Annotated in this window: 40 protein-coding genes and 4 pseudogenes (1 of these 44 running past the window's edge); 19 read left to right on the forward strand and 25 right to left on the reverse strand. The window is 75.2% G+C overall.

All coding sequences use genetic code 11. The features are described from left to right. The first annotated feature begins 319 nt into the window (after positions 1 to 319). Positions 320 to 955, forward strand: a complete 636-nt coding sequence (locus PUR56_RS28745) for a DinB family protein (protein ID WP_329951070.1) — start codon at positions 320 to 322, stop codon at positions 953 to 955. Between the two features lie 52 nt (positions 956 to 1007). Here PUR56_RS28745 and PUR56_RS28750 read toward each other — a convergent pair whose 3' ends face one another. Continuing rightward, positions 1008 to 1592 (reverse strand): pyridoxamine 5'-phosphate oxidase family protein, encoded by a 585-nt coding sequence (locus PUR56_RS28750; RefSeq protein ID WP_329881866.1) that lies wholly within the window; start codon positions 1590 to 1592, stop codon positions 1008 to 1010. Between the two features lie 177 nt (positions 1593 to 1769). Here PUR56_RS28750 and PUR56_RS28755 point away from each other — a divergent pair, with 177 nt between their 5' ends. The 4 genes and pseudogenes from PUR56_RS28755 to PUR56_RS43615 form a co-directional block, all read left to right on the forward strand. Then, the gene (locus PUR56_RS28755; protein WP_329951071.1) at positions 1770 to 2579 is read left to right on the forward strand and encodes a DeoR/GlpR family DNA-binding transcription regulator; all 810 of its coding nucleotides are present in this window, start codon (positions 1770 to 1772) and stop codon (positions 2577 to 2579) included. 565 nt (positions 2580 to 3144) lie between these two features. Continuing rightward, a complete protein-coding gene (locus tag PUR56_RS28760) occupies positions 3145 to 5289 on the forward strand; it encodes an alpha-galactosidase (RefSeq protein ID WP_329951072.1) in 2145 nt (714 codons plus the stop codon). A 178-nt stretch (positions 5290 to 5467) separates the two neighbouring features. Next, positions 5468 to 7141, forward strand: a pseudogene (locus tag PUR56_RS28765) (NPCBM/NEW2 domain-containing protein); the annotation flags it as partial. A gap of 33 nt (positions 7142 to 7174) precedes the next feature. After that, positions 7175 to 7594, forward strand: a pseudogene (locus PUR56_RS43615) (NPCBM/NEW2 domain-containing protein); the annotation flags it as partial. Between the two features lie 78 nt (positions 7595 to 7672). Here PUR56_RS43615 and PUR56_RS28770 read toward each other — a convergent pair. Next, positions 7673 to 8107 (reverse strand): CBS domain-containing protein, encoded by a 435-nt coding sequence (locus PUR56_RS28770; protein ID WP_329951074.1) that lies wholly within the window; start codon positions 8105 to 8107, stop codon positions 7673 to 7675. 149 nt (positions 8108 to 8256) lie between these two features. On the opposite strand from PUR56_RS28770, the gene PUR56_RS28775 reads away from it, so the two are divergent. The 7 genes and pseudogenes from PUR56_RS28775 (at position 8257) to PUR56_RS28805 (ending at position 14025) form a co-directional block, all read left to right on the forward strand. Next, entirely contained in the window at positions 8257 to 9171 is a 915-nt protein-coding gene (locus tag PUR56_RS28775) for a helix-turn-helix domain-containing protein (protein WP_329881862.1), read from the forward strand. 61 nt (positions 9172 to 9232) lie between these two features. Further along, on the forward strand, positions 9233 to 9733 hold the full coding sequence (locus PUR56_RS28780) for a VOC family protein (protein ID WP_329951075.1): 501 nt from the start codon (positions 9233 to 9235) through the stop codon (positions 9731 to 9733). A gap of 5 nt (positions 9734 to 9738) precedes the next feature. Continuing rightward, a complete protein-coding gene (locus tag PUR56_RS28785; protein ID WP_329951076.1) occupies positions 9739 to 10140 on the forward strand; it encodes an MmcQ/YjbR family DNA-binding protein in 402 nt (133 codons plus the stop codon). A gap of 35 nt (positions 10141 to 10175) precedes the next feature. Continuing rightward, positions 10176 to 11348 carry a saccharopine dehydrogenase gene (locus PUR56_RS28790; RefSeq protein WP_329951077.1) on the forward strand — a complete coding sequence of 391 codons (1173 nt, stop codon included), beginning with the start codon at positions 10176 to 10178 and terminating at the stop codon, positions 11346 to 11348. After that, positions 11345 to 12019 carry a TetR/AcrR family transcriptional regulator gene (locus PUR56_RS28795; protein WP_329951078.1) on the forward strand — a complete coding sequence of 225 codons (675 nt, stop codon included), beginning with the start codon at positions 11345 to 11347 and terminating at the stop codon, positions 12017 to 12019. The genes PUR56_RS28790 and PUR56_RS28795 overlap by 4 nt, the downstream gene beginning before the upstream one ends. A gap of 122 nt (positions 12020 to 12141) precedes the next feature. Further along, positions 12142 to 13020 (forward strand): annotated as a pseudogene (ligD, locus tag PUR56_RS28800) (non-homologous end-joining DNA ligase); the annotation flags it as partial. 153 nt (positions 13021 to 13173) lie between these two features. Next, complete coding sequence (locus PUR56_RS28805) at positions 13174 to 14025, forward strand: ATP-dependent DNA ligase (RefSeq protein ID WP_329951173.1); 852 nt, start codon at positions 13174 to 13176, stop codon at positions 14023 to 14025. 250 nt (positions 14026 to 14275) lie between these two features. Here PUR56_RS28805 and PUR56_RS28810 read toward each other — a convergent pair. The 4 genes and pseudogenes from PUR56_RS28810 to PUR56_RS28825 all read right to left on the reverse strand — a co-directional run. Continuing rightward, positions 14276 to 14833 (reverse strand): annotated as a pseudogene (locus PUR56_RS28810) (type 1 glutamine amidotransferase domain-containing protein); the annotation flags it as partial. Between the two features lie 69 nt (positions 14834 to 14902). After that, positions 14903 to 15271, reverse strand: a complete 369-nt coding sequence (locus PUR56_RS28815) for a PRC-barrel domain containing protein (RefSeq protein WP_329951079.1) — start codon at positions 15269 to 15271, stop codon at positions 14903 to 14905. Then, a complete protein-coding gene (locus PUR56_RS28820; protein ID WP_329951080.1) occupies positions 15271 to 15864 on the reverse strand; it encodes a DUF3040 domain-containing protein in 594 nt (197 codons plus the stop codon). The genes PUR56_RS28815 and PUR56_RS28820 overlap by 1 nt, the downstream gene beginning before the upstream one ends. 67 nt (positions 15865 to 15931) lie before the next feature. After that, the gene (locus tag PUR56_RS28825) at positions 15932 to 16384 is read right to left on the reverse strand and encodes a hypothetical protein (protein ID WP_329951081.1); all 453 of its coding nucleotides are present in this window, start codon (positions 16382 to 16384) and stop codon (positions 15932 to 15934) included. Between the two features lie 462 nt (positions 16385 to 16846). On the opposite strand from PUR56_RS28825, the gene PUR56_RS28830 reads away from it, so the two are divergent. After that, positions 16847 to 17377: a GNAT family N-acetyltransferase gene (locus PUR56_RS28830; protein WP_329951082.1), complete on the forward strand. Its 531-nt coding sequence runs from the start codon at positions 16847 to 16849 to the stop codon at positions 17375 to 17377. A gap of 107 nt (positions 17378 to 17484) precedes the next feature. On the opposite strand, the gene PUR56_RS28835 is transcribed toward PUR56_RS28830, so the two are convergent. The 6 genes from PUR56_RS28835 to PUR56_RS28855 all read right to left on the reverse strand — a co-directional run bounded on the left by PUR56_RS28835 (position 17485) and on the right by PUR56_RS28855 (position 24478). Next, on the reverse strand, positions 17485 to 18168 hold the full coding sequence (locus tag PUR56_RS28835) for a TNT domain-containing protein (RefSeq protein WP_329951083.1): 684 nt from the start codon (positions 18166 to 18168) through the stop codon (positions 17485 to 17487). Between the two features lie 394 nt (positions 18169 to 18562). Next, positions 18563 to 19984, reverse strand: coding sequence for a geranylgeranyl reductase family protein (locus PUR56_RS28840; RefSeq protein ID WP_329951084.1), 1422 nt, complete (start codon positions 19982 to 19984; stop codon positions 18563 to 18565). 194 nt (positions 19985 to 20178) lie between these two features. After that, positions 20179 to 20706 (reverse strand): transporter substrate-binding domain-containing protein, encoded by a 528-nt coding sequence (locus PUR56_RS43620; RefSeq protein WP_443034585.1) that lies wholly within the window; start codon positions 20704 to 20706, stop codon positions 20179 to 20181. Positions 20707 to 20784: 78 nt separating this feature from the next. Further along, the gene (locus PUR56_RS28845; protein ID WP_329881848.1) at positions 20785 to 21885 is read right to left on the reverse strand and encodes a calcium:proton antiporter; all 1101 of its coding nucleotides are present in this window, start codon (positions 21883 to 21885) and stop codon (positions 20785 to 20787) included. A 73-nt stretch (positions 21886 to 21958) separates the two neighbouring features. Continuing rightward, positions 21959 to 23653: a serine/threonine-protein kinase gene (locus tag PUR56_RS28850; protein ID WP_329951085.1), complete on the reverse strand. Its 1695-nt coding sequence runs from the start codon at positions 23651 to 23653 to the stop codon at positions 21959 to 21961. Positions 23654 to 23659: 6 nt separating this feature from the next. After that, a complete protein-coding gene (locus tag PUR56_RS28855) occupies positions 23660 to 24478 on the reverse strand; it encodes a serine/threonine protein kinase (RefSeq protein WP_329951086.1) in 819 nt (272 codons plus the stop codon). Positions 24479 to 24724: 246 nt separating this feature from the next. Between PUR56_RS28855 and PUR56_RS28860 the strand changes: the two genes are divergently transcribed. The 4 genes from PUR56_RS28860 to PUR56_RS28875 all read left to right on the forward strand — a co-directional run bounded on the left by PUR56_RS28860 (position 24725) and on the right by PUR56_RS28875 (position 28926). Further along, a complete protein-coding gene (locus PUR56_RS28860) occupies positions 24725 to 25675 on the forward strand; it encodes an SDR family NAD(P)-dependent oxidoreductase (protein WP_329951087.1) in 951 nt (316 codons plus the stop codon). A 148-nt stretch (positions 25676 to 25823) separates the two neighbouring features. Next, positions 25824 to 26231, forward strand: coding sequence for a hypothetical protein (locus PUR56_RS28865; RefSeq protein ID WP_329951088.1), 408 nt, complete (start codon positions 25824 to 25826; stop codon positions 26229 to 26231). A gap of 323 nt (positions 26232 to 26554) precedes the next feature. After that, a complete protein-coding gene (locus PUR56_RS28870) occupies positions 26555 to 27601 on the forward strand; it encodes a polysaccharide deacetylase family protein (protein ID WP_329951089.1) in 1047 nt (348 codons plus the stop codon). Positions 27602 to 27756: 155 nt separating this feature from the next. Further along, positions 27757 to 28926, forward strand: a complete 1170-nt coding sequence (locus PUR56_RS28875) for a GNAT family N-acetyltransferase (RefSeq protein ID WP_329951090.1) — start codon at positions 27757 to 27759, stop codon at positions 28924 to 28926. Between the two features lie 31 nt (positions 28927 to 28957). On the opposite strand, the gene PUR56_RS28880 is transcribed toward PUR56_RS28875, so the two are convergent. From PUR56_RS28880 to PUR56_RS28890, 3 genes are all read right to left on the reverse strand, one after another. Continuing rightward, on the reverse strand, positions 28958 to 30091 hold the full coding sequence (locus PUR56_RS28880) for an aminotransferase class I/II-fold pyridoxal phosphate-dependent enzyme (RefSeq protein ID WP_329951091.1): 1134 nt from the start codon (positions 30089 to 30091) through the stop codon (positions 28958 to 28960). After that, positions 30088 to 30864: a helix-turn-helix transcriptional regulator gene (locus PUR56_RS28885; RefSeq protein WP_329951092.1), complete on the reverse strand. Its 777-nt coding sequence runs from the start codon at positions 30862 to 30864 to the stop codon at positions 30088 to 30090. Before PUR56_RS28885 ends, PUR56_RS28880 begins: the two co-directional genes overlap by 4 nt. A 106-nt stretch (positions 30865 to 30970) precedes the next feature. Continuing rightward, complete coding sequence (locus tag PUR56_RS28890; RefSeq protein WP_329951093.1) at positions 30971 to 32620, reverse strand: beta-propeller fold lactonase family protein; 1650 nt, start codon at positions 32618 to 32620, stop codon at positions 30971 to 30973. Between the two features lie 433 nt (positions 32621 to 33053). Here PUR56_RS28890 and PUR56_RS28895 point away from each other — a divergent pair, with 433 nt between their 5' ends. Further along, the gene (locus PUR56_RS28895; protein ID WP_329951094.1) at positions 33054 to 33947 is read left to right on the forward strand and encodes a PaaX family transcriptional regulator C-terminal domain-containing protein; all 894 of its coding nucleotides are present in this window, start codon (positions 33054 to 33056) and stop codon (positions 33945 to 33947) included. Positions 33948 to 34002: 55 nt separating this feature from the next. Here PUR56_RS28895 and PUR56_RS28900 read toward each other — a convergent pair whose 3' ends face one another. The 10 genes from PUR56_RS28900 to PUR56_RS28945 all read right to left on the reverse strand — a co-directional run bounded on the left by PUR56_RS28900 (position 34003) and on the right by PUR56_RS28945 (position 57038). Continuing rightward, positions 34003 to 35367 carry a hypothetical protein gene (locus tag PUR56_RS28900; RefSeq protein WP_329951095.1) on the reverse strand — a complete coding sequence of 455 codons (1365 nt, stop codon included), beginning with the start codon at positions 35365 to 35367 and terminating at the stop codon, positions 34003 to 34005. Between the two features lie 100 nt (positions 35368 to 35467). Next, positions 35468 to 40495: a hypothetical protein gene (locus PUR56_RS28905; protein WP_329951096.1), complete on the reverse strand. Its 5028-nt coding sequence runs from the start codon at positions 40493 to 40495 to the stop codon at positions 35468 to 35470. Next, entirely contained in the window at positions 40492 to 42516 is a 2025-nt protein-coding gene (locus PUR56_RS28910; protein WP_329951097.1) for a CHAT domain-containing protein, read from the reverse strand. Before PUR56_RS28910 ends, PUR56_RS28905 begins: the two co-directional genes overlap by 4 nt. A gap of 5 nt (positions 42517 to 42521) precedes the next feature. Continuing rightward, positions 42522 to 43106: a hypothetical protein gene (locus PUR56_RS28915; protein ID WP_329951098.1), complete on the reverse strand. Its 585-nt coding sequence runs from the start codon at positions 43104 to 43106 to the stop codon at positions 42522 to 42524. A 251-nt stretch (positions 43107 to 43357) separates the two neighbouring features. After that, entirely contained in the window at positions 43358 to 45205 is a 1848-nt protein-coding gene (locus PUR56_RS28920) for a non-ribosomal peptide synthetase (protein ID WP_329881833.1), read from the reverse strand. 163 nt (positions 45206 to 45368) lie between these two features. Beyond that, positions 45369 to 46709: an MFS transporter gene (locus tag PUR56_RS28925; protein WP_329951099.1), complete on the reverse strand. Its 1341-nt coding sequence runs from the start codon at positions 46707 to 46709 to the stop codon at positions 45369 to 45371. A 4-nt stretch (positions 46710 to 46713) separates the two neighbouring features. After that, positions 46714 to 47589, reverse strand: coding sequence for an alpha/beta fold hydrolase (locus PUR56_RS28930; protein WP_329881831.1), 876 nt, complete (start codon positions 47587 to 47589; stop codon positions 46714 to 46716). Beyond that, the gene (locus PUR56_RS28935; protein WP_329951100.1) at positions 47586 to 54008 is read right to left on the reverse strand and encodes a non-ribosomal peptide synthetase; all 6423 of its coding nucleotides are present in this window, start codon (positions 54006 to 54008) and stop codon (positions 47586 to 47588) included. The genes PUR56_RS28930 and PUR56_RS28935 overlap by 4 nt, the downstream gene beginning before the upstream one ends. Positions 54009 to 54342: 334 nt before the next feature. Beyond that, entirely contained in the window at positions 54343 to 55449 is a 1107-nt protein-coding gene (locus PUR56_RS28940) for an ATP-grasp domain-containing protein (RefSeq protein ID WP_329951101.1), read from the reverse strand. A 629-nt stretch (positions 55450 to 56078) separates the two neighbouring features. Then, positions 56079 to 57038: a helix-turn-helix transcriptional regulator gene (locus tag PUR56_RS28945; protein WP_329951102.1), complete on the reverse strand. Its 960-nt coding sequence runs from the start codon at positions 57036 to 57038 to the stop codon at positions 56079 to 56081. A gap of 88 nt (positions 57039 to 57126) precedes the next feature. Between PUR56_RS28945 and PUR56_RS28950 the strand changes: the two genes are divergently transcribed. Continuing rightward, positions 57127 to 57671, forward strand: partial view of an SDR family NAD(P)-dependent oxidoreductase gene (locus tag PUR56_RS28950; RefSeq protein WP_329951103.1) — the 5' portion only. Its footprint extends 292 nt past the window's final position; the window shows 545 of its 837 coding nt (coding positions 1–545); the start codon lies at positions 57127 to 57129; its stop codon lies off the right edge, out of view.

The following is a 57671-nucleotide window of genomic DNA, read 5'->3' on the forward strand; positions in this document are numbered from 1 at the left end:
GGCGCCTGGCCCGTCTGCTCCGTCAAGGCCGGCCTCACCAAGTAACACCCCACCCACCGGGCACCCCACCCACCGGGCCCACGACAACGCCGCTGCACCGACCACACCACCGGTCAGGTCCAGCGGCGTCGTGCATCCCCCCCACACCCCCACGGATGCGCAAAACCCACACCACGCGCGAGACGGACCCGAAAAGGTGTCGCCGCCCGGCCGCCGCTGTGGAAGGGTTCGGCCGGTCGGACCGGACGGTCCGGTGCCGCGCCCCTGCCCGCGCCCGGCGCACAGCTCGCACGCGCGCGCCCATCGGAGGAACGTCCGGATGACCCTGCCCGCACGTCTGGTCCCCCTGCTGGAACAGTTCGACTTCGCGCACCGCCGCCTCTCCGACCGGCTGGCCGGACCGGTGATGGACAGCGGCAACGGCACGGACGTCCCGGTCGGGCCGCTCACCGACGACGAGTACCTCTGGGAGCCGGTCCCCGGCTGCTGGTCGGTCCGCCGCCACGCGGACGGCCCCGGGGAGCGCGCCACCCTGCTCGTCGGCCCCGGCACCTGGGGCCGCGACGCCTCACCGGCCCCGCACCCCGTCCCGCCTCCCTTCACCACCCTCGCCTGGCGACTGAGCCACCTGACCGAGATGCTGGCGCTGCGCGCCGACCACACGACCGGCACCCGCTCGCTGACCAGGGACGACCACCCGGTGAGCGGCGACGCCGACTCCGCGGTCAAGGGCTTCGACAGCGCGGCGGGCGCCTGGCGGGCGACGCTCCTCGCGACCGACGACGCCGCGCTCGACACCGTCGGCCACAGCGCGTACCCGTACGGCAGCGACCCGGAGGATCCGTTCCTCGACATCGTCTGGTGGGTCAACCAGGAGTTGCTGCACCACGGCGCGGAGATCGCCCTGCTCCGCGACCTCCACCGCTCCCGCGCGCGGCCGGAACCGCTCTCCTGACCGGAGCCGCCGACCCGGACCGGTTACGCGGGCCGGTCGCGCGGGCCGGTGGTCACGCGGGCCGGGCCGGCAGGGGGAGCGGCAGCGCGGGCAGCCCGTCGAGGCTGGTGCCGACGTACGGCTTGCCCTCGCAGTAGGTGTTGAACTCCTCGTCGGTCTTCCGCCCGAAGTACTGCGTGTGCAGGTCGCGGTCACCCTGGTAGTCCATCAGCGGCACCGCGAACCCGCAGGAGTCGCTGACCCGCTCCGCCACCACCAGCACGATCGCCCGCAGCCCCGCCCCGTCGACCGCCGGGTCGAACTCGCCCAGCAGCCCCGCGAACCGCGGGTCGTCGCGGAACACCGCCTCGCCCTTCCCGTGCACCCGGACGACCGTCGGCGGCCCGTCGAACGCGCACCACATCAGCGTGACCCGCCCGTTCTCCCGAACATGGGCGAGCGTCTCCGCCGTGGAGCCCCCGAAGTCCAGGTAGGCGAGGGTGAGTTCGTCGATCACCACCAGCGTCCCCGCCCGTCCCTTCGGCGAGACGTTGACGTGCCCCTCGCCCGCCAGCGGAGCGCTGGCGACGAAGAACACGGGCTGTCGCTCGATGAACCCGCGCAGGCGGCCGTCGATCTTCTCGTATGTCTTTCCCATACGACCATTCTGGCGACTGCGCCGGCCGGGCCGATCGGATATTCGCCATCCGAGACACTCCGGGGCGGCGCTCCCGCCTGCGGCTTCCCGCCCCGACCGGCCGCGACCCCGCCGGGTTGACTATCCTTTGGGGCCTGTTCGCTTCCGATGTTCTACCAGGGTGAGGGGAGTCGGGTCTTGGCCGACACCGGGCTGCTGGCCCACCAGCGTCAGGCGCTGATCGCCGAGATGGTGCGCCGCAGCGGGGCCGTGCGCGTCGCCGAGCTGGTCGATCAGCTGGGCGTCTCCGACATGACCGTGCGCCGCGATCTCGATGCGCTGGAGCGTTCGGGTGTGGTGAAGAAGGTGCACGGCGGCGCGGTCGCCGCCTCGGGCACCGCCATCGACGAGCCGGGTTTCGAGGCGAAGTCCGGTCTGGAGTCCGCCGCCAAGGCCGCCGTCGCGGAGGCCGCGGCGACGCTGGTCGAGCCGGGGAGCGTGATCGCCATCGCGGCGGGGACCACCGCCTACGCGGTGGCGGCCAGGCTCCTGCACGTGCCGCGGCTCACGGTGGTCACCAACTCCCTGCCCGTCGCCGAGCTGATCCGCTCGGCCGGCGAGAAGGGGGAGCCGGGCTCGCCCTCGCTGCTGCTGACCGGCGGTTCGCCGACGCCGTCCGCCGCGCTGGTGGGCCCGCTGGCCGACCTGGCCGTCCAGTCCCTCCACGTCGACCTGCTGATCCTGGGGGCCCACGGGGTGTCCGAGAAGGCCGGCCTGACGACGCCCAACCTCGCGGAGGCCCAGACCAACCGGGCGCTGGTCGCCTCCGCCCGGAGGGTCGCCGTGGTGGCCGACCACACGAAGTGGGGGGTCGTCGCGCTCAGCGGCTTCGCCACGCTCGACGAGATCGACGTCTTCGTCACGGACTCGGAACTCAACGCCCAGGCCCGCAGCACGCTCGCGGAGACCGTCGGGGAGCTGGTCGTCGCACCGCTGCCGGAGGCGTGACCGCTGCCGGAGGCATGACCGCCCGACCGGCAGCGGCGGCCGGGCGCCGTTCCGCCGGACCGAGTCGGCGCCGCCGGCGACGAGACCGCGCCGCCGTTCCCGGACGCCGGGGACGGCGGCGTCGAGCGTCCTCGTCACACCCTTCACGCGGTCGCCCCGGACGGCGCCGACCCGTGGCACGAGACCGGCCTCGGCGCAGGCCGGGCCGGGACGCCGCGGACACCCGGCCGTCGGAGGCCGACCGCGCCGTCCCGACCTCCCGGACAGCCCGAACGGCCTGCGGGCCCACCGCTGGTTCGCGCCACAACGGACCGCCTCAATCAATCAGAACCCAACCCATTCAAACGTCATGTGAAATATCACACCTTGCAGGTGCTCGCCGTCAAGCCCTGGCAGCTGTCGAGATCGAGCCGTGACAAGCCATATGGGACAAGCAAGTCGCGAATGGACAGGTCCATGCACACCTCTTGAGGGCGCCTCACGGGCATGCCTATGCTGCGTTGCTTTCCGTTTGAAAAACAGACAGAAAGCACCACCTGGCTCCCCCACCCACCTTGGAGCACCCATGCGCAGACCCGCGCCGCGCCTCCTGCCGCGCACTCTGCTCGCCCTCACCCTGGCCGCGTCCGGGCTGGCCGCGACCGTCCTCGGTCCCGCCGCGGCGACGGCCGCCACCCGCCACGCCCCGAGCGCCGGACAGGCCGGCCCGACCTCCCCGGAGGCGACGGGTACGGCCCAGGACGGCGGACTCGCCCCCACCCCGCCCATGGGATGGAACTCCTGGAACACCCTCGGCACCGGCGTCACGCAGGAGGAGGTCGTCCAGACCATCGACTTCATGTCCTCCCGCGGCCTGGTCGCCGCCGGCTACGACACCGTCACCGTCGACGACGGCTGGTCAGTGGGCCACCGCGACGGCCAGAGCACCGACCTGGTCAAGAACTCCTACGGCGCGATGCAGCTCTACGACGCCGCGGGCAACCCGGTCAGCGGCACCGACGGCACCGGGTCCGACCCGACCACCGGCCACCTGGTGCCCCACCCGGACCGTTTCCCCTCCCGCGTCGTCGACGGCCGGACCGTCAACGGCATCGAGTACCTGTCCTGGTACGCCCACCGCAAGGGCATGAAGTTCGGTCTCTACGCCACGACCACGTACACCACGTGCCAGGGCCGTCCCGGCAGCCTGGGACACGAGAGCGTCGACGCCGCCGACTTCGTCGCCTGGGGCGTCGACTTCGTCAAGTACGACGACTGCCCCTACGGGCCGCCCGTCCTGGGTCCCGACGGCCACAACTACGGCACCCAGGGCCAGGGCAGGGAGCTCACCCGCTCGATCTACGCCCGGGTCCAGGACTTCCGCCGCGCCCTGGACGCCGCCTCGGCCGCCCGGAACAGCCCCCGCGTGACCCTCAGCGTCTCCGCCCAGCCCGTCCACACCGGCGTGCCCCACCTGCTGGCCGGCGACGACCCGGCCCGTACCGATCCGGTGGTGGTCGCCGCCGGAACCCCCGCCCGCGAGGCGCCCGGGTACGCGCCGACCGGCGTCTGGTGCGGCCAGGTCGCGAGCCTCTGCCGGATCGGCGGCGACCGCGGCCCCGACCTCGAAGGCGTGCTGTACAACGGACAGTTGCGGACCTCGCTCGGCCACCCCGGCAACGTCCGGCCGGGCAGCTGGAACGACATGGACATGATGTTCGCCGGTTGGCAGGACCCGTACGGCCTGTACGGGGTCACCGACCACTGCACCTGCCACAAGCCGATGACCGACACCGAGTCGCGCAGCGAGATGGCGATCCTCGCCATGATGGCCTCCCCGTTGATCTCCGGCACCGATCTGCGCACCGCGGCGGACTCCGTGCGGACCGACGAGGGGTACACCTGGTCCACCGGCATCTCCGACTCCGCCCTGGCGATCTACAAGAACGCCGACGTCATCGCGGTCGACCAGGACCGTCTCGGCAAGCCCGCCACCCTGGTCGGCGCCCCGCCGACCGGCAGCACCGCCCCGCTCGTCCTCAAGCGCCCCCTCGCGGACGGCGACACGGCCGTCCTGCTCGTCAACCAGGACCCGGCCGGCTCCCGCACGATCTCCACCACCCTCGCCGAACTCGGCCTGACCGGCCCGGGTTACACGTCCAAGGAGCTCTGGACCGGGGCCACCGGCACCGTGACCGGCGCGCTCGGCGCCCAGGTCGCCCCGCACGGCGTCGCCATGTACCGCCTCAAGGCGCTGCCGACCACCGTCCCGGCCGCCGTCATCGGCGACGGCCGGTACCACGGCATCAGCGCGGGGGGCACCGGCGGCCAGGCCCTGGAGGTGCGCGGCACCTGCAGCTCGCCCGACGGCTCGACCGTCGGCGTCAACACCTGGTGGAGCTGGCACACCTCGGAGCAGTGGATGTTCAGCCCCAACCCCGACGGCACCGTGCACATCACCGACAACTGCCGCACCGACACCCAGGTGCACGGCACGCTGACCGGAGGCAACGGGCCCGGCTGGGCCGCCTGGGTCCTCAACCGGTACGACCCCGCCAGCCCGCACCAGAAGTGGCGGGTCGTCCAGGACACCGCGACGGGCGCGCTGACCATCACCAACGTCGCCACCGGGCTGGCCCTGAACGCCCCGCAGGCCGCCCCGACCTCCACGGTCGTCATCAGCCCGCCGGACCCGGCCGCCGCAGGCCAGACCTGGACGCTGCTCTCCTGAGCCACCGCTCCCGCACAGCCGAACTCCCGCGTTCCCGCACAGCCGCACAGCCGCACAGCCATGGTTCCCGCTCCCCCGCACCAGGGGCGCCGGGCCCGGCCCTCCGGCCGCCCGGCGCCCTCCCCGAACCAACTTCCCCGTGCACCAGCCAGTTCGGTTCCGACCCCATGGAGGACTCGTGCGATCCCCCAACCGCAGGCCGGCCCGCCGCGCAGCGACGGCGCTGACCGCCCTCGCCCTGTTGGCCGGCGGCACCGCCCTGACCACCGGGCTCCAACTCGCCGCCGCGCCCCCGGCGGCAGCCCTCGACAACGGCCTCAACCTGACGCCCCAGATGGGCTTCAACAACTGGAACTCCACCTACTGCGGCGCGCAGTTCAACGAGGCGATGATCAAGGGCATCGCCGACATCTTCGTCAGCAAGGGCCTCAAGGCGGCCGGGTACCAGTACGTCAACCTCGACGACTGCTGGGCACTGCCCGACCGCGACGCCGCCGGCAACCTCGTCCCCGACCCGGTGCGCTTCCCCCACGGCATCAAGTCCCTCGCCGACTACGTCCACGCCAAGGGCCTGAAGTTCGGCATCTACTCCAGCGCCGGCGACCGCACCTGCGACGTCAAGGGCTTCCCCGGCGGCCTCGGCCACGAGCAGCAGGACGCCGACCTGTGGGCCTCCTGGGGTGTGGACTACCTCAAGTACGACAACTGCAACAACCAGGGCGTCAACGCGCAGACCCGCTACAAGGCGATGGGCGAGGCGCTGAAGAGGACCGGCCGCCCGATCCTCTACAGCATCTGCGAGTGGGGCAGCACCGGCCCGTGGAACTGGGCGCAGCCGGTCGGCAACTCCTGGCGCACCACCGGGGACATCAGCGACACCTGGCAGAGCATGATCTCCATCGCGCAGGCCAACCAGGGCCTCGCCGGATACGCCAAACCCGGCGCGTTCAACGACCCCGACATGCTGGAGGTCGGCAACGGCGGCATGACGGGCACCGAGTACCGGACCCACTTCAGCCTCTGGGCCCAGATGGCCGCCCCGCTGATGATCGGTACCGACCTGCGCACCGCCGAGCCGGAGACCTTCGAGATCCTCACCAACACCGACGTGATCGCGGTGGACCAGGACCCGCTCGGCCGGCAGGGCACGGTGGTCTCCCGGGAGGGCGGGCTCGTGGTCATGAGCAAGCCCCTGGCGGACGGCAGCCGCTCGGTCACGCTGACCAACGAGGGCTCCTACGACACGACCGTCACCACCACCGCGCAGGCCGTCGGCATCGGCGGCGCGACCTCCTACACCGTCAAGGACCTGTGGTCGAAGAAGTCCACCACCGGCGACGGCACCCTCAGCGCCGTCGTGCCCGGACACGGCACCGCGATGTTCCGCGTCACCCCGCGGTCGCCGGTCTCGCCGCCGAACGGGATGACCCAGCTCAGTGACCTGCCGTTCGGCTCCGTGACCAACATGTGGGGCCCGGTCGAGCGCGACCGCAGCAACGGCCAGCACGAGCGGGGCGACGGACAGACCATCAGCATCCGCGACACCGCCTACCCGAGGGGCCTGGGCGTGCACGCCGGCAGCGACATCGCCTTCCACCTGGGCGGCACCTGCAGGAACCTCGTCACCGACGTGGGGGTCGACGACGAGGCCTACGGCAACGGTTCGGTCGTCTTCCAGATCTACCGGGACGGCACCAGGGTCGCCGACAGCGGCACGCTCACCGGCAAGGACCGGGCCAAGCGGCTGACCGCCGACCTCACCGGCGCGAACGAGCTGCGCCTGGTGGTCACCGACGCCGGTGACGGCACCAGCTGGGACCACGCCGACTGGGCGGGTGCGCGGATCGCCTGCGGCAACGGCCCGGCGGCCGGCACGCACCAGCTCTCCGACCTCGCCTGGTCCTCCGCGGGCAACAGCTGGGGCCCGGTCGAGAAGGACATGAGCAACGGCGGCAACCAGGCCCGGGACGGCCGGACCATCACCATCGCCGGCACGACGTACGCCAAGGGCCTGGGCGTCAACGCGTTCAGCGAGATCGTCTACTACCTCGGCGGCGCCTGCTCCTCGGTCACCACCGAGGTCGGGGTGGACGCCGAGGCGGAGGGCCGGGGCACCGTCTCGTTCGAGATCTACAAGGACGACGTCAAGGTCGCCGACAGCGGCCGGGTCACCTCGGCGACCCCCGCGAAGCGGCTGACGGCCGACCTGGCCGGGGCGAACGAGCTGCGACTGGTCGTCACCGACGGCGGTGACGGCACCAACAGCGACCACGCCGACTGGGCCGCCCCGGTGCTCACCTGCTGACACCGGCACGACGACGGGAGCCCCCGCGCCGGACGGCGCAGGGGCTCCCCTGCGGCCGGGCGCGGCAGGACCGCGGCGTCACCGCTTCATGTAGACGCTGTCCATGAACTCGATGATCTGCCGGTCGGTCAGGCGCTGTCCGTCGCGGTGGCCCATCGCCAGGTCGGCCTCGCTGATCATGCCGACCAGCCGCTCGCCGTCGATGACCGGGATCCGGCGGATCTGGTGCTGCTCCATCTTCCTCAGCACCGCGTCCATGCTGTCCTCGGCCCTGACGCAGTGCAGGTGCCCGGCGAGTTCCATGGCCGTCATCCCGGCCGGGTCCCGCCCTTCGGCGATACATCGCAGGACGATGTCGCGGTCGGTGATGATGCCCTTCAGCTTCTGGTCGTCACCACAGATCGGGAGGGCGCCGACGTTCATGTCGCGCATCATCATGGCGGCCTCGGCGAGCGTCTGGTCGGCGCGGATGCACTGGGCGCCGGTGTGCATGATGTCTCGGGCAGTCGTCACGGGGACTCCTCCTCAGGATCTCCCCCCGAGCACCGGGCAGTCCGGTGCGTTCACCATAGGCACGACGCCGCGGGCCCGCGAGCCCACCGCCCGCGGGCCCGGTGACCGGCCGGTCACCGCCGGGGCCCGGACGGGCCGATACTGGAAGCGTGACGGAGCAGCCGGCCGGTACGTCCGGTGGAGCGACGACGACCCGCGACGTGGTGGACGAGGCGGTCCGGGCCCGGCCCGCGACGGCCCTGCGCCCGTACGTGGCCTGGTACTCGGGGTACCGCCAGCGCGGACTGGCGCCCGCCCTGCACCGGGGCCTGCCGTCCCCGTACCTGACCTTCATCCTCACGCTGGACGAGCCGCTCACCATGGCGGGCCACCCCGACCCGGCGCAGCCCCCCGGGAGCTTCACCACCCTGGTCGGCGGCCTGCACACCGCCCCGGCCCTGATCACGCACGACGGCCGCCAGTCCGGCATCCAGCTCTCGGTGCACCCGCTGGCGGCGCGCGCCCTGTTCGGTCTGCCCGCCGGGGAGCTCGCCGGGCTGGACGTGCCGGCCGAGGCCGTGCTCGGTCGGACCGTCGAACGGCTCCAGGACGCCGTACGGGCGGCGGCCGGGTGGCCGGAGCGGTTCGCGGCGCTGGACGGCGCGCTGCTCCGGCTCGCGCGCCCGTCCGGCCAGGTGCCGCCGGAGGTCGTCCGGGCCTGGCACGTGCTGCGGCGCAGCGGCGGGGCGCTTCCGGTCGCGGACCTCGCCCGCGAGACCGGCTGGAGCGGGCGGCACCTCCAGGACCGGTTCCGCCGGGAGACCGGGCTGACCCCGAAGGCCGCGGCCCGGGTGATCCGGTTCGACCGGGCCCGCCGGCTGCTGGTCCCGACCGGCCCGGTGCCCCGGCTGGCGGAGCTGGCCGTGCGGTGCGGCTACTTCGACCAGGCGCATCTGGCCCGCGAGTTCCGTGCGCTGGCCGGGTGCGCGCCGAGCGTCTGGCTGGCCGAGGAGGGCTCGGACGAGGTGAAGTTCCGAAACGTCCAAGGCGAGCCGGTCGTGGCGGCGCCAGAGTGGGACGCATGACGGCCGACCGGCCGGGCGTCCGCCCCGTCCCGGCCGCCGCTATCCCGAGGAGGCATCCGCCATGGACACCGAGACCACCGACACCGGGGCCACGAACGCCGGGAGCACGGACACCGGGGCCACGAGCACCGCGGCCGCGAGCGCCGGGGCCGCACCGGCCCCCCAGGTCTGGCCGAGCCTGCGGGCCGCCGACGCCCGGGCGCTGATCCGCCACCTGGTGGAGGCGTTCGGATTCGAGGAGGTCGTCGCCTACGGCGAGGGCGACTTCGTCACGCACGCCGAGCTGGCCTGGCCGGAGGGCGGCGGGGTGATGCTGGGCTCCGAGCGGCCGACGCCCGAGGGCTCCGCCCCCTGGCCCGGCGGTCCGGGGTCCTTCACCGCGTACGTGGTGACGGCCGACCCGGACGCCGTGCACGCGCGGGCCGTCGCCGCCGGGGCGCGGATCACCGCGGCGCCCGCCGACACCGACTACGGGTCGCGGGGCTTCGCCGCCGCCGACCCGGAGGGCAACCACTGGCACTTCGGAAACTACCCGGGCGCGCCCCGCCCGTCGGCCGGGTGACCCCGGTGGCCGACCGCCCACCGGCCGGCCACGCACCGTTCGACGGCGGCCCGGCCGCCGTCGAACGGCTGCGGGCGATCTGCCGGGCGCTGCCGGAGGTCGACGAGCGGGTCAGCCACGGCGAGCCGACCTGGTTCGCGGGCACCGGCCGGCGGGCGCGGGTGTTCGTGATGCTCGCCGACCACCACCACGACGACCGCCTCGCGTTCTGGTGCCCGGCGGCGGCCGGTGCCCAGGAGTTCCTGACCGCCGAGGAGCCCGACCTGTTCTTCCGGCCCCCGTACGTCGGCCACCGGGGCTGGATCGGCGTCCGTCTCGATCTTCCGGCGCTCGACTGGGAGCGGGTCGAGGACCTGGTCGGGGACGCCCACGCACTGGTGTCGGGCCGGGCCGGCCGGCCGAGCTAACGCCTCTTTTAGGTCGGGTGACCTATTTTTCTCTCATGACCACCTCCGACACCACCGAAGCCACCGCGGCCACCGGCAGCACCGACCACGCCGGCACCCGCCCCGCAGGCGTCCACGACGCCCTCACCCACGACCCCGACGGCCCCGTCCTGCTGGTCGGCGGCTACGGAACGGTCGGCGGGGAGCTGGCCCGCCTGGTCGCAGCCGACCACCCCGTCCTGCTCACCGGCCGGACGGAACAGCGCGCCGCCGCCCTCGTCCAGCAGCTCGGCGGCGCCCCGCACGCGGCCTTCCGCCGCTGGGACCTCGCCGACCCCGCGCCGTTCACGGCTGCGGTGCGCGCCGTCGTCGGCGTCGTCAACGACCCCGACGACCGGGTCCTGCGGGCCGCCGTCCGGGGCGCGGTCCCGTACGTGGACGTCACCCGCTGGACGGCCCGGCTCCAGCGGGCCGCCACGGTGGCCGCCCTGCTGCGCCCGACCGCCCCGGTCCTGCTCTCCTCCGCCTGGATGGGCGGGGTCACCAGCCTGGTCACCGCCGCCCTGGCCGAGCGGCTCGGCGGCGCGGAGCGCGTCGAGACCGCCGTCCGCTGGGACCTCGCCGACCGCGCGGGCGCCGACTCCGTCGAGTTCATGGACCGCCTCGGTCTGGACTACGAGGTGATCCGTGACGGCCGCCGCCGCCCGGTCACCCCGCTCAGCGACGCCCGGACCGTCCGGATCGGCGCCCACCCCACCCGGGTGGCCTGCATCGACACGCCGGAGCAGTTCACCCTGCCACTCGTCCTGGGCACCGCGACCGCCGTCACCCGGATCGGATTCAGCTCCCTGACCAGCACCCGCGCCCTGCTGGCCGCCAAGCACAGCGGCTTCTTCCGCTGGGGCCGGGGCGACCGGTGGGAGCCCGCCCGCCGGGCCCTCCTCCACTCCCCCGGCGAGGGCGGCACCGCCCTCGTGCGCGTCGACGTCTCCCACGCCGGCCGGACCCTCAGCGCCGTGATCGAGGACCGCGCCGGACAGGCCCACCTCACCGCCGTCGGCGCCCTGCTCGCCCTGCGCCGCGTCCTCGGCACCGACGGCGCCGCGCCGCCCGTCGGTGTGGCCTTCCCCGAGCAGGCCCCCCGGCCCGCCCGGGTCCTCCCCGACCTGGCCGACCTCGGCGTCACCGTCGAGGTCCGGTCCGCCCACGACACGAAGGCGGCCGCATGACCTCCGCACCCGGCCCCGGGCCCGACTCCGAAGCCGCCCCCGTTCCCGACCCGCTTCCCGACCCCCTCCCAGACCCGCCTCCCGGAACTGCGGCCGGCGGCCGGGGACGGAAGGGGGCGCAGCGGCGGACGGAACTGCTCGACGCGGCGGAGGAGGTGCTGGTCACCGGGGGCGGGGCGGAACTCTCGATGCGGGCCGTGGCCACGGCCGCGGGGGTCCGGCTCGGGCACCTGCAGTACTACTTCCCCACCCACGCCGACCTGGTGGCAGCCGTCCTGGAGCGGGTGCTCGGCCGCTCGGCGGAGCGCCTGGCACCGCTGCTGGCGCCGGGCACGGACGACCGGGCCGGGGAACTGGTGACGGCGTTGCTGGCGGAGCAGGAGGACGCCCGGCTGGTGCGCCTGTTCGCCGAGGTGTGGGCACTCGCGGCGCGGGACACGGCGGTGGCGGGCGCCGTCCGGCGGTTCTACGACGAGTACCGGGAGCAGGTGGCGGCGTTCCTGGCCCGGACCCGGCCGGAGCTGCCGGAACAGGTGCGCCGGGCCCGCGCGGCGGTCTTCGTCATGCTGGTGGAGGGAGCCGCCCTGTTCCGCTCCGGGGTGGCGGGCGACCGGGAGCCCGCCTCCGACGGGGAACTGCTCCGGGCCGCGCTGGCGCTGCTCGGCCCCTGAGTCGGCGGCTCCCCGGGCAGGGTCGCGCCGGGTCGGGAGTACGGGCAGACTGGCCGCAGGGGGCCCGGCCGGGACGCCGTGCCCGCCCGGGCCTGACGACCGGTGCAGGCTCGGAGGCGGCGATGCCGCAGATGCTGGTGGACGGACGCACGCTCGCGCTCTCGCACCTGGACAAGGTCTACTTCCCGCGGACCGGCACCCTCAAGGGCGAGGTGCTGCGCTACTACGCCGCCGTCCACACCGCACTGCTGCCGCACCTGCGCGACCGGCCGGTGTCGTTCCTGCGCTGCCCGGACGGCGTGGCGGGCGAGGTGTTCATCGCCAAGAACCCGCCCGCCGGGACGCCCCGCTGGGTGCGCACCGTCGAGGTGCCGAGCAGCGGCGGGGACCTCCGTCAGGTGGTGCTGGACGACGGGGCCGCGCTGCTCTGGGCGGCGAACCTGGGCTGCCTGGAACTGCACGTCCCGCAGTGGCACGCGGCAGAGCCCGGGACGGCCGACCGGTTGGTGCTGGACCTCGACCCGGGTGCCGGAGCCACCGTCCTCACCTGCCGGACGGTGGCCGGGCTGCTGCGCGACCGCCTCGCGGAGGACGGGCTGGAGGCGTGGGTGAAGACCTCCGGCGGCAAGGGACTGCACCTGCTGGTGCCGCTGGAGCCGACGCCCAGTCAGCAGGTCTCCGGGTACGCCAAGGCGCTGGCGGCCGAGCTGGAGGCGGCCCACCCGGACCTGGTCGTGCACACCATGGCGAAGGCCCGGCGCACCAACCGGGTGCTGGTCGACTGGTCGCAGAACGCCGCCCGGAAGACCACCGCCGCTCCCTACACCGTCCGGGCGCAGGAGCGGCCGACGGTGTCGACGCCGCTGACCTGGGAGGAGCTGGGACGGGCCCGGTCGGCGGAGGCGCTGGTGTTCACGATCGCCGAGGTGCCGGAGCGGCTGGCCCGGCTCGGGGACCTGTATGCACCGCTCCTCGACCCGGAGCGGGCCCGCCCGCTGCCGCGCGCCACCGCCGCCCCGGGACCGACCGGCCCCGCTTCCGCACCCGCTTCCACCACCGCACCCGCGCCCGCGCCCGCCGCTTCCGCTTCGGCCCGGACGGTGCGCCGGCCCGCCGTGGCGGACCCCGCCGTCCTGGAGCCCCCGGTGGAGGTCATGCGCCCGGCCGCCGTCCCGGCCGTCCCGGCGGCGGACGGGCTGGGCGGTTCGGGCGTGCTGTACGAACTGAAGCTGGACGGCTTCCGCTGCGTGGCGTTCGCCCGCGGGGAGCGCGCGCCGTACCTGCAGACGCGTTCGGGCCGGGACCTCGCGGCCGACTTCCCCTCGATCGCCGCCGCCGTCGCCCGGCTGCCCGCCGGACTCGTGCTGGACGGGGAGCTGGTCGCCTGGCGCGGCGGCCGGTTCGCCTTCGAGGAACTGCTGCGGACCCGGCAGGCGCGGGCCTCGGAGGACGTGGCGCTCGGGTTGATCGCCTTCGACCTGCTGGCCCTGCCCGGCCGGGACGTCCGGCGGCTGCCGCTGACCGACCGGCGGCGGCTGCTACTGGCCGCCCTGGCCGACGTGCCGCCGCCGGTCCAGCCGGTGCTGGCGACCACCGACCGGGCGGAGGCGCTGGCCTGGATGGAGCGGCTGGCCGACACGGGGGTGGAGGGGCTGGTCTGCAAGGCGGCCGGTTCGAGCTACCGGGCGCGGGGCGCGGGCCACGTCTGGGTCAAGTACCGGCGCGGCGACACCCTGGACGCGACGGTGCGCGCCGTGACCGGACCACCGGCCCGGCCGCGCGCGCTGGTCCTGGAGCTGGACGACGGACGGGTGCTGTTGTCGTCCCCGCCGCTGTCGCCGCTCCAGTCGCGACGGGTGGCGGAGGCCGCGGCCGGCCTGCTGGGCCCCGCGGTGCACGATCCCCAGTACGGGGCCGTCCGGCCGCTGGCCACTCCGCTGCGGGCCGAGGTGACGGTCACCGGGCGGACGGCGACCGCGACCTTCGTGCGGTTGCGCGGGGACTGATCCGGGCCCGCCGAACGGCCCGTGACTACTCCGGCGTGGGCGGGGCGGGGCGCTCCGCAGCGGGCGGTTCCGTGGCGGGCAGTTCCGTGGCGGGCAGTTCCGTGGCGGGCAGTTCCGTGACCGGGCCCTCCGTGACCGGGCGTTCCGCGGCGGGCTGTTCCCCCGTGGCCGGGTGACCGGCGGCGGTGTGGCGCGAGGGTTCGGGCGTGTGGGCGGTGGGCCACGGCGGGGGCGGGCCCTCGCCGGCGGGCGCGTGCGCGAACTCGGTCACCAGCACCTCCTCGAAGGCCGGCAGGTCGGCCGGCTTCCGGCCGGAGACCAGCACGCCGGGGCCGTCGCGGCAGACATGGACCGGTTCGTCGACCCAGTGGGCACCCGCGTTGACCAGGTCGGTGCGGATGCCGGGCCAGGACGTGAGCGTGCGTCCGCGCACCGCGTCCGCCTCGATCAGCGTCCACGCGCCGTGGCAGATCACCGCGACCGGCCGACCCGCGACGCACAGGTCGCGGACGAATCCGACGGCGGCCCGGTCCAGCCGCAGCCGGTCGGGGCCGGCGACGCCGCCGGGCAGCACCAGCGCGTCGTAGTCCGCCGGGTCCGCCTCGCCGACCACGTCGTCGACGGGGAAGGTGTCCGCCCGCTCCAGCCCCCGGAAGGCCTGGACGCGCCCGGGACGGGTGGAGAGCAGCCGGGGCGTGCCGCCGGCCTCGGCGACCGCCTGCCAGGGAGAGGTCAGTTCCACCTGTTCGGCGCCCTCGGGCGCGACCAGGAACGCGACCGTCCGCCCGGTGAGGGCGACAAAGGTCATCCGTCCCACCCCGCTCTCGTCAGCTCCGGTCCCGGAAGGGTCCCGGCGGCCCCGTACGGGCCGTTTCCGTCAGGGACCGGGAGTGCCGGTCCGGTGTTCGTCCTGCACGTAGTGGTCGTCCAGGGCCGCCCGGCCGTGCGCGGTCAGGCCGCCTCCGGTGTGGTCGACCGCGGCGGGCGGCGGGGCGGAGCGGATCCGGGCGCGCGGGCAGTCGAGGTGGACCACCAGCTCCAGGTGGTCGATCCGGGCCACGAGCCCGACCGGAACCAGCACGGGGGCGCCCGGCACCCACGGCCGGGTGTCCACCAGCAGATGGTCCCCGGCATCCTGCTCGACCCGGCCGAGCGGACCGTCGGTCGCCTCGACCTCGTAGCCGACCAGCGTCAGGTCGGTGCTGTGGTGGGAGCCCGGACGGTACTCCCACAGGTCGGTCGTCATCACGCCTCCGGGTCGTCCCAGGGCCGCCGTTCGCGGTGCTGCCGGTGCTCGCGATCCTGGCGGCGGTCACCGTGCGGGCGCCGGTCACGGCGGTCGCGGCGTTCTCGGCGGCGGCGGGAGCCGCCGCGGTCGTCGGGTCCACCGGCCCCCTTGGCGAAGTCCGGGCCGCCGGCGGGATACCGCCCACCGGGATCCCGGCCGCCCAGGTCCGGACCGCGCAGGTCCGGCCGGCGGGCCGAGTCGCCCAGGTCGTCCGCACCGCCCTGCCGGTGCCGGTGCTGGTGGTGCAGCAGCGCCGCGATGCCGGCCGCGAGGGCGACACTGCCCGCCCACAGCACCGCCACACCGATCAGCACCGCCGCCGTGGGCTTCCGCACCGCGATGCTGAGGCACACCGCGGACATCACCAGCCCCGTCATCGCCACCCCGGTCGGTACCCGGCGGGCGAGGCCGCGTACCGCCCGCCGGCCGCGGCTCGGACGTTTGGCGCCCATCGTGCTCAGCCGCCGGTCGAGGCGGCTGTCCTGGCGCAGGTCGTCCTCGATCTCCTCAAGGAGACGTCGCTCCCGTCCGCTCAACGCGGGTCCGTCCATCTCGGTCACCTCCGGGCTTCCGGTGACGGTGTCCACTCCTCCGGGCGAATGCCCGGTCCGGTATGTGCTAACCGCTCCGGCCCCCGGGCGCGACGGCGACCGGGAGACGGCCGGCGCCGAACGCCCGGGGCCGGGCGAGCAGGCTGTCGTCCAGCACGCGCAACAGGGCGACGGCGTCGCGGTGCACCTCGGCCGCGCCCGCCGCCCGCAGCTCCGGGGCGGTCGCGCCGCCGCCCCGTACGGCGACACAGGGCACTCCGGCCCGGTGCGCCGACCGCACTTCGGGAACGCTTCCGGCGACGAACACCGCGTGGGACGGCGTGCCGCCCACCAGACCGAGCCCGGCTCCGAGCGGATCGGACCCCGGCGCGGTCACCGTGAGTACCGGTGCGCCGACCGGTCCGGGGGCGGTGAGGACCACCGTCCAGCCCCGCGCGGCGCACTCGCGCAACAGTTCGGCGGAGCCGGGCGACGCACCGCGCCAGTCGGTCCCGAAGAGTGCCGCCGAGATGACCGTCATGGCTCACCGATCCCGTTCCGCACCGCGTACCGGCGCGCCCTTCCAGACTAGGCCCGCACCCCCTGCCTCCGCCCGGCGCGACGGCGTCCGCGCAGCTCGGGGCGGGACCGGAGCGGTGGCGCCGCCGGGTGGACCGGGACGGGAGCACGGGGCGGCCTCCGCCGCGGCGCGCAGCGCGCCCGCCCGCTCACCCGGAGTGATCGCGGCCACGGGACGGGCGGTCCGACGGTCTGGCAGCCGGGCGGTCCGACGGTCGGTCGGGCGGAGCGCGCGGGTCCGTGGCGAGGCGGCCCGGGCGGTCTTGCCGAGGAGCCCCCGCCGGCCCGGTCGACAGCGGCGAAGGCGGCGGCGTCCCCGCTCCTCCGGCCGACGGCGCGTCGGTGGTGCGGAGCGGTGCCGGAAGGCGAGGTCCGGGTCGGCCGGGGCCGACGGCGCGACGCACGGGCGTGCCACGATCAGGGCATGCGCGACCTCGTCAACGTCCACACCGCCCGGTTGGACCGCACGGCCCGGGAGGCGGTCCGGGGCCTGCTGTCCGAGGAGTTCGACGACCTCTCCGAGGAGGACTGGGAGCACGGACTCGGCGGCCTGCACGCGCTCGTCCGGGAGGACGGCCTGCTGGTCGGCCACGCGTCCGTGGTCCAGCGCCGGATGCTGCACGGCGGGCGCGCACTGCGCACCGGCTACGTCGAGAACGTCGTGGTCCGGGCCGACCGGCGCGGGCGCGGCCACGGCGCGGCACTGATGGCGGCGTTGGAGGAGGTGATCCGAGGCGGGTACGAGCTGGGGGCGCTCTGCGCGGCGGACGATGCGGCGCGGTTCTACGCCGCGCGCGGGTGGCTGCCGTGGCGAGGTCCGCTCGCCGTGCTCGCTCCGCAGGGCCCGGTAGCGACCCCGGAGGAGGAGGGCGCGGTGTTCGTGCTGCCGGGGGCGGCTCCGCTGGACCTCGGCGGGCGGTTGGCCTGCGACTGGCGCGACGGCGACGTCTGGTGACCGGCTCCCGTCCGGTGACCGCCGGGGCCGGACGGGAGCCCGCGGACCCCCCGGCCCCGGCCCGGCCGGAGCCGGGGTGACGGGCTCGGGCCGGGCCGGAGCAGGGGTCAGATGCGGGCCAGGTAGCCGTTGTCGACGAGCCAGAGCACGTTCAGCCTGGACGGGCCGTTCGGCACCAGCGCGGCGTCGAGCTGGTACTGGAAGCCGTAGCCGGGCTGGCCGAACCAGGGCGCGATCGGGCCGGCGTGCACCTTGAACGGCTTCAGGACCTTGTAGTCGTGGTAGTTGCAGGGTGCGGCCGGGTTGCTGTCGAGGCTCTGCGGCGGGATGGAGCGGCTGGCGTAGGGCAGGCCCTCGGGGGCGAGGAAGGAGCCGTACTCGCTGCCGTAACGGTCGATGTTCTGGTTCGGGTAGAGGGTGATCTCGAACTCGATGGGGGTGCCGTCGGGCAGGGTGACGTACCCGTTGGCGGGCGGGTAGATCCAGCCCGGGGCGCCGTTGTTGGCGGTGGGGCTGTAGTAGGTGGCGAGGAACTGCTCCTCGGTGAGGTTTCCGGTGCGCTTGTAGCCGATCAGCTCGCGGCCGACCGGGCCCCGGGTCGGGAGGTCGGCGGGACCGAGCCGGGGGTCCCCGTGGTGGTCGGCCTCCGAGCACTCGTTCGAGGGAGTCGTCGCGGCCGCCCGGGCGGCGAGCACGTCGGGGGCCGAATCGGCGGCCGCCGGGATGCTCGGGACTAGCAGGGCCACGACCGCGGCGAGCGGTGCGGCGAACAGGCGAAGGCGAAGGCGCACGATGTCTCCGTCGTGAAAGTCGTCGGGTGGGTCGGTGGTCCGGTGGATCGGTGGTCCGGTGGCCGGTCGGGAACCGGCGGCCGTTCGGCGCCGGCCGGGACCGGCCGGTGACGGACGGTGGCAGGCCGCAGGGCGCGACCGGCCGGATCCTCCCGGACACCCGGCGATCAGTCACCCTCCGTGTCCGGGACGCGACCTAGGCAAGCGGATCACCTGACCCCGCGTCAACACACCGGGCCCGCAGCGCCGTCGATTCCCCCGGATTCGGCCAACCTGCGCACGCCGGCCACCGGGGGCGCGCAGACTGGAGGGTCACGCCCCCTCCCGTCGCGGTCTCCGCCGCGCGGCGGCCGGAGCGGACCGGCGGCGCGAGTCCTCGCGGCGGGACTGGCGGTCAGCCCCGGCTGCTCGGCGCCAGCCGACCCAGCAGATGGAGCAGCCGGTCCAGCGCGTCACGGGAGTTGGGCTCGGTCAGGTTGACCATCAGACGGAACGCCACCTTCAGCACGGCCGGGTTGCCGAGTCCGGCGGCCCCGGCCGCGCCGAGCAGCCGGGGGCGGCCCAGGGCCTCGGCGACGAGCCTGCCGAGCGCGAAGTAGCCGTCATAGGCGGCGCGCAGCGCCTGCGGGTAGGCGCGCAGGGCGAGTTCGCGCCCCCGGTCGGTGCGCCGCGCCAGCGCCTGGACGACCGTCTCGGCGGCGAAGCGGCCGGACTCCATCGCGTAGGCGATCCCCTCGCCGGTGGCCGGGCTGACCGTTCCGCCCGCGTCGCCGACCAGCAGGAGTCCGTCGGCGTAGTGGGGCTGGCGGTTGAGCCCCATCGGGAGGGCGGAACCGCGGACGGGCTCGGTGACCCCCTCGGGGGTGTAGCCGTACTCGGGCGGCAGGTCGGCGCACCAGCGGCGGAGCAGCTCGCGCCAGTCCACCTCACCGGCCACGGCGCCGGTGTCGAGCACCCCCAGGCCGACGTTGGCGGTCCCGTCGCCCATCCCGAACACCCAGCCGTAGCCGGGCAGCAGGCGCCGTGCCGGGTCGCCGGGGTCGCGCAGGTCGAGCCACGCCTCCAGGTAGCGGTCCTCGTGGCGCGGGGTGGTGAAGTAGGTCCGGTACGCGACGCCCATCGCACGGTCGGTCCGGCGGTAGCGCTTCATCGCGAGCGAGAGCCGGGTGGAGTTGCCGTCGGCCGCGACCACCAGCGGCGCGCGGTAGACGACCGGGCGGCGTTCCTCGCCCAGCCGGGCGGTGACACCGGTGATCCGGCCGGACCGCTCGTCGATCATCGGGCCCGACACGTTGGCGCGTTCGACCAGCCGGGCACCGGCCGAGGACGCGCGGCGGGCGAGCAGCTCGTCGAAGTCCGCGCGGCGCCGGACCAGCCCGAAGCCGGGGAAGGCGGACAGCTCGGGCCAGTCCAGCTCCAGCCGGCGCCCGCCGGCGACCAGCCGCAGGCCGCGGTTGTGCAACCAGCCGGCCGACTCGGAGACGTCGATGCCCAGATCGACCAACTGCCGTACCGCACGCGGGGTCAGGCCGTCGCCGCAGACCTTCTCGCGGGGGAACGACGACTTCTCCAGCAGCAGCACGTCCAGCCCGGTGCGGGCCAGGTGGTAGGCGGCGGTGGAACCGGCCGGACCCGCGCCGACGACGATCACGTCGGCGCTGTCGACGTCCGGACCGTCGGGGCCGGCACCCTCCGCTGTGTCCCGGTCCCGGTCGGGACCGGCCGCGTCGGGACCGGCCGTCGCCGGGGCGGTGCCCGGGTGGCCGGTGCCCGGGCGGGCGGGGTCGGTGAACGGCTGCTGTGCTGGGCCGGGCATTCGGCGCTCCCACGGGTGTCGGTCGGTCGGTTCGGCGGCGGACTCGGCGGACCTCGGCGGTCTCAGACGATATGGACACTGTCCACCGCGCCGCGCCCCGACACGCGGACCCGTTCCGACGACCGGTGGGGACCGGCCGTCGGGATGCCCCCGGGGCGGGCCCGGAACGCCACCGCGCCCGCCGCCGGGTTCCGCTACCGGACTCCGCTGCCGGGTTGTGCCGTCGGAAGCCGCCGTCGACGACGGCGCCGGAGAACACCCCCTTCCGGATGTTCCACTCGGTCAGGGTCCGGTCGTACTCGCCGTTCCGGATCAGCCGGTCCACCGTCTTCACCAGGACGTCCCGCAAGGCGGTTCGTCCTGACCGGTGCCGTGCCGGACGGCCACCGTGCGGCCGGAGAGCTCTCCGGGGCGGAGAGGTCCAGCGGGTTGCCCGCCTCGACCACCGTCGAGGTGCCGGTCGCGAAGTAGTCGACGAAGTCGACGCCCGCGTCGGCCCGGCGGCCGTCCTCGGCGGCCCCGAGCCGGCGCTGCCGGGTGTCGACGACAGCGGACATCGCCAGGTCCGGGTGCCCTGTCCGGACGGCCGGAATCAGCCGGTCGAAGGGCAGGTCGGTGAACGCGACCCGCAGGCCGAGGTGGCGCCCGATCGCCCGGGCGAGCTCCGGATCGAGCCCGGCGGGGTCGCCGGGCGGGTGCTTGAGGTCGTCGCCGGGGCACACGACGCGGGCGGGCCGGCGACCGCTCCCGGTCGCCGGCCCGCCCGGTCCGTCCTGCTCCCCCGCGGCCGCGGGGCCGTGTCAGGGATTGATCGCCAGCACCACGTAGGCCGCCAGGATCGCCAGGTGCACCCCGCCCTGGAGCGGTGTCGCCCGGCGCGGCATGACCGTCAGGGTGCCGACGATCAGGGTCAGCACGAGCAGCACCAGGTGCGAGGAGTCGAGGCCGAGCACCAGCGGGCCGGTGAGCCAGATCGAGGCGATCGCCACCGCCGGGATGGTCAGGCCGATGCTGGCGAGCGCCGAGCCGAGCGCCAGGTTGAGACTGGTCTGCACCCGGTTGCGGACCGCCGACCGGATCGCCGCGATGGTCTCCGGCAGCAGCACGAGCAGGGCGATCACGACGCCGACCACCGAGGCGGGCAGCCCCGCGGAGTCCACGGCCGACTCGATGGTCGGCGAGACGCCCTTCGCCAGGCCGACCACCGCGATCAGCGCCACCCCCAGCAGCATCAGGCTGGTCACGGTCGCACGGACGGTCGGCGGCGCGGCGTGGTCCTCCTCGTCCAGCACCTTGCCCTCCGGCGTGACCGGCAGGAAGTAGTCCCGGTGCCGGACCGTCAGGGTGGCCACGAACAGCCCGTACAGCAGGAACGACGCCGCCGCGGCGAAGGCCAGCTGGGCGGGCGCGAACTGCGGGCCCGGCGAGCTGGTGGTGAAGGTCGGCAGGACGAGGCTCAGCGCGGCCAGGGTGCCGATGGTGGCGAGCGCCGCGCCCGTCCCCTCGGCGTTGAACACCGCCACCCGGTACTTGAGGGCCGCCACCAGGAGTGACAGACCGAAGATGCCGTTGCAGGTGATCATCACCGCGGCGAACACGGTGTCGCGGGCCAGCGTCGCGGCCTTGTCACCGCCGTCCGCCATCAGCGTCACGATCAGCGCCACCTCGATGACCGTGACCGCCACCGCCAGCACCAGTGAGCCGTACGGCTCCCCCACGCGGTGGGCGACCACCTCGGCGTGGTGCACGGCGGCGAGCACGGCGCCCGCCAGGAAGCAGGACACCAGGGCCACCACCCAGCCGGGCAGATCGCGGTGCCAGGTCAGGACGAGAACGAGGAAAGCCGCCGCTGGGACGGCGGTGGTCCACTGGGTGGCGGCCGATCGGAGCTTGGTGAACATGCGGCCGAGCATCGCATCCCGGAGTGCTCGCGGCCGGGTGACACCGCCGGGGAGGGCGAGGATGTGGCCCACCTCATGTACCGGAACCGCCCTGGTCAGCGTACTCGGCGAGGTAGCCGAGGACCTTGGCGACATGCGGCTTCACCCGCTCGGGGACGCCCCCGGCGTCGGCGACGGTCTTGTCGCTCGTCCGGTAGCCGGCCGCCACCAGGGCGGGCAGACCGGTGGTGAAGCCGCGCTGTTTGAACCGCTGGTCGAGCCAGCAGACGTAGTTGCCCATCGAGGCGATCGCGTCGGCCGGATCGAGGTGGTTCTTCACGCCGTCGTGGTCGCCGTCCTGCGCCCAGGCGTTGAAGACGGCCGGCGTCCACATGGCGACGCCGTACTCCCCCGTCGCGGGGCGGGCGGCGGCCGGGTCGAAACCGGATTCCGCCTTGAGCATCGCGGCCAGCAGGACCGGGGTGATCTCGGGTTCGGGACAGCGGCGGGCGGCGTCCTCGATCGGGCCGCGCAGTGCGGCGGGCACGTCGGCGCCGGGCGGGATCGCGCCGGGCAGCGGGGCCGTGACCGCCGGCCCTGCCGCGGACCCCGGCCGGGGGGCGGCCGGCTCCGGGGAGCCGGAGAGGGCGAGCAGGGCACCGGCCGCCGCGAGCAGCGGGGCCGCCGCCGCGCGACGGCGCCGACGCCCGTTGGCGGCCGTCCCCGGCGGGGCGGCCTCCCGGAGGGCCGTGGCGAGGAGGGCCGCGAGGTCGACCTCCGAGCGCCGCGCGCGGTCGGCCGCCAGGCAGGCGGTGACCAGGGGCCGCCACGGCGCGGGGAGCGCCCCGTCGAGGCGGAGCGGGGCGGTGCCGCGCGCGTAGGCGAGGGCGGCCAGCGAACGGGCCCGCGCGGTCGCGCCGAGGAAGGGGTGCAGACCGGTGAGCACCTGGTGGGCGAGGACGCCGAACGCCCAGAGGTCGGCACTCGGCCGGAGTGCGACCCCGCGGGCGCCGGTCCGCTGCGACCACCACTCCGGCGGGACGTGGTCGGGCGAGCCGAGCGGCGGGGTGTAGGCGTGGGTGCCCTCCAGTTCGGCGGTGAGGCCGAAGTCCGCGAGCTTGGCGGTGCCGTCGGGCATCAGCAGGACGTTGCCCGGCTTGAGGTCTCCGTGGACCCAGCCGACGGCGTGCATGTGGGTGAGGCCGGCCCCGACCTCGGCGAGGATCCGTTCGGCGCCGGGGACGGCCCCGGGCGGGCCCGCCGAGGCGAGGACGTCCTGGAGGCTGCGGTCCGCGCGTTCCATCACCAGGGCCACCGCTCCGTCCAGGCCGGGGTGGGCCCGGTCCCGGACGGTGACGACGGCGAGGGTGCGGATCAGGTGGGGGTGGTCGGCGAGGCGGCTGAACCGCATCTCGCTGCGGGCGACCTGCTCCATGGTGCGGCGCTGGCCGGGGCTGAGCAGCGCGGGACGGAGGAACTTGACGGCGGCGTCCGGAGGTTCGGCCGACCCGGGAGCCGACCCGGGGGCCGACCCGGGGGCGGTCCCGTCCTTGCGGGCCGCGTAGACGCTGCCCCACGCACCGGCCCCGATCGGCTCGCCGACCAGGTACCCGGCGACGGGGTAGCCCGGCGGCACCTCGAACACCGGCTCGCCGACCGCCTGTTCGTCCGTTCCGGCCGTGGCCACCTCGCCCGCCGCCCGTCCGCCCGCAGGTGCGGCACCGGCCGGTGCCGCGGCCGGATCGCCCGGGACCGGCTCGGCCGCGCGGGCCCGGTCGAGCGGTTCCACGGCGGGTCAGCCGGTGCGCCGCGGCGGGAGCAGCGTCAGGTGCTCCTCCCGTACGAGGTCGAACTTGAGGGCCAGTGCCACCAGTTCCTCCCGCTTGCCACCGGCGCCGCCCTCGCCCGGACCGTCCTCCGGCGCTTCGCGGAGCCGGAGCTTGCTCGCCACCAGGTAGTCGATGTGGTAGTTGACGGCCGAGCGGGTGAGCCCCGCACAGGCCGGCAGGGCACGCAGCCGGGCCACCACCTCGGTCGCGCCGGGGACGGCGGCGGCGGACGGCGAGCGCAGCCGCGGTTCGCAGAGGGCGAGCAGGACGAGGAAGTACTTCGAGGTCGGGTCGAGGGCGAACGGGCTGACCGTCCGCTCGCCGCCCGCGCCCGCCGTCGAGCCCGGCACGCCGTCCAGGTAGGCGTGCTGGGGGGCGAAGACCTTGAAGGCGACCGGTTCGCCGAGAGCCGGCAGGAGGATCCGGGAGAACTCGAACGGAACCGGTGCGCCGAGCCGTCCGGGAGCGACCTTGACGTGCTCGCCGGCCCCTTCGAGGTTCTCGACGACATAGGTCGCGGTGGCGCTGAAGTTGGAGAGCCGCCAGTAGTCCTCGGCCGCGGTGATCTCGCCGGCGCGGCGCGAGACGCCCTGATCGGCGATCGGCACGCCGATCGGGCGTCCGGGCTCGCCGCGGCCGAACTCGACGGCTTCGCCGGGGCCGAGGTGCAGCAGCGCGGGGCGCCGGGGCGGGGCGGTGCGCGGTGGCCGGGTCAGCCGGGCGAAGCGGCGGTCGGGCGGTACCGGCGGGCGGGGGTCGGGAAGTTGCACGATGACCGTGTCCATGCAGGTCACCTCCGTGGGTCGGCTCGATCGTAGCCGTCCGAACGGCCCCGCGCCGGTCCGCCACCCGTACGAGTGAACGCCGTGTCGGAGGGCGCCAGTTGGGTGGTGCGAGCCGGGGGTGTGCGCCTCCTCCGCAGGAGGGAGGAGGGCCCTCCTCCGATCGGCCGGCGGACCGGGGCCGATCGGCCCGCCGATCGGGCCGGTCGGCCGAGGGACACGCCGACCGCGGACTGTCAGGGTTTCGCCATGGACAACAACAACTCCCCCTCCCTCCCGCCGGGTTCGCCGGCCGACCCGGGCCGCCGGGCCCTGCTCGGCGCGTCGGCGGCCGGGCTGGTGGCAGCCGCCGGCCTCGGGGCCGCCGGGCAGGCCCAGGCCGCACCCACCGAGCGGCGCAGGCCGCGCCGGTTCGAGGACCGGTCGGTGCTGATCACCGGCGCCACCTCGGGCATCGGCCGGGCCGCCGCCCTCGCGTTCGCGGCGGAGGGCGCCCGGGTCGGCTTCTGCGGCCGGCGCGTCGAGGCGGGCCGCCGCGTCGAGCAGGAGATCCGCCACGCCGGGGGCGAGGCCACCTACTTCCCGGCCGACGTACGCGATCCGGCCCAGGTCGAGCGGTTCACCGACCAGGTGGCCGCCCGGTACGGCGGGCCGGACATCGCGGTCAACAACGCCGGTATCGGCAGCAGCAAGCAGCTCCACGAGCTCACCGTCGCCGAGTGGGACGACGTGCAGGACACCAACGCCCGGGGCGTCTTCCTCGCGGTCAAGTACCAGGTCCCGTACATGCTGCGGGCCGGACACGGGGTGATCGTCTGCACCTCCTCCGCCTCCGCCGAACGGGCCCGGCCGAACGGCGCGGCCTACTCGGCGAGCAAGCGGGCGGTCCAGGGCATCGTGATGTCCGCCGCGCTCGCGTACGGCGCGCAGGGCATCCGGATCAACGCGATCCTCCCGGGCACCACGGACACCGCGTTCGTGCGACCGCCGGGGGTGCCGGACGCGGACTGGGCCCGGTTCAAGCAGGCTTTCGGGCCGCTGAACGTCGAGGGGCTGGAGCGGATGGCCGAACCGGAGGAGATCGCCCGGGCCGTCCTGGCGCTCGCCTCGGACGACTTCTCCTACCAGACGGGCACCTCGGTCCTGGTGGACGGCGGGGCGTCGGCCGGACGCCGGATGGTGCTGCCGCCGACCACCTGACGGTAGTCGTGACGTCACCGGCGCGATTGCGGAATGTAGTTGAACGGTCACCTTGGGTGTGATGCAACACACACGGCACATGTCCACGATCTGTGCAAGACTCGTCCCACAGAGTGAGATTTCCTTTCATTCCAAGGAGGTTCATATCATGCGCGCTCGTATCGCAGCTCTGATAGTGGCGGCGGCAGGGATCACTGTGGCGACGATCCTCCCGGCCTCGGCTGCGGCAACGACCGGCGACGCCGCGGGAGCGGCCTGCACGACCCTCGTCAACCACCCGTGCGTATGGCAGGAGAAGGACGGCGGAGGGATCGTCGGCGTGGCCCAGGTGTCGGCCGACCCGGCACAGCTGACGGTCGTCCAGGTCGAGGTCCGCACCCAGCGCGCCTGGGGCAGCCCGTGGGTGACGGTCGCGTCCGCGACCACCGTCACCCACGGGTTCGCCAGGGCCGTGACGCCCCGCGTGGTCACCGACGACCTCAAGCTCGTCTGCGCCACCGGCGGCCCCGCCCTGGACGCGGCGCAGCGGGTGACCACCTGTACCGGCCCGTTCTGACGCCCCGTCCGCGCCGGAAGGGTTCATGAGCCGGGGCCCCGCGCCCCTGCCCAGGGCCGGCCGCCGGTCCCGCAACCGGCGGCCGGTCCGTCCCGCGCGCCGCCCGGGTCACGAGCCTGCCGACAATGCGCCATCCTCGCTCCGAAAGCCGCCCGCCACGCACAACCCTCTTCGGAGCATGGGATTTTGCACTACCTTGGTAGTGCGTGGAGCGGGGCGGGCCGCCCACCCGACAGGTGTGCGCCCGAACGGCCGCGCCGGCCGCTGCACCGTGTTCCGCCCCGCCGCCGAAGCACCGACGGGGAGGAAGGAGGAGCGCGTCCATGCCCGACGGAAGCGCCCGATCGACCGGGGCCGCCGATGGCCACCTCACCACCACGACCGCGCCGCGCGGCGACACTCCGGCCGGGGGCGGCACCGGCCCCGGCCTCGCACCGCCGCGCGGGCGACTGGCCGGCCGCCGCGCCACCGTCGACGCCGTCCTGCGCAACTCGCCGCTCCAGCCGCTGTTCCGGCTCGCGGCCACCCGCCGGCTCGCGGTGCTCGCCTACCACGGCGTGGACGACCCGCAGGTCTTCACGCTCCAGATGGAGCGTCTGGTCCGGATCGCCCGTCCCGTCTCGCTGCCCGCCGTCGTGCAGGCCGTCCGGACCGGTCGGCGGCTGCCGGCCCGCAGCGTCCTGGTCACCTTCGACGACGGCGACCGCACCGTGCTCTCCGAGGGGCTGCCCGTCCTGACCCGCCTGGGCATCCCCGCGGCGGCGTTCGTGGTGACCGATCTCGTCGACGGCGACCGGCCGTTCTGGTGGGCCGAGGCCGCGTTCCTCGCCGCGCACGGCGGCACCGCCCACCGGTTGGCCGACTGCCCGCCGGGCGCGGTGGTCCGCCGGATGAAGACCCTCGCCGACCACGACCGTCGCGCCGCCCTCGCCGAACTCCGCGAGACCGCCACCGAGCCCGCACCCCGCCAGGAACAGCTCACCCGCGAGGACCTCCGGACGCTGCGCCGGCACGGCGTGGAGATCGGCAACCACAGCGCGGGCCACGCGTGTCTGGACCGGTGCGACGACGACACCGTCCGCGACGAGATCGCCCGCGCCCACGACACGCTCACCGGCTGGCTGGACGGCGAGCCGCCGACCGCCTTCGCCTACCCCAACGGCAACGTCGACCCGCGGGCCGAGGCGGAACTCCGGCGCCTCGGCTACCACGTCGGCTTTCTCTTCGACCACCGGCAGGACCGGCTGCTCCCGCCGAACCCGCTGCGCATCAGCCGTCTGCGGGTCAACTCCACCACCGGCCGGGACCGCTTCGACACCATCCTCTCCGGGCTCCACCCCACCGTCCACCACCTCCGCGGCGGTGCCTGAGCGGGGCCCGGACCTCACCGGTGGTGGTGGACCCGGACGGCCTGCGCCGAACGCCGCCACCGGGCGACCGGATTCCGGGAGAATGCGGACCGGCCCGCGACCGGCCGCCGATCGGCGGTGCACCGGGGGCGGGAGAGGCGTGGGGGGCTGGAGACGTGGGGACGAGGCACACCGATGCGGCGGGTTCGTTGCCGGCCGTTCCAGAACAGGCCGGGGCGGTGCCGGTCGGGGCGCAGTCGGCCGGAGCGAGGCCGGTCCGGTACCGGACGGCCGCCCTTCCGCCGGAGGTCGTCGACGGATGGCGGGAGTTGGCGGCCGGTGAGCCCGGCGGATCCTGGTTCACCACACCGGAATGGGCACTCGCCTGGTGGGAGACGGTCGGCGCGCGCGAGGGCGCGGGGTCGGAGGCGGGCGAGATCGTGGTCTGGCAGGAGCCGGACGGCCGGGTGTCGGCGGTCGTCCCGCTGCTGCGGACCACCCGGCGGCTCCACCCGCGGGCACCGGTCGCCGTCCCCTGCCTGACGGTCCTCGGTTCCGGCCCGGGCGCCGCGGACCACTGCGGGTTCGCGGTCGCACCGGAGCGCCGGGCCGACGTGGCCGACTGGCTGGCCCGGCGCGGCCGGCGCCGCAGCCTGCTGCTCACCGACCTCGACCCGGACCAGGCGGACCTGCTGCCGCCGGGCGCGGTGGAGATCGGCCGCACCCCCTGTCCGCGCGCCGATCTGACGGCGGGGCCGGACGCGCTGGGCTCACGCCAGTTCCGGGCCGACCTGCGCCGCTACGGCCGGAAGCTGGCCGCCGAGGGGATCACCTTCCGGTGGGTGCCGCCGGCCATCGCGGACGCCGAACTCGCCGAACGGTTCGACCTGTTGAAGGCGGCGGTGCGGCTGCACCGGCTGCGCCGGGCCGCGCTCGGCAAGCCGACCACCTTCGACGCCGCCCGGGCGCCGCTGCACGTCCGGGTGATCGAGCGGGCCGCCGCGACCGGCCGCGGCGAGGGCCCCGCCTTCCTGGTCGCCGAACGGGAGGGCGAGGTGGTGGGCGTGCTCTACGGCTTCCAGTGGAAGCGCACCTTCTCCTACTACCAGATCGGCTGGGACCAGACCTGGGCGCCGCAGCGGCTCGGCACCGCGGTGATCGCCGAGGCGATCCGGGCCGCCGCCGGACAGCGGCTGTCCACCTTCGACTTCCTGCGGGGCACCGAGCCCTACAAGTACCGCTTCGACGCGGTCGACCGGGAGGACGTCTCCTGGCTGGTGCCGCACGGCGCCTCGGGCGCGCTGCTCGGACTCAAGTACCGGGCGAAGGCCGCCCGTTCGACCTGATGAGACCCCAGTTCCGTGCAGCGGGGTCGGACTACCGCCGGCCCTCCAGCCAGCCGGCGAACGCGTCCAGGGCGGGGCCCGGGTCGCGCCGGCCGAGGCCGATCCGGAACCGGTCGGTGGGCGTCGGGGTCAGGTCGGAGCGGTAGACGGAGGCGGGCAACAGCAGGACCCCCGCTTCCTCGACCAGCCCGGTGCAGAACGCCTCGACGCCGTCCCGGCCGAGGTAGCGCGGATAGGCGACGCAGCCGCCGTCCGGGGTGCGCCACTCGAAGAGGTCAGCGAAGCGCGCGAAGAACGCGTCGAAGAGCGGGAGGTTGGCGTCGATGACGGCCCGGTTGCGGCTCAGGATCCCCTCGCGGGCGTTGATCGCGATCCGGGCCAGGATCTCGCTGGGGGCGGAGTTGCAGATCGTGGTGTAGTGCTTGGCGCGCTCCAGCCGGGAGCGCAAGTCGCGGTCGCGGCAGGCGATCCAGCCGATCCGCAGGCCGGGCAGGCCGAGCGACTTGGAGGTGACGTTGAGCGAGAGGGCCCGCTCGGAGAGGTCCGCGGCCTGCGGCAGTGTGCGGGCCCGGTCACGCTCCAGGCCCCGGTAGACCTCGTCGCTGAAGAGGTGGATTCCGCGCTCGTCGCAGAGTTCGGACAGCCGGACGAAGTCGGCGGCGCCGATGACCTTCCCGGTGGGGTTGTTCGGGAAGTTCACCGAGACCACACGGGTGTTGGGGCGCAGCGCGGCGGTGAGCTCGTCGAGGTCGAGCGCCCAGTCCCGGTCGGGGTCGAGGGCGACGCCGGTGACCTCGCAGAGGGAGAGCGGCACGGTCTCGGCGGACTGGTAGTTGGGGGTGAGGACGACGGCGTGGTCGCCGGGGCCGAGCAGCACCTGCATGGCGAGGTTGAGGGCCTCCTGGGCGCCGCCGAAGCAGATGACGTCGTCGGCGTCCACCCGGTCGTACATGCCGGCGATCGCGTGCCGGAGCGCCGGGTCGCCGAAGGTCTCGGTGTAGCCGAGGGTGAGGGACTCCCAGGCGTGGCGGTCCTCGGGGCCCGCCAGGGCGAGGAGTTCGGACATCGCCATGGTCTGCGCGTCGGAGGCGGTGAGGTGGTGGCGGGCGGTGAACTCCCAGCGGGAGAAGTAGGTTTCCAGCCGGAAGTCGGGCAGCTCGGTCATCTCTCGGTCCTCGGTGCTCGGTTCTTCGGTGTGCGGTTGCCCGGTGCGCGGTCCGCCGGTCGGGGATCCGGCGCCGGTTCGGGGACGGGCTCGGGCTCGGGGGCGGGGGCGGGCTCGGGCTCGGGGGCGGGGACGGGGACGGGGGCGGACCCGTCGCGGAGTTCGGCGAGCAGGGTGTAGACGGTGGACCGCGACACCTTGAGCGCGGTGGCGACGGCCGGCACGGCCCGGCGGACGGCGAGCACCCCGGCCTGGTCGAGTTCGCGGAGCACGGCGAGCCGGTCCTCGCGGCCGAGCCGCTCCGGGGGCCGGCCGTGGGCCCGGACGAAGCCGCCGATGACGTCGTTCATCCGCTCGGTCCAGTCGTGCTCGAAGAGCGGTTCCGGGCGTGGGGCCGTGGGGGCGGCGAAGCCGGCCAGGAGGGCGGCGGCGTGTTCGAGCGGTCCGCGGTCGAGGTTGACGCAGAGGACGGCGGCGGGGCGTCCGTCGTCGTCGCGGAGCACCGCGCTGACCGAGGAGAGCCGGCGGCCGTCGGGCAGCAGTTTCGGGTAGGGGCCGTAGACGTCCGGGGCGGACTGGTCCAGGGAGTCGAGTTCGCCGAGCAGGGACGGGTCACCGGGGGCGCGGCCGCCCATCGGGTTCCAGACGGCGAGCACCTCGTCCCGGACGGCGTCGTGCAGCACCACCTCGGCGTAGGGCCCGAGCAGCAGGGCCACCGCCCGGCAGACGGGCTCCCAGGTGCGGGCGCGCCGGTCGGGGGTCTCTGAGGTCATGGTCGGACTGTACGTCCAGACTGGACGTTTCGTCCAGCAGTGGCGCGGGGCCGGCGCGACGACGGGCCCGCCCCCGGTCGGAGACGGGCCCGTCGCGGAGAGGCGGTCAGTCGCAGCTGATCAGCAGGCCGAGGGTGGCCCGGCAGGTGCGGGCGGCCGCGTCGTTGGCGGGCGCGGTGTCGACCGGGGCGCCGGCCGTGCGGGTGGTGGTGACGGTGAACGTCCGGCCGAGGTTGAGCAGGCCGACCTGGACGGTGAAGTGGCGCGTGACGGAGGCGCCGACGGCCAGCGGCTGGGTGAGGGCGCAGGTGAGCTTGGAGGCCACGATGGCGCAGTCGCCGCTGTACGAGCCGAAACCGGCGGGCAGCGACGAGGTCACGGTGGCGGCGGTGACCTGGCCGGGACCGTTGTTGGTGAGCGTCAGGGTGTAGTCCACCCGGCCGCCGAACAGCCCGGGCACCGGGGTGGCGGCGAGCGCGACGCCGAGGTCGGCGGCGGGCGCCTGGTACTCGAACCGGTCGGCCGTCACGACCGCACTGGTGCCGCCCGGCGTGGTCACCCGGACGTCCACCGTCCCGGCGGCGGCCGAGGCGGGCGCGGTGGCCGTGCACGCGGTGTCGGTGCAGGAGAAGGAGGCCGCGTTCCCGGCGGCGCCGAAGCTGACCGCGGTGGCGCCCGACAGGTCGGTGCCGGTGACGGTGACGACCGTGCCACCGGCCTGCGGACCGCTCGCCGGGCTGATCCCGGTCACCACCGGAACCGGCAGCGGGAAGCCGAGGACGGTCACCGTGTCGCCGCCGAAGTCGGCGAGGTAGCCGCGCCGGCCGTCGGGGGCGAGCGCCAGGGTGAAGGGGTTCGCCCCGACCGGGACGGTGGCGGTCACGGCGCCGCTCGCGGCGTCCAGCACGCTGAGCGTGGAGTCGGCGTAGTTGGAGGCGTACACGGACCGGCCGTCGGGGGCGACGGTCACGGCGTACGGGTTGGCCCCGACCTGCACGGTGGCGGTGACGGTGTTGGTGGCGGTGGACAGCACGCTGACGGTGGAGTCTCCACCGTTCGCCGTCCAGAGCCTGGATCCGTCCGGGGCGAGCGCTAGGCCGAAGACGCCGTGGCCGACGGGGACGGTGGCGCTCACCGTGCGGGTGGCGGTGTCGATGACGTCGACCTGCTGGGCGCCGGACGCGGCGACGTAGACGTGCGCGCCGTCGGGGGCGACGGCGACCCCGTGCGGCTCGGCGCCCACCGGGACGGTCGCGACGACGGTGTTGGTGGCGGTGGACAGCACGCTCACCGTGCCGGCGTCCGCGTTGCTGACGTACGCGTGGGCGCCGTCGGGGGCGACGGCGACCCCGAAGGCGCCGGCGCCGACGGGGACGGTGGCGGTCACCGCGGCCGTGGCGGTGTCCACCACGCTGACCGTGCCGTCGAGGTGGTGGGTGAGGTAGGCGTGCCCGCCGTCCGGGGCGAACGCGACCGCGTAGGAGCCGGTGCCGGCGGTGACGGTGCCGGTCACCGCGCCACCGGCGGTGTCCAGGACCGTCACGACGCCGCTGCTCTGGCTGGTCACGTAGGCCCGCCCGCCGCCCGGGGCGACCGCGACGCCCGCCGGGTAGGGCGCGACGGCCACCGTGGCCGTCACGGCGGGCGGCGGCGCGGCCGCGGCGGCGGTGCCGGGCTGGACCAGCAGGGCGGCCGTGGCGGCGGCGGTGGCCGTCACGGCCGTCCAGTAGCGGCGCGGGGCCGGGCGTTGTCTCACGGAAGATCTCCAGACTCGTCGAATCGGTGCACGTCACAGCGGTGCTCGTCCCGGCCGCGCCCGTCACGCGGCGGCGGTCACGCCGGTGCGCGTCACGGTGGCGCCGGTGGCGGCGTTGCCTGTCACGGCAGCGCTCGTCACGGCGGTACCGGGCGGGCCACCCGTCGGGCGGCCCGGGGGGACGCCCGGACCGCCCGAAGCGTAGAAGGCCGACTGACTGAGTGTCAGGAGATGACTGCGATTGTCTTGAAATATTCAAACTCGGTCAGTCGGTCGTCACCCGAACTTTCCGCGGAGGACCGGCCGCCCCCCTGCCTCCGGGCCGGATGTGGAACTATTGTTATGAAAACTATCGTTCGACATTCGATAGTTTCTGGCGGACTAGACTCGCCTGAGAGCACCAGCCCGTGGACACCCGAGAGGAACGGCAGCGATGACCGAGGAAGGACGGCCGGAGGTCCCCACCCGGACCCTCGTCGAGGGCATGGTCCGCGCGGACGGCACCGTCGACGCGGGCGAGCTCTACGCGGTGGCGGGCGAGCTCGGCATGACCGACCAGCAGGTCCGCCTCTGCATCAAACGGATGGCCGCCGACGGGCTGCTCGTCCAGGAGGGGCGCGGCCGCCGGGCCGTCCTGCGGGAGACCGACCGGGCCCGGCGCACGGCCGAACCCGAGGTCGACTTCGTCCGCCACATGTACGCCCAGGACGCCGGGCTCGCACCGTGGGACGGCCGGTGGCACCTCGCCGCCTTCGCCGTCCCCGAGTCCGCCCGTACCGCCCGCGACGCGCTGCGCGAGTTCCTGGTCCGGCTCGGCGGCGCGGCCGTCCAGGGCGGCGTCTACGCCGGCGCCAACAGGTGGGAGCCGTACGTCGAGGCCGAGGCCGAACGGCTCGGCGTCGGGGACTGCGTCACCCTGCTCACCAGCACCGACCTGCGGGTCGGCGGCGAGAGCGACCCCCTCCGCCTGGCCCGTCGGCTCTGGCCGCTCGACGAACTCGCCGACGGCCACCGGCGCCTGGCCGCCGTCGCCGCCGACCGCCTGGCCCGGCTCACCGGCCGCTCCCCCGCCCCCACCCGGGTCGAACGCCTCGCTGTCGCCCTGGAGCTCGCCGCCGAGTTCACCCGGGCCACCGCCGACGACCCGCTGCTGCCGCCCGAGCTCCTCCCCCGCCCCTGGCCCGGCGCCGAGGCCCGCGCCCTCACCGCCGACTGCTGGCGCCTGCTGCGCCGCGCCGAGCGCGACGACCCCGCCCCCGGCCCCCGCTTCTTCCGGCGCTACGACGAGGCGATGACCGAGATCACCGGTGAGCCCCACGGCTCCTGACGGGTCGCCCGGCAGGTCGTCCGGCAGGTCGTCGGACTGATCGTCCGGCAGGCGTTCACGAGGCGGCGTCCGCCGGCGGGTCCGCTCCCCAGCCGTCGAGCAGGGCCCTCAGCCGCGACGCCGACCGGGCGCCCCGGTCCCCGGGGGTGTCGGTGGCCTCACCGCCCCCCGCGCCGCCCCGCACACCGCGCGTGCGGTCCTCGGCGACGAGCCGGAAGATCCGGTCGGTGAGGTCCTTGACGACGTCGGCGTAGCGGTCCGGATCGGTGTGGAAGGCGAAGGCCGCGGCGGGCAGCAGGACACCGGCGGTCTCGGGCACCGACCTCGGGATCGGCGACCGGCGCAGCAGGGCGTCGGCGGCGGCGCGGAGGCCGGCGTCCACGCCCCGGGGGAAGAGATCGAGCAGGGTGCTGCCCCCGAGCGCGGTCAACCGGGCCGAGAGCAGGGCCCCGACGGTCGGCCGCAGTCCCTTGGGCGCCGGCCCGCGCCCGGCGGCGTGCTCGGCCCAGTGGGCCCGCAGCTCCTTCGCCGCCTCCTCGCCCCCGGCCTCCGCCAGGGCGTCGGCCACCAGAGCCACCCGGACGCGGGGCGCGGGGTAGCGCGGGCTCGGCGGCCCCTCCGGGGTGAGTGCCACGAAGTCCGCGAGGATGAAGGCGAACCCGGAGCCGGCGCACAGGGCGCCGTACAGGTCGGCGAAGACCTCCGGCAGCCGGTCGGTCCACCAGTCCGGGCCCTCCGCCGTCCGCCGCAGCACCTCGGACAGCTCGCCGGTGAGCCCGAACGCGTCCAGGACGCAGTGGCCGACCTCATGGGCGGCCAGGACGGCCTCCGGCAGGTGCCGGGACTGGACGAACGGCAGCCCCACCAGCGGCACCGGCAGGGCGCGCAGCAGCTCGTCCACCCGCGCCTGCCGGTCCTCGGACACCAGGCGCGGCAGGGCGAACGGGACGGCGTGCGCCGTGAGGTGGACCAGCGGTGGTTCCACCGGGAGGATCTCCGCACCCGACACGGAGGAGGCGGCGGTGAGCGCGGGCCGGTAGCAGGACCAGACGAAGTCGTCCGCCAGCAGGAGGAAGTCCCCGAGCGACCGGTCGTGCCGCTGCGTGAGTGCGCCGCGCAGCCGCCACCACACCTCCTGGAGGAGGCCGAGTTCGGTGTCGGCCCGCCGGGTCTCCGCCTCCCGCACCCGGTCCAGCAGCGGGCGCAGCGCGGCGTTCACGGCGAGGACCTGGGTGTGGTGCTGCGGGAAGGGCGCCCCGGCGCCGCCCCGGCCGGCGCCACCCTGACCGGCGCCTGCCTGACCGGCACCGCGCGCCCCACTCGTGGATTTGGCGGTGAGGGCGAGCCAGTGGTCGAGATCGGCCGCGAGCCCGTTGACCCGGGCCAGCAGCGCCGCCCGTCGCCGCTCACCGGCGTTCACGGCCGCGCTCCGGCGGTGGCCCCGGCCGCGGCCGGGCTCCCGGCCCCGCCGACGGCTGTGTGCGGGGTGCCACGGAGCGCCGGCACGGCGGACGGACCGGTCACAGCGAGGTCCAGAGCGGCAGCAGGAGGCCGGTCGGCAGGGCGCTGAACAGCGCCGGGAGCGCGACGGTCGGCCGGGGGACGCCCAGTTGGTCCCGGGTGAGCTCCGCGACCACGACGGCGGGGTGCCGCCCGGTGAGCAGCCCGTGGATCAGTCGCCGCCGGGCCCGTTCGCTCTCGCCCGGGCGCCGCAGGAACGGGCCGATGGCCACCACGGCCGCGAAGTCCCCTCGGGCCAGGACCTCGGCGGCGAACAGGTTCCGCAGGACCAGCTGACGCATCGCCTCCTCGCGCGTCCCCGGATCCACCGCCTCCAGGACGAGGACGCTCTGCGGGGGGCGCCGCCATCCGAGGTACTCGCCGAGACCGGCGGCGTCGCTCCCGCCCCGGGAGTCCCAGTGGACGTTCAGCTTGCCCGACGATTCACGGAAAGTCCCCTGGACGTGCAGGAGTTGGGGGCCCGACGCGGAAGCACCGAAGCGCCGCGAGCGGGCCGGTGCGACCAGCCGGGCAAAGTGCTCGGCCTCGTACACCGACGACAGCGGCGCCATCGGCGCCATCGGCTCCCGGACAGCGGTGTGCTGCTGGGCGCGCGCCTCACGGGTGCCGGCGAGCACCCCGACCCGGACGGCGGCGTGGGGTTGGGCCCAGAGGCTCTCGACGAAGCGGCCGAGCGGCGGGGATGGCGGCGCGTCGGAGGGTGCGGCCTGCCGGAGGTTCTGCACGACGGTCCGGAGCCGGCCGAGCGCCGCCGCCTCCCCGCTGCGCCCGGGGAGCCCCCGGTAGAGGTGAAACCCGTCCGGCGGGACCGTGAGGTGCGCCAGGGCCGCCTCCCACGGGGCGGCGAGCAGGGTGGGCTCGTACCCCGGGACCTCCAGCCGGAGGCCGCGGACCTCCTCGGAGCGGAGCAGGCCGTCCAAGGCCTCGTCCAGCAGGAGGCCGGTCTCCTCCGCCCAGTCCGCCGCCGAGGAGGAGAGCGCCGACTGGAGCCCGTCGGGACTGCGGAGCCAGTCGTCCGCGAGGTCGGCCGTCCGCAGCAGACTCACCCGGGCCCCTGGACCGGTGGACCTCAGGAGGTCGATCTCCAGGACGGGCGGCCGTCCGCGGAACCGGGTGTCGGCGGTGAGCACCAGGACGTGATCCCGCCACTCGACGTCGACCTCGCCGGCCCCGGGAGCACCGTGCCCCTGGTCGAACAACTGCTCAGGAGGCAGGCCGAGTTCGGCGTACAGGCCGTGCGCGAACTCGGCCGACGGGCCCGTCTCCCCGGGATCGGCGCCCGCCTGGGCCGCTGTCCGGGCGACCAGTGCCGCGCACCTCGCCCTGGCGAGGCTGGGATCCCGCTCCGCCAGCAGCGACCAGGCACGGGCGACGCTCCGCCCGGCCAGGTCGCCCCGCCCCGACCTGAGCGCCACCAGCGTCTGGTAGGTGAGAACGACGGCCGCCGCCTCGGGCGCCGCCGGGTAGGCCCGTTCCAACGCGTCGGGGAGGCCCTGGAGCATGACGGCGTCGAGCGCGCCGATGTCACCGAGGACGTCCGTCTCCAGGTCGAGACGGCGCAGCCACACCGCGCTCTCGGCCGGGGCGAGCTCCCCCGCGCAGGCGCGGGCGAGGTCGACCGCCTCCTCGGACCGTCCGAGCACGCGGAGCAGTTCGGCGTAGGTCAGGCCGAGGGCCGCCGCGTCGGAGCCGGAGTTCCGCCGGGGACCGGGCCCGCAGAGCTCGGTCAACCGGGCGGCGGTGGGGCCGGTGACGGCGAGCGGCCGCCGCAGCTCGTGGAGGCGTTCCAGCGCCACCAGGCGTGCCCCCGGGGACCCGAGGGGGGCCAGGGCCTCGACGAGCTCGCCCACGAGCTCCTCGTCCCGCGCGGCTTCGACGCCCGTCAGCAGGCCGAGCACCCAGACCACCCGGTCCGGCGGCGGTGCGGCCGACCTCTCCGCGGACCGCGGACGGTCCAGCTGCCAGGCCGCCGCCTCAGGCCACCGGGCGAGCTCCGCGAGGATCGGGACCGGGACGTCCGGGGCGGGAGCGTGCTCGGACGGACCGGCCAGTCGCAGCACCCGGCCGACCAGCTCCGAGGCCTCGCTCCGGCTGCCGCCCCCGGTCACCAGCAGCCGGGCCGTCCCCACCAGCGCGGACATCCGCTCGTGGTCGGTGACGGCGCCCTCCTCCAGGGCGGGCCGCAGCGGCGCCATCGCCGCGCCGGGCGCCCTGAGCATCGCGTACGCCTCGCCGCGGAGCACCAGGCCCCGCAGGGTCACCGCAGGTTCGCTCCCCCCGTCGGACAAGCCCTCCAGCGGGCCGTCCTCGGCGAGGACGAGGCCGGGGCGGTGGAGCCGGAGCGCCGCCCGGCCCGCCCACTCGGCCGTCCGGCGGCGGTCCCCGGAGCCGAGGCCCCGGTGCACGGCCAGCACCTCCTCGAACCGGCCGACGGCGAGGAGCAGCCTCAGGTGCAGCTCGGGCGCGGTCCCCGCGTCGAACCGCGGCAGCCAGGAGGCGGCGTGGCCGACCAGGCCGGAGTCCAGCAGGCTTGCCACGGCCTCGACCGACTGCTCCGACAGCGGCCCCCCGTCGGGTGCCGCCAGTCGGTCCGCCTGCACGAACGACTCCTGGGCCCGGTCGCCCTGCCCCTCCGCCAGCAGGGCGCACCCGGTGAGGTGGAGCAGTTGCAGCGCGGTGTCGCGGTCCGCGGAGTCCGGCTGCCGCTGGACCCGGGCAAGCCGGCTCCGGGCCTCCCCGAGCCGGCCCAGCCGGAGCAGCAGGGCCGCCGAGAACAGCTCCACCCCGGCGGCCAGCTCCGCGTGCGACTCCTCCGCCAGCAGGCCGGCGGCCTCGTCCAGCCGGGCGATCCCGCGTTCCCACGCCGTGAGGTCGGTGGCGCTCGCGGCGTTCCGGCCGAGCAGCACCAGGGCGCGGGCCCGGGCGACCACGGAGACCTTCACCTCGTCCAGCAGCTCCGGCGACACCAGTGCCTCGGCCAACGACGACAGGCGGTGGTCCCGGCCGGCGGAGCGCTCCGAACCGACCAGACGGGCCCAGGTCGCGGCGCCCTCCTGCGGGTCCGCCGAGAAGCGGTGGTAGAGCTCCTCCAGCTTCCACTGCTCCCAGCGCTCCGGCTCAGCCTCGGCCCGCCGCGCGAAGTGCTCGGCGAGATCCCGGTCGAGCAGCCGGGACACCTCGTGGTCAGCGAGCAGTCGGCGCAGCGGGTGGCGGACGGTGCGGTCCAGCACCAGGCCCTCGGGGTCGTCCGGGTCCCGGTCCACCCAGGCGGCGTCACCGGCGTACCGGCTGAGGGCGGCCCAGAGGTCGGGGATCTCCCCGCCGTCGTCGGTGAAGCCGGGCACGGCCCGCAGGAAGATCGAGATGTGCAGTTCCTCGCGCTTGTCCAGGCTCGGGTCGTCCGCCGTGTTGCTGCCGCGGATCCCGCGGCGCAGGTGCGGGAGCATCACCTCCTGGACCAGCCGCAGGGTGAGCCGCCGGGGGATCACCCCGTACCGGAGGAGCCAGCGGATCCGGTCGTCGTGGACGCGTTCGAGGACACGGTCGATCGCGTAGAGGAGGCTGGGCCCGGAGGAGGCCCGGACCTGGTCGGCGGTGAGGTCCGCGGCCAGGTCGGCGAAGAGGGCCAGCGTGTACGGCAGGCCGTCACTGCTCTCCACCACGGCCGCGCGCAGCTCGGGGTCGGCGACATCGCGCACCTCCCGCAGGTAGTCGTCCGCCTCCTGCGGGTCGAAGGACTGGAGCCGCATCGGGACGGCGGGCAGCGGTACGGCATCGGCGAGGTCGTACCGGCCGGAGAGCACGATCCGGAGCCCCTCCGCCGCCAGCGCCCCGGAGAGCACCTCCGCCAGGTCGTTGATCCGGCCGCCGTCGCGGAGGACGACCTCCTCCAGGGTGTCCAGGACCAGGACGGCCCGGGTGCCCCGCCGCCGGAGGGCCTCGTCGAGGACGGCCACGAAGCGCCGCTGGATCGAGGCGCCACGGTGTCCGAGGGCCGCCCGCCCGGCGAGCCACTCGGCCGCCACCGGGCTGCGGTTCCTCGGGAGCGCCGCGAGGTCCGCCGCGTGCTCGTCGAGGAGTTCGCCGAACGGTGCGCCCGGGAGCTGCTCGTTCAACTGGGCGGCGGCCTCCAGGAGGAACAGTGCGGGGTGGGCGACCGCCAGGGCCGGGTCGCACCGGTCGAAGTCCAGGTGGGCACAGGGCACCGGGACCGGGCGCTCCTGGCAGTGCCTGGCCATGAACCAGCGCAGCAGCATGGACTTGCCGGAGCCGCCGGTGGCGTGGATCCGCAGGACCGCCGGGCCGTCGGCCTCCAGCAGGTCCCGCAGCGGCTGTTCGGCGCGCGCACGCCCGTAGTAGCCGGCGGTCCGGTGGTGGTCGGGCCGCCAGAGGGCGCGCGCCCGGACCCGGACCCGGGCCTCGGCGACGACGGCCCCGAGTTCCTCCGGCAGGAGCGCGGCGACCTGCGGGTCGGTGACGGCGTCCACGAGGTCGTGGCAGCGGGCCAGGTCGAACCGGCGGTCGGCGGCCTCGAAGGCGGCTCGGAAGGCGTCGGACTCCAACGCCCCCGCGATGGCAAGCTGCCGCAGGCTGCCGGGTTCGTCCCCGGCTTCGGCGTAGCGGGCGGCCAGTGTCGCGGCGAGCTCTCGGAGCTGCCCCGGCGCCTCCCCGCCCGGCGGCAGTCCGGTCCACCAGTCGTCCCAACAGGGGAAGCGCAGCAGGGCGACGATCCGGTAGTGGTCCGGCCGGGCGGAGTGCTCCAGCAGGCCCTGGTCGAGCAGGTCGGCGACGTCGACCGGGCTGTCGACCGCGAGCACGGAGTGGTACAGCTCCTCGGTGAAGTCCGGGACGATGCTGCAGCGGCGGAGGACGTCGCGCCGGGTGGGGTCGAGCCGGGCCAGGAGGATCCGGGCGAGCGGGTCGCCGCGGCCGACGAGCTCGACGAGATCCTCCTGGCCCGGCCCGACCCCACCCGGGCCGGTGGGCTCGTCGGGCCCGTGGGGGGAAGCAGGGCCGTTGTCGGTCATCGGGGCACCCGTCGTCCTTCCTTGAAGAGCGTCATGCCGTCCTGCAGCATTGCCGGTGTCAGGTGGCCGTGCCGGGCGACGAGGATGGCCATGAACTCCTTCCACTGCTCCACACTGTCCGCTTCCACGTCCCTCACCCGGCTGTAGTCCCCCACGACCTCGGTGATCTCCCCGGCCGCGAACGCGCCGAGCGGGATCCGCCGGACGGTGTCGCGCAGCGGATAGGGCAGCAAGTCGGCCTCCTCCTCCTCGTTCAGAGCCAGGATCACCTTCGCACGCCCGTCCGGGCGGACGGCCAGCGGCTCGATCAGGTGCGGGACGATCAGGTCGGCGACGGCCCGGTGCTCCAGCCTGCCGAGACCGGCCAGGGCGAGGACCAGTCCGGTGTCCTCGCCGAGCCCGAGCAGGGCGTCGGCGAGGTGCCGAAGCGCGGTGTGCCGGCGGTCGGCGACGTGACCGACGCTGTTGCCGGGCACGGTCTCCTGCCAGACCCGGTCGGGTTCGAGGGACAGCCAGGGTTTGTTGTCGTCGGTCGTCCAGCCGTCGTGCAACTGGGCGAGCCGGTGCTCGAACCGCTGGAGCGGTTCGAGCCCGGGACCGGCCGGCCCGAGCTGGTCGACGATCGTCCGGACCAGGTCCAGCCAGGTCGCGGTCCGGCCGAGCGGGCGGAGGTCGCTCCAGACCGTGCGGGCACCGTTGCGGTACCAGATCTGCAGGGCGGACCGGACGAGGGTGGCCTTGCCGCTGGCGGCCTCGCCGACGACGGCGCTGACGGGCGCCGCGGGGCCGGTCGGCGCGAACCCGTCGAACAGCGCGCGGCGTTCCCGGACCCGGTCCACCGCGTGCCCCAGGTTCCACCGACGGTCGGTGAACCGCTTCTCGGCCTCGGCCTTGCCGCGCAGCGCGGCGTACCGCCCCAGCACGACCTCGGGGTGGACCCGGGCGGCCAGCACCGGCAGGGCCCACTCGGTCCCGTCGACCTGGTCCACGAGCAGGGCGAGCCGGGCCGTCCGCACGGCCCGGTCGACGCTCTCGCCACGGCCGAGGGCCGTGTAGAACTCCGCCGAGAACCGGCAGGCGGTCTCGGACTCGATGCCGCCGTTCATCCCCACCACCGCCGCCGCACCACCGCGGAGCAGGGCCGCCAGGAGCGGCCCGGCCGCCGGTCCGGCGGTGTCGCAGGCGTTCAGCACCACCAGCCTCGGCCGGTGGCCCGCCAGGAAGGCGTGGACGTTGTCCCCGGTGATCGACCAGGGCTCGGTGCCGGGCGGGCGGATCGTGAGCAGGCCCCGGTCCCCCGCGTCCCGCTGCTGGTGGCCGATCACGTGCAGGACGTGCGGGGCCACCTCCCGCAGGGTCTCGGCCAGTTCCCGGGACGTCGGGGCCCGCACCACCTCGACGTGCCACTCCCCGGACGGGCCCCCGAGCCGGGTGCGGATCCGCTCGATCTCCTCGTCCGCCCTGATCAGGGGGTCCGTCTCGCCGACGACGACCAGCACGCGGAGCGGCAGGTGCAGGGCGGCCGGAGGGTTCTCGGCGCCGAGCAGGGACGTCGGGCGGTCGATCCGGGTGAAGGTGAGACCCGGATCCCCGCTGACGCAGAGCGACTCCGCTCCGTCGGCATGGGTGACCAGTTCCCACGGGAGTTCGCGCAGTGCCGCCGGGCGGATGTCGAACAGGGTCCGGGCCTGGCGTCCGTTCTGGTGGCACGTGCGGACTTCCTCGATCCACGGACCGAGGAGGCCGAGCGCGTCCAGGGCGTCCCGCAACAGGCCGGCGACGGTACGGACGGCCTCGGGCAGCGGCGCCCCGGTCTCGAAGAGGTCCCGGCAGAGGCTGCGGTCGTCCACGGACAGGCACTCGTCGGTGAAAGCGGCGCCCTGGTGGACCGGGCGGGGTGAGCCGCCCTCCTCCGCGGGTCCGAAGGCGAGAAGGGTCGGATGGGCGCCCGAGGCGTTCGCCTCGCCGATCCGAATCAGGGTCGTGAAGGGCGGAAGCCACCCCGGTTCGACGGCGTCCACCAGGCTCAGCCTACCCGTCGCTCCCGCAACGCCTGGGCGAACTGCTCCAGTTCGACCATGCTCCACGACCGCGGGGCGGCGGCGGACGGCCGGGCTCCGTGGGCTCCCGGCGGCAGTTCGGCGGCCCGCGGGGCACCCGGGCCGGCCTCCCCCTCCGTCCCGCCGCGCTCGGCGTCGGCACCGAGCGAGATGGCGGTCAGCAGACCGTTCAGGACCTCGCTGTCGCCGCGCGCGGCCTCGGCCGCCGCCCCCTGGCGGCCGGCCTCGGCCCGCGCGTTCGCCGCGTCCTCCCGGGCCGCGGTGAGCGCGCCGCGCTGCACCGTCCCGCCGAACGCCAGCCCGGCGGCGGCGAAGACGATGGCCTCCAGCCCGGCGAAGAGGAACACCAGCCGGTCCCAGTTGGCGTCGCCCCGCTTCACGGCGAGGAACACCATCATCGCCGTGTAGCCGAGGAGGACGGCACAGATCAGGAAGTAGATCGACCAGTGGATCGGCGGCGCGTCCGCGCGCGCGGGCGGCTCGGCCGACCCGCCCTGGTTCCGGCCCGGCCCGGCCGGCCCCCGCCCCGCTTCGGCGTCCCTGTTCGGCATTCCGTGTACCCCTCCAGTCCGCACGGGCCCGTCGGCGCCTTCGCAGCCCCCCGGCCGACGGTGGTGCGAGTATGCCAGAAACGGAACGGCCCTGATCTCCTCTGCGGGAAAACGGACTTCACGCACCGTCAGCACGTTCGCCCGGACGCGCGCGGCCCGCACACGCCTCCGATCGGCGGAGGGCGTGCGGGCCGCGCTCGGGCTCGGCGGTACGGGCGCCGGGCTGGGGGCGCCGGGCTACGGGCGGCGGGCTACGGCGTGCCCGCCGGCGCCGTGGGTCTCGCCCGGTCGGCCGCGGCGCGGGCGGTGCGCTCCGCCATCAGCTCGGACGGGCGCAGCCGCCAACCGCGTTCGCGCAACGCGCCGCTGACCCGCAGGGCGATCAGCGAGTCGCCGCCGTGGGCGAGGAAGTCGTCATCCGGCCCGAAGCCCGGCGCACGGAGCAACTCGCCGAGCAGGATGACCAGTTGGTCCACCACAGGGATGTCCCGAGGGTCCGCCGGGGCAGCCTCCGCGGTCACCGGGGGGTGCTCGGCGGCGGCCAGGGCGGCGACCGCCCGGCGGTCGATCTTGCCCGAGGGGGTGAGTGGCAGCCGGTCGAGGACGAGGAACGGGCCGGGGACCATGTAGGCGGGCAGCCGGGAGCGCAGGCGGTCGCGGACCTCCTCGGGGGTGGGCCCGTCGGGAGTGCGCGAGATGCCGGCGCCCAGCGTCCGGCCCCCGGCCCCGTCGTCGAGGGTGACGGCCGCGGCGGCGGTCACGCCCGGGGTGTCCAGCAGGTGACGGTCGACCTCGTCGAGCTCGATCCGGTGGCCGCGGACCTTGACCTGGTTGTCGAGCCGGCCGAGGAACTCCAGGTCCCCGCCGGGGTGGCGGACCACCTGGTCCCCCGTGCGGTACATCCGCGGGTCCGGTGCGGCCGGGGAGCCGGGCACGTCCGCGAACGGACCGGGCACGGCGGCGAAGGGGTCGGGCCGGAAGCGGTCGGCGGTCCGGTCGGGGTCGTGGAGGTAGCCGGCCGCGAGCAGCGGGCCGCCGATCCACAGCTCGCCGGGGACGCCGTCCGGGGTCGGGCGCTGCTCCTCGTCGAGGACGTGCAGCAGGCGCTCGCCCACCGGACCGCCGATCGGCAGACCGGTGGTGCCGGGCACCGGCCGGTCGGGCGGCAGCACCAGCGCGGAGGCCGTGATCACGGCCTCCGTCGGCCCGTAGCCGTTGACCAGGGTGCAGTGCCCGAGCGGGCCGCGCCGGTGGACGCGGACGTCGTCGGCGGTGGCGCTCTCACCGCCGACGACCACCGTACGGACGCCGGCGAAGCCGGCCAGGTCGGCGCCCTCGGCCTCGGCGCACAGCAGCCGCCAGTAGGCGGTGGGCAGTTGGAGGACCGTCACGCCGAGGGCGCGGACCCGGTCGGCCAGCCGGGCCGCGTCGGGCGTGCCGCCGGACCGGAAGGCGAGGGTGCCGCCGGCCGCGAGGGTGGGCCAGATCTCCTCCTGGGCCACGTCGAAGCCCGCGCTGGCGAACTGCAGCACGACGTCCTCGGGGCCCAGGCCGAGCAGGTCGACGACGGCCGCGGTGTGACCGGCCAGCGCCCGGTGACCGACCAGCACGCCCTTGGGAGTGCCGGTGGAGCCGGAGGTGTAGATCACGTACGCGGGCCGGTCGCCCGCGGCCCCGGCGGGCTCCGCCGCGGCGCCGGGCCGGGCGCCGGCCAGAGCGACCGGCCCGCCGGAGCGGTCGAAGAGCGCCGCCGCGCCGGAGTCGCGCAGCAGCCGGGCGCAGTACTCGTCCGGGGCGGCCGCGTCGATCGGCAGGAACGCCGCACCGGCCAACCAGCCGCCGAGCATCGCGACGACCAGCTCGGGGCCGGCGGGCAGCCGGATGCCGACGATGTCGCCGGCACCGACCCCGAGGGCGGCGAGGTCCCGGGCGGTCCGCTCGGCGCGTTCCCGCAGTTCGGCGTAGCCCACCTCGCCGTGCTCGGTGCGCAGCGCGACGGCCGGGCGGGCCGCGGCGGCGGCCTCGGCGGCCCGGGCCTCGATCAGGTCCGGCAGCCAGGCCTGCGCGGCCACCGCGGGCCGGGTGGCGGTGTCAGTCATCGGTCCACCTCGTGTCGGTCATCGGTCCACCTCGTGTCGGTCATCGGTCCACCTCGGGTGGAACGGAAAGGACGGGAAGGACGGGAACTGGCGGGAACGACCGGAGGGCGCGGACGAGGACCGGCACGGCCCCCGGCGCGGTCCCCGGGGTGCCGACGGGCGGTCACGCCGGCTCCGGGAGCGGCTTCACGGCGACCCGCTGCCGGCCCGCCGCGGCGACCGCGAACGCGACGCCCCCGAACGCCAACGCGCAGCCGTAGGCCGCGTGCGATCCGGTGGTGTCGGCCAGGCGCCCGCTGACCGCGGAGCCGGCGGCCACCCCGAGCCAGATCGCGGTGGCCTGCCAGGCCATCGCCTCGGTCCGGCGGGAGGCCGGGACCCCGTCCTGGACGAGCAGCATCCCGGCGACCATGGCCGGCGCCGAGGACGCGCCGGCCAGGGAGAGCACCAGGACGGCGACGACGACGTCGTTCACCAGGAGCATCGGCGCGATGCCGAGCGCCATCAGGGCCGTCGCGCCCAGCAGGATGCGGGTGGTCGACAGGTTCCACTCGCGGGCCCCGTAGGCCACGCCCGCCACCGAGCTGCCGATCCCGTAGGCGGCCAGCAGCAGGCCGGCCAGCCCCTCGCGGTGCAGCTCGGTGGTGAAGGCGACGGTGGCCATGTCGATCGAGCCCCACATGGCGCCGAAGCAGAGGTTGACCCCGGAGATCACGGCGACCGGCCCGAGGAACAGGGCGCTGCCGGCCGGCCTGGGACCGGTCGACCTCGGGGGTTCGGTGGCGGTGCCCAGCGCGAGCAGGACGCTCCCGCCGCACACCAGCACCAGCGAGCAGACGATCCCGGCGGCCGGGTCGACCCCGGTCGCCAGGAAGGTGGCGACGATCGGCCCGAAGATGAAGATCACTTCATCGACGACCGATTCGAGCGCGAACGCGGTCGACATGATCGGCGACCCCGAGAGCAGCCCGCTCCACCGCGCCCGCACCATCGAGCCGATCGCGGGCGTCGCGGCGCCCATCACCGCCGCGGCGGGGAACAGCGTCCACAGCGGGGCCCCGCGCAGCGCGGAGAGGACGAACAGGGCGCCGTCGACCGCGCCGACGGCGGCGCAGGCCAGCAGGATCCGGCGCTGGCCGATCCGGTCCGCCAGCCGCGCCAGTTGGGGCGCGGCCACCGCGAAGCCCACGGCGGAGGTGGCGGACAGCGCCCCGGCGGTCCCGAACTCGTACCCGACGGAGCGGATGAAGAGCAGGATGCTGATGCCCGTCATGCCGATCGGGAACCGGGCGAGGAGCCCGGGGATCACGAAGCGGAGCGCACCGGGGGTGGTCAGCGCCAGGCGGTAGCGGTTGACGCCCGAGGGTGCGCCGCCCCCGGGCGCACCGTTGCGTGCGCCGTCGGGTTCGGCGTCATGTGCGCCGTCGGGGGCGCGGTCCACGGGCGCGCCGACCGGAACGCGGTCCGCGGGCACGTCGATGTCGGGTTCGGGTCCGGCCGTCACGGGATCAGCCCGCCACCGGGTGACCGATGAAGTCCCCGAGCAGCGCGGCCAGGGCGTCCGGCTCCTCGAACTGGAGCGCGTGGCCGGTGTCGAGCTCGTGCACCCGCAGGTCCGGGTGGGTGGCGAGGAACGCGCGGACGCGGGCGTTGTCCACCAGCTTGTCGCGGGTGCCGAACACGGCCAGCAGCGGGAGCGGACCGATCCCCGCGAAGTCCTTCTCCGAGCGGACGGCGATCTCCTCCCAGGCGTCGATGGTGCCCACGGTGATCCGCAGCAGCCGCAGCTCGTCGGCGTCGATGAACGCGTGCCACTCCGGGCGGTCGGTGAAGTCCGGGGTGCGCAGCGGGATCTGGATGAAGGCGCGGTCCGGCTCGGGGGTCAGTCCGAGCTCCTCCGCCGCGATCAGGGCGGCGTCGATGGAGCGGTCGAGGACGTCGTTGTAGCGGTCGTTGAAGAAGAAGCCGGGCGAGGTCATGATCAGGCTGCTGATCACCTCCTGACCGGCGAGGCCGGTCGCGACCACGGTGGCGATCTGGGCACCGAAGCACCAGCCGGCCAGGTGGATCCGGCCGTAGGAGTCCTTCAGGTGGCGCAGCAGGTGGGCGATGTCGTCGACGGCGAGCTGACCGGCGGGGATGTGCCCGCGGCCGTCGTTGAGCCCGGAGCCGCGGAAGTCGACGGCGACGAAGGCCGTCCCGGGCAGCTGCCCGAGGCGGGTGCCGAGCGGTGCCTGCCAGCCCGAGTGGCTCATGCCGCCGTGCAGCATGACGACGACGTCGTCGGCCTGCGCGGGGCCCCAGACCCGGTAGTGGGTCCGGTAGCCGTCCGGCTGCTCGAAGGTCAGGACCTGCTCGGTCTCGGGGGTACGGGTGGTGGTCATCGGTTCTGGGTGTCCTCTCCGTCGGTCGGCAGCTGTCGCGCCCGGAGTTCGGCTCCGATCGCGCGGATCTCGTCGGTCGTGTCCAGGACGCGGCCGGTGGGGTCGGTGGTGATCTGGGTCAGGACGGCCACGTGGAGCCTGGCGACGGCCTCGGTCACCGCCTGCGGGAGCAGGCGGCCGTCCGCGTTGACGGTCAGTTCCAGGCGGGACTGGCCGATGTCGCGGCCGACGTTCACCAGGAAGGGGACGTCGGTGTGCTCGAACCAGCGGACGTCCGTGATGACGGCGCCGCCGTCGGCGGCCTCGGCGTAGGCCGGGAACTCCGTGTAGTTGAACAGCGCGGGGAAGAGCGCGACGCGTCCGAGGGCGTCGAGCCCGGCGTCGGCGCCGGCGGCGACATCGGCCGCGGGGCCGGCCGCGCGGTCGTGGAGGACGTCGCGGGCGACGGCCGCGGTCGGGTAGCGGCGGTGCGGCAGGGCGCGCGCCTCCGCCCGGAACACCGCCTCGACGAGCTCGTTCCAGGTCCGGTCGTCCAGCCGGGCCCGGTGCGGCTGGAAGTTGAGGAACATGCCGGTCATCCGCTCGGCACCCTCCGCCTCCGGCCGGCCGTGGGTGAAGACGCCGGTCACCACGTCCTGCCGACCGCTGATCAGCGCGAGGACGCGCAGGTGGGCGGCGAGCATCAGGTACTTGGGCGGGCAGCCCGCCTGCCGGGCGACCTCGCGCAGCGCGGCCTCCTGCCCGGCGGGCACGGTGAGGGTCGTCTCCGTCCAGCGGCTGCCGGTGCCGTCGGGTGCGAAGCGGGGCAGCGGCGTCCCGGGGTGGTCGCGCAGGACCTCGCGCCAGAAGGCGCGGGACTGCTGCGAGTCGCGGGCCGCGACCTCCGCCCTGACGTAGTCGCGGTAGGCGGGAGCGGGCGGCACCGGCGACTGCGGCGCCGGCCCGGACGGGCTCTCCCCGGAGGGCCCGTCCCCGGACAGGCTCGCCGCGTACGAGGTGAGCAGGTCCCGGACGAGCAGCGAGAGGCTCCAGCCGTCGATCACCGCGTGGTGGAAGCCGAACGAGAGGACGAAGCCCTCCGCTCCGGTCCGGTGGGCGGCGAACCGGATCAGACCGGGCCGGTCCCAGGTGAAGCCGGAGCCGCGCTCGCGCTCGAACCACTCGTCGGCGGCACCGGGCCGCCCGGTGGCGTCGACCACGAGGTCGGGTTCGACCGCGGCGTGGACGTGCTGCAGCGGCACCGGCCGGGCGTCCAGCAGGAACGCCGTCCGCAGGGTCGCGGTGGATGCGGTCGCCCGCCGCAGCGCCTCCCGCAGGGCCTGCTCGTCCAGCGGCAGCCGGACGGTGTAGGCGAACACGTCGTGGTAGGCCGACTGGGCCGGGTCCCGCCGGGTGGCCCCGATCATCTGGAGCTGCATGGCGGTGGCCGGGTAGGCGTCGACGACGCCGTCCGGCAGATCGGCCGTCGGTGCCGGAAGGCCCTCACCCGCCGGGACGGGTTCGTCCTGCACGGCGTCCCGGTCACGGCTCTCCAGCCGGTGGGCCAGGGCGCGGGCGGTGCGCAGCTCGATGACGTCGCGCATGACGGCCGCCGGGAACAGCTTGCGGATCTTGGCGAGGATCCGGATCGACGTGATGGAGTCGACGCCCGCGTCGAGGTAGTTGGCGTCCACGGCCAGGGCGTCGACGCCCAGCGCGGTGGCGATGATCCCGGCGATCGCCGTCTCCGCCCCGGCGGGACGGTCGTCCGCCGCCGTGTGCGGCGCCGCCGGTGCGGCCTCCGGCGCCCGGGTGCCCGGGAGCGTCAGCGGCTCCCCGGTGTCCGGGGCGGCGACCTGTCCCGGCGCGTCCGGGGCCGCGAGCGACTCCAGCGCCTCCAGCAGGCCGTCCAGGAACCGCTCGACGGCGGAGGACTTGATCCGGCCGGGGTCGTGGCAGACCGCCAGCCGCATCACACCGTCGAACTGGTCCTTGTGGACGTGGACGACCATCGGGAAGCTGGTCAGTTCGAAGTACCGGGCGCCGTCGATCCGGACGCCGTCCGCCGGACCGGTGTAGGCGTGGAAGTCCGTGTAGTTGAACACGACGTCGAACTGCGGCCCGCCGCGCAGGCGTTCGATCTCGGCGAGCGGGAACCGCCGGTGCGGGAGAACCGCCCGCTCCGCGGCGAAGACCGCGGCGACCAGATCGGGCCCGGGCGTCTCCGGCACCTCCACGGGGAGCGGCACCGTGTTCAGGAACAGACCCACCATCTCGGTGCCGCCCGGGACTTCGGGCCGGCCGTGGCCGACCAGGCCGGTGATCAGGCGGGCGGTGCCGGTGAGGTCGGCCAGTGCCGCGCAGTGCGCCGCCAGGTAGACCGACTTCAGCGGCGCACCGAGCCCGGCCGCACTCCGCCGCAGCCGCTCGGCGAGTTCCGCCGGGACGTCCCGTTCCAGGGTCGCCGTCTCGACCGAGCCGTCGGGCTGCGGACCGGCCGGGAGCGTGGCGGGGAACCCGGCGAGCAGGCGCCGCCAGGCCTCCTGCTCCGCAGCGCTCGTGGCGCTCGCCCGCTCCAGCGCGACGTAGCCGCCGAACCCGGGTTCCGCGGCCGGTTCCGCCGGCTCCCGCCCGGCGAGCAACTCCGCGTAGCGCTCGCGGATCCCGGCCACCACGAGGGCCACGCTCCAGCCGTCGAGGATCAGGTGGTGGAACGAGACGCCGAGGTTGAACCGCGTCGCGTCCCGCAGGTGGACGCGGAACCGGACCGGCGGGGCCGCCAGGTCGAAGGGGCGGAGCTTCTCCTGCTCGACCCACTGCGCGATCGCCCGGTCCTGTCCGGCGCGGGCCAGTCCGGTGAGGTCCACGACCTCCACGGCGGCGTCGGCCCGCGGCAGGACGATCTGCAACGGCTCGCCGTACCGCTCCAGGTCGAAGCAGGAGCGCAGTTGGGGGTGGCGGGCCACCGTCGCGGCGATCGCCTGCCGGACCTGCCCGGCGCGGACCTCCGCGTCGGCCTCATCCGGTTCGGCCCCGCCGGAGCGGGCCTCGCCGGAGCGGGCCTCACCGGAGAACTCGTAGTCGAAGATGTCGTGGTAGACCGGCGAGTCCTCGTCCAGCAGCGAGTGGTAGATCATCCCCGACTGGAGCCTGGTGAGGGGCCACGCGTCGAGGGCGTCCGCCGGCAGCAGGGCCCGGTCGGCCGGGCCGACGAGCCCGAAGGGCCCCGGGTCCGCCGCGGCGGCCGGCTCCTGCGGGTCCCGCTCCTCCAGCGCGGCGGCCAGTTCGGCCACCGTGGGCAGGGCGATCACGTCGCGCAGTTCCACGGCGTAACCGGCCTCGCGCAGCCGGGCCGCGACCCGCAGCGCGAGGATGGAGTCGCCGCCGAGCGCGAAGAACCGGTCGTCGGCGCCGACCTCGCCGACGCCGAGCACCTCGCGCCAGACCCGGGCCACCTCGTGCTGACGAGGTCCGGCGAGCGCGGCGGCGCTCCGGGCCGACGCGCCGGCGGCGACGGGGTCGGGCAGCGCGCGCCGGTCCAGCTTGCCGTTCGGAGTGGTGGGCAGGTCCGGCACGGCCACCAGGTACTGCGGGACGAGGAACTCCGGCAGCCGGCCGCGCAGCCTGGACCGCAGGTCCTCCGCGTCGAGCCCGTCGCCCGTGGGCACCACGTACGCGGCCAGCGCCTGGGCGGCGCCGGTGGTGTGCACGACGACGGCGGCGTCCTGCACGCCCGGCAGCTCGCGCAGCACCGCCGCGACCTCGTCCGGCTCGACGCGGAGTCCGCGCAGCTTGACCTGGTTGTCGATGCGCCCCAGGTACTGGATCCGGCCGTCCGGCAGGAAGCGGGCGAGGTCCCCGGTCCGGTACAGCCGGGCCCCGGGCTCCGTGCCGTACGGGTCGTCGAGGAACACCTTCGCCGACAGCTCGTCCCGGCGGTGGTAGCCGGCCGCGACGGCCACGCCGCCGATGCACAACTCGCCCGGCACGCCGACCGGTTGCAGCACCTGGTGGCGGTCCGTGACGTACAGCCGGACGTTCGCGATCGGTGTGCCGATGGGCACCACCTGGCCGGGGTAGTCGAGGGTGCACGCCCAGTGCGACACGTCGATGGCGGCCTCGGTCGGCCCGTAGAGGTTGTGCAGTTCGCAGTCCAGCGCCCCGGCGAACACCTCCAGCGTCCTGCGCGGCAGCGCCTCGCCGCTGCACACCACCCGCCGCAGGGAGCCGCAGTGCTCCGCCAGCTCCTCCGCCTCCAGGAAGACGTTGAGCATCGAGGGGACGAAGTGGACGGTGGTGACCCGGTGGTCGCGGATGACGCGCTTCAGGTACTCCGGGTCCCGGTGCCCGCCGGGTTCGGCGACGACGACGGCCGCGCCCACCATGAGCGGCCAGAAGAACTCCCAGACGGACACGTCGAAGCTGTAGGGCGTCTTCTGCAGGACCTTGTCCTCGCCGGTCAGGGCGAAGGCGTCCTGCATCCAGTGGAGCCGGTTGGCCAGCGAGTCGTGCCGGTTGATCACGCCCTTGGGCTGCCCGGTGGACCCGGAGGTGTAGATCATGTAGACGGGCGAGTCGGGACGGAGCGCGCGGACGGGGTCCGCGTCGTCCTCGGTGTCCAGGGCGGGGTCCGGCAGGACCAGCAGGGCGGCGCCGCCGGTGCCCGTCGCTTCGAGCGCGGCACGGTGCCGCTCCTGGGTGAGGATCAGCGGGAGGCCGGCGTCCTGGATCATGAACTCGATCCGGGCGGCCGGGTAGTCGGGGTCGATCGGCACGTACGCGCAACCCGCCTTGACGATCGCGAGCAGCGCGACGACCATCTCGACGGAGCGCTCCATGTAAACGCCGACGAACGGGCCGCGCGACACGCCGCCCGGCGCGTCGCCGAGCCCGGCGCGCAGCGCCCGCGCCACCTGGTTGGCCCTGCGGTTCAGCAGGTCGTAGGTGAGCAGCCGGTCGCCGTACTCGACCGCGACGGCGTCCGGGGTGCGGCGGACCTGCTCCTCGATCACGTCGACGACCGTGCCCGGCGGGTACGCCTTCGCGGTGTCGTTCCAGGTGTCGAGGATCAGGCGCTCCTCGTCCTCGCCGAGCATCGACGGAGCGCCGACCGGGGCGTCGACGGAGGTCGCGAGCGCCCTGAGCAGCCGCGCGTAGTTCCCCAGCAGCCGCTCGGCGGTCTCCGGGTCGAACAGGTCCGTGTTGAACTCCAGCTCGAACTCGTAACCGCCGTCCGTCCGGGCGATGTAGAGCATCAGGTCGAACTTGGCGGCGGTCCGGCGCACGGGGCGGTAGCGGGCCGTGGCCTCGGGACCGAGGTCCAGCTCCGGCTCCGGCCCGAGCAGGGTCAGCATGGTCTGGAAGACCGGGTTGTGGTTGACGGCCCGCTCGGCACCGAGGGCTTCCAGCACCTTGGGGTACGGGGCGTCGCCGTCGTCGAGCAGCCGGTCGGTCGCCTCCCGAGCCGCCTCCAGGAGGTCGCGGAACGGCGCCTCCCGGTCGACGGGCAGGGCGAGCGGGAGCGTGTTCACGAAGCAGCCGACCAGCGACAGGTCCGCCTCGGTCGGCCGGTTCAGGACCGTGGTGCCGATGGCGAACCCGTCCTGGCCGGTGTACCGGTTGAGCAGGGCCGCGTACGCCGCCAGGAAGACCGGGAAGGCCGTGGCCCGGCACTCGCGCCGGCCCGCCTCCAGCAGCGGCTCGACCTCGGTGAGCGGCACGGTGAGCGTACGGCTGCTGCCGCGGAAGGTCGGCCGGGCCTGTCTGGGGCGATCCAGCGGCATGCCGAGCAGGTCCGGGCTGTGCGCCAGCGAGTGCCGCCAGGCCTCGATCTGCTCGGCGTACTCGCCGCGCTCGAAGGCCGCCCTGCTGCTCCGCACGAAGTCGCGGAACGTGGCGGCCGGTCCGGGGCGCCGCACCGGGTTCCCCGACTCGGTGATCGCCCGGACGTCCTCGCCGACCTCCTCCAGGACGAGGCGCAGACTCCAGTCGTCGACCACGATGTGATGGGCCGTCAGTGCCAGCAGCCACCGGTCCTCGGGCAGGGCGACCAGGAGGGTGCGCAGCAGCGGAGCCGCGCCGAGGTCGAACGGCCGGTGGTGGTGGTCGGCCAGGAGGTGCTCCGCGCGGGCGTCGGCCTCGGCGGGCTCCAGCGTCCGCAGGTCGGTGAAGTCCAGCGTGTCCGGGACCGTTGCGAGGACCTCGGCGCGCGGCAGGCCGTCCGGGGCCGCGCGGAACCGGGTGCGGAGCGCCTCGTGCCGCTCGACGGCCGCCCGGACGGCGCCGCGTACGGCGGCCGGGTCGACCTTGCCCGCCAGCTCGAAGGCCAGGGATTCGTTGTACGCGGGTTCGTCGGGGCGGGCCAGGTGGTGGAACAGCCACAGGCTCTCCTGGGTGTAGGAGAGGGAACCGTCGTCTTGCGTGCTGGATATCAGGGTCATGACATTCCATCTGCCGCGAATGGACTGGTTTGTCTAACTCAAGACTGCGGGGTCGGCCGGCGGTCGAACGCCTGCCGAACAACTACCGAACGCCGCACGGGTTTCAGGCCCGACGGCCACCCCGCCCCGTCGCACCCGGACCGCCCCGGGGGCCGGCCCCGGACCCGGGTCCGGGCGCGACGGGGCGGCGGCCGGAGGGCGCCGCTCGGCGCCCCCGGCACGGGGCAGGACGCGGGAGTCAGGACGCGGAGGCCGACGGGGGCGTCCGGCCGTCACCGCCGGGCGGCGAGCCGCCCGGCCGCGCCTCGAACCACACCCCGGACCGCGCCTCGGGCTACGCCTCGAAGGGGTCCAGGACTTCGTCGAACTCGCCCAGCAGCCCGTCCAGCGTGGCCGGTCGCTCGGCCGCCGCCGGGGCGGGCTCGGTGGCGATCTCGATACACTCGGCCGCCTTCCGGGCCAGCCGGACCGCCGCCTCGGCGCTCTCGGCCTGCACGATGACGTGCCCGCACCGGTCCTCCGACCAGCGCAACTCACTGACGACGGAACCTGGTTCGACACTCACGGCGGCCACGACCACACCGTCGAGCTCCCGCGCCCGGGCCAGCCCCGCCACGGAGACGACCGTCCCGGGCGCGGCCGTGAGGAAGCGGACCGCCGCAGCGCCCCGCGCCGGCCGCAGATCGGCCAGAGGGGCGGACGGTCCGGCCAGCCGGTACGTCGCCTCCTCCAGGTCCACGCCGTACACCAGGCGCACGAGGTCGTTGATGAAGTCCCCGCCCCGCCGGCAGTGCGACTCGACGATCCGCGGCCCCTCGGCCGTGAGGATCATCTCGGTGTGCGAGGGCCCGTCCTGGAGGCCGACCGCATCCAGCAGACGCACCGTCAGGTCCCTGATGGCGGAGAGCTGTTCGCCGTCGAAGGAAGCCGGCACGACGTGCCCGAGCTCGACGACCCCGCCCTCGGTGTCCTTAGCGGTCACCGCGACGACCGTGTGCCGACCCGCCTCCGAGAAGGCCTCGACACTCAACTCCGGTCCCACCAGGAGCTTCTCGACCAGGAAGTCCCCGATGCCGAACTCCTCGCACCAGGCCCACACCTCGTCGACCTCGTCGACCGAGCCGACCGGCCGCACCCCCAGGCTGCCCGAGCCCTTGGTCGGCTTCACCATCGCCGCACCGTGCGCCGCGACGAACTCCGCCAACTCCTCGCGGGTGGGATTGACCACGAACGGCACCGCCGCGATCCCCTGCTCGTTGAGCAGCGCGCGCATCACCGACTTGTCGTGCAGCAGACGCGTCGTGCGGGCGCCGTTCCCCGGCAGCCCCAGCAGGTCGACCAGGTGCCCGCCGACCAGCTGCGCCGCCTCCGTCTGCGTCACGACGCGGGTGAGGGGCCGCACCCCGTGCAGCGCCCGTGCCAGAGCGACGACGGTCGGCACGTGCTGATAATCCACCAACAACAATTGATCGCAATGCGGGACGACCGCCGGATCGAATTGCGAAGGCTTCTGCGCATAAACGACGTCGACATTCGCCGGCCCGGCTTTCCGGACAAGCCGAATGCTGTCTCCAATAACCAGAACTCGCGGTTTCGCCATTGAAACAGTCCCCCTACTGGCCATGAACAACCCGCCATTGCGCGATGGCGCACCTGTGCGCCGACCGTTCGCCCCCGGTCACCGCTCCCCCGGCTTCCGGCGCGACCAGTCGGCGTCGCACGCTGATACGTGTGTGAGGCTCTAACACCCGCCCGGCGCAGCGGGGAGCAGGCGGCCGGGACAACGTCCGGGTGCGCCGCGCAGCACACCGCCGAACCGTCCGTTCATTTCCGCCTCCCCCCGTGGACCGATCCCGGCAGATCCACGCCGGGCTGTGCAGGATTCGACGAGGCACCCCGGCTCGTTGTTCCGCAGAGCCGCCCCCGGGCACCCTCGACCGCTCGGTGCCTCGATCAGCATTCCGGTGAAACACCGGCCCGTCAAGGCCCTGCCGCCGCCTGGCGCAACTGTTCTCCCGCTATTGGCAGACAGCACCTCGGGGGTACACGGCTCTCTCCACACCCCTTCCGTCACTCGGCCCCGCCGGCGCCCCGGCGGCGGAACTCGGCCGGCCCGCAGCCGTGGTGCGCACGGAAGCGGCGGGTCAGGTGCGGGTGGTCGGTGAAGCCGGCGGCGGCCGCGATCTCGGCGAGCGGCAGCCGGGTCCGGCGGACCAGGTGGCCGGCGACGTCCAGCCGGACGGCGGCCAGTTCGGCCTGGAAGGTCGTCCCCGCCCGGGTGAAGGAACGCTGCAGGGTACGCGGCGCGACGCCCAGTGCGGCGGCCACGGCGGAGAGCCGCCAGTCCGCCGCCGGCTCTCCCGCGATCAGTTCCCGTGCCGCACCCGGCAGGCCGGTGGCGGACGCCCCGGCGGTGGAGGGCCGGGCGGGACCGGGCGGGCCGGCCCGCTCGTCCCACCGCAGCCGCCACCCCCGGACGGTGGGCGCCGGACCGGGCCGCCAGGGTGCGTCGGGTGCCAGGACGGCGCCGTTCGCGGCGAGCAGCGCCACCTCGACCGGGCGTCCGGTCACGGCCGCCACAGCGGCGGTGTGCACCGCGCAGACGAAGACGCTCTCGGCGGACACCGGATCACCGCCCAGGTAACGCCGGTGACCGACCGTCAGCTCTCCCGGTCGCAGCACCGTCCGGGTCCGGTGGCCGACGTGGAGCCAGAGCTCGACCGGACGGGCGCGGGCGATCAGCGCGGCCATGTCGTCCCCCGTCATCAGCGCGCGCAGCAGCGGATCCCGCGGCCGCTCGAAGAGCAGCCGCCCGGCGTCGGAGACCGCCTCCCGTCCGCAGCCGTACAGCGCACCCAGCAGTTCCCGGTGCACGCCCTCGGGCACCGGGGCACCGGCGGCGAGCAGCCGACGCACGGTCCGCCCGGCCGGCCCGAGCGGCCCGGACCCGTGCCGGAGCAGCGCGGCGAGCGCGGCGCCGGCCAGCTCCGGGTGGACGGTCCGCGCCATCTCCCGTACGGCGGTGGGCACGGCGCGATGCTACCGGCGGCTGCCGGGGCCCGCGGCGGTGGCGCACTGGTACAAGCCGGCGCCCGCACCCGGCCCCAGGCTGGCCGCCATGAACGTGAACGGAAAGCGCATCCTCGTCACCGGCGGCACCAGCGGGGTCGGCCTCGCCCTGACCGGGGCCCTCACCGCCGCCGGGGCGAGGGTGGTGACCTGCGGACGGCGGGCGGACCGGTCGGGGGCCGGCCTCGGGTCGTTCACCGCCGACCTCGCGGTGGCGGGCGAGGCGACGCGGGTGGTGGACCTCGCCGCCGGGTTCCTCGGCGGACTCGACGTCGTGGTGGCCAACGCGGGCGTGCAGCACCTGATCGACCTGACCCGGGGGCCGGACCTCGAGGTCCTGGCGCTCGCCGAGCAGGAGCTCGCGGTCAACCTGCGCTCGGTGGTCGAACTGGCCGCCGCGAGCTGGCCCCACCTCACCGGCCCCGCCGCCGGGAGCGCCGGAACCGCCGGAACCGCCGGGAGCGCAGGGGACCCGGGCCGTTCCGGGAGCGCCCGCAGGGGCGCCGCCCGCGGCGGCGGCCCGGGCCGCGAGACGGCCTTCGTCGCGGTGACCTCGGGCCTGGCCTACGCGCCCAAGAAGTCGGCACCGGTCTA

The sequence above is a fragment of the Streptomyces sp. BE303 genome (genome assembly GCF_036290945.1).
Lineage (GTDB): Bacteria > Actinomycetota > Actinomycetes > Streptomycetales > Streptomycetaceae > Kitasatospora.

Coding starts and splice junctions, on each gene's coding strand:
- PUR56_RS28745 (WP_329951070.1), top strand. CDS start 320: ATGACCCTGCCCGCACGTCTGGTCCCCCTGCTGGAACAGTTCGACTTC.
- PUR56_RS28750 (WP_329881866.1), bottom strand. CDS start 1,592: ATGGGAAAGACATACGAGAAGATCGACGGCCGCCTGCGCGGGTTCATC.
- PUR56_RS28760 (WP_329951072.1), top strand. CDS start 3,145: ATGCGCAGACCCGCGCCGCGCCTCCTGCCGCGCACTCTGCTCGCCCTC.
- PUR56_RS28780 (WP_329951075.1), top strand. CDS start 9,233: ATGGACACCGAGACCACCGACACCGGGGCCACGAACGCCGGGAGCACG.
- PUR56_RS28790 (WP_329951077.1), top strand. CDS start 10,176: ATGACCACCTCCGACACCACCGAAGCCACCGCGGCCACCGGCAGCACC.
- PUR56_RS28795 (WP_329951078.1), top strand. CDS start 11,345: ATGACCTCCGCACCCGGCCCCGGGCCCGACTCCGAAGCCGCCCCCGTT.
- PUR56_RS28805 (WP_329951173.1), top strand. CDS start 13,174: ATGCGCCCGGCCGCCGTCCCGGCCGTCCCGGCGGCGGACGGGCTGGGC.
- PUR56_RS28815 (WP_329951079.1), bottom strand. CDS start 15,271: ATGACGACCGACCTGTGGGAGTACCGTCCGGGCTCCCACCACAGCACC.
- PUR56_RS28820 (WP_329951080.1), bottom strand. CDS start 15,864: ATGGACGGACCCGCGTTGAGCGGACGGGAGCGACGTCTCCTTGAGGAG.
- PUR56_RS28825 (WP_329951081.1), bottom strand. CDS start 16,384: ATGACGGTCATCTCGGCGGCACTCTTCGGGACCGACTGGCGCGGTGCG.
- PUR56_RS28830 (WP_329951082.1), top strand. CDS start 16,847: ATGCGCGACCTCGTCAACGTCCACACCGCCCGGTTGGACCGCACGGCC.
- PUR56_RS28840 (WP_329951084.1), bottom strand. CDS start 19,984: ATGCCCGGCCCAGCACAGCAGCCGTTCACCGACCCCGCCCGCCCGGGC.
- PUR56_RS28845 (WP_329881848.1), bottom strand. CDS start 21,885: ATGTTCACCAAGCTCCGATCGGCCGCCACCCAGTGGACCACCGCCGTC.
- PUR56_RS28855 (WP_329951086.1), bottom strand. CDS start 24,478: ATGGACACGGTCATCGTGCAACTTCCCGACCCCCGCCCGCCGGTACCG.
- PUR56_RS28860 (WP_329951087.1), top strand. CDS start 24,725: ATGGACAACAACAACTCCCCCTCCCTCCCGCCGGGTTCGCCGGCCGAC.
- PUR56_RS28865 (WP_329951088.1), top strand. CDS start 25,824: ATGCGCGCTCGTATCGCAGCTCTGATAGTGGCGGCGGCAGGGATCACT.
- PUR56_RS28870 (WP_329951089.1), top strand. CDS start 26,555: ATGCCCGACGGAAGCGCCCGATCGACCGGGGCCGCCGATGGCCACCTC.
- PUR56_RS28880 (WP_329951091.1), bottom strand. CDS start 30,091: ATGACCGAGCTGCCCGACTTCCGGCTGGAAACCTACTTCTCCCGCTGG.
- PUR56_RS28885 (WP_329951092.1), bottom strand. CDS start 30,864: ATGACCTCAGAGACCCCCGACCGGCGCGCCCGCACCTGGGAGCCCGTC.
- PUR56_RS28895 (WP_329951094.1), top strand. CDS start 33,054: ATGACCGAGGAAGGACGGCCGGAGGTCCCCACCCGGACCCTCGTCGAG.
- PUR56_RS28905 (WP_329951096.1), bottom strand. CDS start 40,495: ATGACCGACAACGGCCCTGCTTCCCCCCACGGGCCCGACGAGCCCACC.
- PUR56_RS28915 (WP_329951098.1), bottom strand. CDS start 43,106: ATGCCGAACAGGGACGCCGAAGCGGGGCGGGGGCCGGCCGGGCCGGGC.
- PUR56_RS28920 (WP_329881833.1), bottom strand. CDS start 45,205: ATGACTGACACCGCCACCCGGCCCGCGGTGGCCGCGCAGGCCTGGCTG.
- PUR56_RS28930 (WP_329881831.1), bottom strand. CDS start 47,589: ATGACCACCACCCGTACCCCCGAGACCGAGCAGGTCCTGACCTTCGAG.
- PUR56_RS28935 (WP_329951100.1), bottom strand. CDS start 54,008: ATGACCCTGATATCCAGCACGCAAGACGACGGTTCCCTCTCCTACACC.